At 63.2% G+C, this 56,296-nt stretch carries 53 protein-coding genes, 1 tRNA gene and 1 pseudogene (2 of these 55 cut by a window edge); 33 read left to right on the top strand and 22 right to left on the bottom strand.

Annotated elements, in window-relative coordinates:
• A pseudogene (locus HG549_RS26155) lies at positions 1 to 78 on the bottom strand (heme utilization protein) (its annotated part extends 285 nt beyond the left edge of the window); the annotation flags it as partial.
• A 343-nt stretch (positions 79 to 421) separates the two neighbouring features.
• Here HG549_RS26155 and HG549_RS20530 point away from each other — a divergent pair.
• Positions 422 to 1,174, top strand: a complete 753-nt coding sequence (locus HG549_RS20530) for a hypothetical protein (RefSeq protein WP_170032169.1) — start codon at positions 422 to 424, stop codon at positions 1,172 to 1,174.
• A 93-nt stretch (positions 1,175 to 1,267) separates the two neighbouring features.
• On the opposite strand, the gene HG549_RS20525 is transcribed toward HG549_RS20530, so the two are convergent.
• From HG549_RS20525 to bglX, 4 genes are all read right to left on the bottom strand, one after another.
• On the bottom strand, positions 1,268 to 2,587 hold the full coding sequence (locus HG549_RS20525; protein WP_170032166.1) for an MFS transporter: 1,320 nt from the start codon (positions 2,585 to 2,587) through the stop codon (positions 1,268 to 1,270).
• A gap of 278 nt (positions 2,588 to 2,865) precedes the next feature.
• A complete protein-coding gene (locus HG549_RS20520) occupies positions 2,866 to 4,200 on the bottom strand; it encodes a sigma-54 dependent transcriptional regulator (RefSeq protein WP_170032164.1) in 1,335 nt (444 codons plus the stop codon).
• On the bottom strand, positions 4,194 to 5,951 hold the full coding sequence (locus HG549_RS20515; protein ID WP_170032162.1) for an ATP-binding protein: 1,758 nt from the start codon (positions 5,949 to 5,951) through the stop codon (positions 4,194 to 4,196). The genes HG549_RS20520 and HG549_RS20515 overlap by 7 nt, the downstream gene beginning before the upstream one ends.
• Before the next feature lie 145 nt (positions 5,952 to 6,096).
• Positions 6,097 to 8,388, bottom strand: coding sequence for a beta-glucosidase BglX (gene bglX / locus HG549_RS20510; protein ID WP_170032160.1), 2,292 nt, complete (start codon positions 8,386 to 8,388; stop codon positions 6,097 to 6,099).
• Positions 8,389 to 8,575: 187 nt separating this feature from the next.
• Here bglX and HG549_RS20505 point away from each other — a divergent pair, with 187 nt between their 5' ends.
• Both HG549_RS20505 and HG549_RS20500 read left to right on the top strand, forming a co-directional pair.
• Positions 8,576 to 9,193, top strand: coding sequence for a TPM domain-containing protein (locus HG549_RS20505; protein ID WP_170032158.1), 618 nt, complete (start codon positions 8,576 to 8,578; stop codon positions 9,191 to 9,193).
• 186 nt (positions 9,194 to 9,379) lie between these two features.
• A complete protein-coding gene (locus tag HG549_RS20500) occupies positions 9,380 to 10,612 on the top strand; it encodes an SAM-dependent methyltransferase (RefSeq protein WP_170032156.1) in 1,233 nt (410 codons plus the stop codon).
• Positions 10,613 to 10,616: 4 nt separating this feature from the next.
• Here HG549_RS20500 and HG549_RS20495 read toward each other — a convergent pair whose 3' ends face one another.
• The gene (locus HG549_RS20495; RefSeq protein WP_170032154.1) at positions 10,617 to 11,501 is read right to left on the bottom strand and encodes a DNA-binding response regulator; all 885 of its coding nucleotides are present in this window, start codon (positions 11,499 to 11,501) and stop codon (positions 10,617 to 10,619) included.
• A gap of 443 nt (positions 11,502 to 11,944) precedes the next feature.
• Between HG549_RS20495 and HG549_RS20490 the strand changes: the two genes are divergently transcribed.
• The 14 genes from HG549_RS20490 (at position 11,945) to HG549_RS20425 (ending at position 24,757) form a co-directional block, all read left to right on the top strand.
• Positions 11,945 to 12,139 carry a Flp family type IVb pilin gene (locus tag HG549_RS20490; RefSeq protein WP_170032152.1) on the top strand — a complete coding sequence of 65 codons (195 nt, stop codon included), beginning with the start codon at positions 11,945 to 11,947 and terminating at the stop codon, positions 12,137 to 12,139.
• Between the two features lie 36 nt (positions 12,140 to 12,175).
• Positions 12,176 to 12,694, top strand: coding sequence for a prepilin peptidase (locus tag HG549_RS20485; protein ID WP_170032149.1), 519 nt, complete (start codon positions 12,176 to 12,178; stop codon positions 12,692 to 12,694).
• 15 nt (positions 12,695 to 12,709) lie between these two features.
• Positions 12,710 to 14,044, top strand: a complete 1,335-nt coding sequence (locus HG549_RS20480) for an AAA family ATPase (RefSeq protein ID WP_170032146.1) — start codon at positions 12,710 to 12,712, stop codon at positions 14,042 to 14,044.
• A gap of 12 nt (positions 14,045 to 14,056) precedes the next feature.
• Entirely contained in the window at positions 14,057 to 14,869 is an 813-nt protein-coding gene (cpaB, locus tag HG549_RS20475) for a Flp pilus assembly protein CpaB (protein ID WP_170032143.1), read from the top strand.
• A 63-nt stretch (positions 14,870 to 14,932) separates the two neighbouring features.
• Positions 14,933 to 16,444, top strand: coding sequence for a type II and III secretion system protein family protein (locus tag HG549_RS20470; RefSeq protein ID WP_256665980.1), 1,512 nt, complete (start codon positions 14,933 to 14,935; stop codon positions 16,442 to 16,444).
• A gap of 14 nt (positions 16,445 to 16,458) precedes the next feature.
• Positions 16,459 to 16,734, top strand: coding sequence for a hypothetical protein (locus HG549_RS20465; RefSeq protein WP_170032140.1), 276 nt, complete (start codon positions 16,459 to 16,461; stop codon positions 16,732 to 16,734).
• Between the two features lie 7 nt (positions 16,735 to 16,741).
• On the top strand, positions 16,742 to 18,088 hold the full coding sequence (locus HG549_RS20460; RefSeq protein WP_170034265.1) for a TadE/TadG family type IV pilus assembly protein: 1,347 nt from the start codon (positions 16,742 to 16,744) through the stop codon (positions 18,086 to 18,088).
• A gap of 9 nt (positions 18,089 to 18,097) precedes the next feature.
• Positions 18,098 to 18,568, top strand: coding sequence for a TadE/TadG family type IV pilus assembly protein (locus tag HG549_RS20455; RefSeq protein WP_170032137.1), 471 nt, complete (start codon positions 18,098 to 18,100; stop codon positions 18,566 to 18,568).
• Positions 18,565 to 19,068, top strand: a complete 504-nt coding sequence (locus HG549_RS20450) for a TadE/TadG family type IV pilus assembly protein (RefSeq protein ID WP_170032134.1) — start codon at positions 18,565 to 18,567, stop codon at positions 19,066 to 19,068. The genes HG549_RS20455 and HG549_RS20450 overlap by 4 nt, the downstream gene beginning before the upstream one ends.
• On the top strand, positions 19,062 to 20,279 hold the full coding sequence (locus HG549_RS20445) for an AAA family ATPase (RefSeq protein ID WP_170032131.1): 1,218 nt from the start codon (positions 19,062 to 19,064) through the stop codon (positions 20,277 to 20,279). Before HG549_RS20450 ends, HG549_RS20445 begins: the two co-directional genes overlap by 7 nt.
• Positions 20,280 to 20,282: 3 nt before the next feature.
• Positions 20,283 to 21,725: a CpaF family protein gene (locus HG549_RS20440; protein WP_170032128.1), complete on the top strand. Its 1,443-nt coding sequence runs from the start codon at positions 20,283 to 20,285 to the stop codon at positions 21,723 to 21,725.
• A complete protein-coding gene (locus HG549_RS20435; protein WP_170032126.1) occupies positions 21,722 to 22,708 on the top strand; it encodes a type II secretion system F family protein in 987 nt (328 codons plus the stop codon). The genes HG549_RS20440 and HG549_RS20435 overlap by 4 nt, the downstream gene beginning before the upstream one ends.
• A gap of 26 nt (positions 22,709 to 22,734) precedes the next feature.
• The gene (locus tag HG549_RS20430; protein WP_170032124.1) at positions 22,735 to 23,703 is read left to right on the top strand and encodes a type II secretion system F family protein; all 969 of its coding nucleotides are present in this window, start codon (positions 22,735 to 22,737) and stop codon (positions 23,701 to 23,703) included.
• 1 nt (position 23,704) lies between these two features.
• Complete coding sequence (locus tag HG549_RS20425) at positions 23,705 to 24,757, top strand: lipopolysaccharide assembly protein LapB (RefSeq protein WP_170032122.1); 1,053 nt, start codon at positions 23,705 to 23,707, stop codon at positions 24,755 to 24,757.
• 12 nt (positions 24,758 to 24,769) lie between these two features.
• On the opposite strand, the gene HG549_RS20420 is transcribed toward HG549_RS20425, so the two are convergent.
• The 6 genes from HG549_RS20420 to HG549_RS20395 form a co-directional block, all read right to left on the bottom strand.
• Positions 24,770 to 25,777 carry a DUF4917 family protein gene (locus HG549_RS20420; RefSeq protein ID WP_170032120.1) on the bottom strand — a complete coding sequence of 336 codons (1,008 nt, stop codon included), beginning with the start codon at positions 25,775 to 25,777 and terminating at the stop codon, positions 24,770 to 24,772.
• Positions 25,778 to 25,903: 126 nt separating this feature from the next.
• Positions 25,904 to 27,610 carry a SulP family inorganic anion transporter gene (locus HG549_RS20415; protein WP_170032118.1) on the bottom strand — a complete coding sequence of 569 codons (1,707 nt, stop codon included), beginning with the start codon at positions 27,608 to 27,610 and terminating at the stop codon, positions 25,904 to 25,906.
• A gap of 162 nt (positions 27,611 to 27,772) precedes the next feature.
• Positions 27,773 to 27,846: transfer RNA gene (locus HG549_RS20410), tRNA-Gly, on the bottom strand.
• Positions 27,847 to 27,956: 110 nt separating this feature from the next.
• Positions 27,957 to 28,844: an alpha/beta fold hydrolase gene (locus tag HG549_RS20405; protein WP_170032116.1), complete on the bottom strand. Its 888-nt coding sequence runs from the start codon at positions 28,842 to 28,844 to the stop codon at positions 27,957 to 27,959.
• A gap of 442 nt (positions 28,845 to 29,286) precedes the next feature.
• Positions 29,287 to 29,979 carry a pseudouridine synthase gene (locus HG549_RS20400; RefSeq protein WP_170032113.1) on the bottom strand — a complete coding sequence of 231 codons (693 nt, stop codon included), beginning with the start codon at positions 29,977 to 29,979 and terminating at the stop codon, positions 29,287 to 29,289.
• 9 nt (positions 29,980 to 29,988) lie between these two features.
• Positions 29,989 to 30,201, bottom strand: coding sequence for a cysteine-rich CWC family protein (locus tag HG549_RS20395; protein ID WP_170032110.1), 213 nt, complete (start codon positions 30,199 to 30,201; stop codon positions 29,989 to 29,991).
• Between the two features lie 143 nt (positions 30,202 to 30,344).
• On the opposite strand from HG549_RS20395, the gene HG549_RS20390 reads away from it, so the two are divergent.
• A complete protein-coding gene (locus HG549_RS20390) occupies positions 30,345 to 30,797 on the top strand; it encodes a hypothetical protein (protein WP_170032107.1) in 453 nt (150 codons plus the stop codon).
• Positions 30,798 to 30,828: 31 nt separating this feature from the next.
• Here the strand turns inward: HG549_RS20390 and HG549_RS20385 are convergent, their stop codons facing one another.
• Positions 30,829 to 31,935 (bottom strand): enoyl-CoA hydratase/isomerase family protein, encoded by a 1,107-nt coding sequence (locus tag HG549_RS20385; RefSeq protein ID WP_170032104.1) that lies wholly within the window; start codon positions 31,933 to 31,935, stop codon positions 30,829 to 30,831.
• Between the two features lie 126 nt (positions 31,936 to 32,061).
• Here HG549_RS20385 and ung point away from each other — a divergent pair, with 126 nt between their 5' ends.
• Complete coding sequence (gene ung / locus HG549_RS20380) at positions 32,062 to 32,754, top strand: uracil-DNA glycosylase (protein ID WP_170032101.1); 693 nt, start codon at positions 32,062 to 32,064, stop codon at positions 32,752 to 32,754.
• A gap of 120 nt (positions 32,755 to 32,874) precedes the next feature.
• Here ung and HG549_RS20375 read toward each other — a convergent pair whose 3' ends face one another.
• From HG549_RS20375 to HG549_RS20355, 5 genes are all read right to left on the bottom strand, one after another.
• The gene (locus HG549_RS20375) at positions 32,875 to 33,906 is read right to left on the bottom strand and encodes an AbrB family transcriptional regulator (RefSeq protein WP_170032098.1); all 1,032 of its coding nucleotides are present in this window, start codon (positions 33,904 to 33,906) and stop codon (positions 32,875 to 32,877) included.
• Complete coding sequence (locus HG549_RS20370) at positions 33,899 to 35,413, bottom strand: tripartite tricarboxylate transporter permease (RefSeq protein ID WP_170032095.1); 1,515 nt, start codon at positions 35,411 to 35,413, stop codon at positions 33,899 to 33,901. The genes HG549_RS20375 and HG549_RS20370 overlap by 8 nt, the downstream gene beginning before the upstream one ends.
• Positions 35,414 to 35,416: 3 nt before the next feature.
• Positions 35,417 to 35,875, bottom strand: a complete 459-nt coding sequence (locus HG549_RS20365; RefSeq protein WP_170032092.1) for a tripartite tricarboxylate transporter TctB family protein — start codon at positions 35,873 to 35,875, stop codon at positions 35,417 to 35,419.
• A gap of 176 nt (positions 35,876 to 36,051) precedes the next feature.
• Positions 36,052 to 37,032, bottom strand: a complete 981-nt coding sequence (locus HG549_RS20360; RefSeq protein WP_170032089.1) for a tripartite tricarboxylate transporter substrate binding protein — start codon at positions 37,030 to 37,032, stop codon at positions 36,052 to 36,054.
• 59 nt (positions 37,033 to 37,091) lie between these two features.
• Positions 37,092 to 38,381, bottom strand: a complete 1,290-nt coding sequence (locus tag HG549_RS20355) for an OprD family porin (protein WP_170032086.1) — start codon at positions 38,379 to 38,381, stop codon at positions 37,092 to 37,094.
• Between the two features lie 199 nt (positions 38,382 to 38,580).
• Between HG549_RS20355 and HG549_RS20350 the strand changes: the two genes are divergently transcribed.
• Positions 38,581 to 39,252 carry a response regulator gene (locus HG549_RS20350; protein WP_170032083.1) on the top strand — a complete coding sequence of 224 codons (672 nt, stop codon included), beginning with the start codon at positions 38,581 to 38,583 and terminating at the stop codon, positions 39,250 to 39,252.
• On the top strand, positions 39,245 to 40,624 hold the full coding sequence (locus tag HG549_RS20345) for a sensor histidine kinase (RefSeq protein WP_170032080.1): 1,380 nt from the start codon (positions 39,245 to 39,247) through the stop codon (positions 40,622 to 40,624). Before HG549_RS20350 ends, HG549_RS20345 begins: the two co-directional genes overlap by 8 nt.
• A 65-nt stretch (positions 40,625 to 40,689) precedes the next feature.
• Here HG549_RS20345 and HG549_RS20340 read toward each other — a convergent pair whose 3' ends face one another.
• Positions 40,690 to 41,496, bottom strand: coding sequence for an HDOD domain-containing protein (locus HG549_RS20340; protein ID WP_170032077.1), 807 nt, complete (start codon positions 41,494 to 41,496; stop codon positions 40,690 to 40,692).
• A gap of 55 nt (positions 41,497 to 41,551) precedes the next feature.
• Positions 41,552 to 42,493, bottom strand: a complete 942-nt coding sequence (locus tag HG549_RS20335; protein ID WP_170032074.1) for a folate-binding protein YgfZ — start codon at positions 42,491 to 42,493, stop codon at positions 41,552 to 41,554.
• A 134-nt stretch (positions 42,494 to 42,627) separates the two neighbouring features.
• On the opposite strand from HG549_RS20335, the gene HG549_RS20330 reads away from it, so the two are divergent.
• Both HG549_RS20330 and HG549_RS20325 read left to right on the top strand, forming a co-directional pair.
• Positions 42,628 to 42,882 carry a succinate dehydrogenase assembly factor 2 gene (locus tag HG549_RS20330; protein ID WP_170032071.1) on the top strand — a complete coding sequence of 85 codons (255 nt, stop codon included), beginning with the start codon at positions 42,628 to 42,630 and terminating at the stop codon, positions 42,880 to 42,882.
• Positions 42,866 to 43,324, top strand: coding sequence for a protein YgfX (locus HG549_RS20325; RefSeq protein ID WP_170032068.1), 459 nt, complete (start codon positions 42,866 to 42,868; stop codon positions 43,322 to 43,324). The genes HG549_RS20330 and HG549_RS20325 overlap by 17 nt, the downstream gene beginning before the upstream one ends.
• Before the next feature lie 117 nt (positions 43,325 to 43,441).
• On the opposite strand, the gene nadB is transcribed toward HG549_RS20325, so the two are convergent.
• The gene (gene nadB, locus HG549_RS20320; RefSeq protein WP_170032065.1) at positions 43,442 to 45,046 is read right to left on the bottom strand and encodes an L-aspartate oxidase; all 1,605 of its coding nucleotides are present in this window, start codon (positions 45,044 to 45,046) and stop codon (positions 43,442 to 43,444) included.
• A 433-nt stretch (positions 45,047 to 45,479) separates the two neighbouring features.
• Here nadB and rpoE point away from each other — a divergent pair, with 433 nt between their 5' ends.
• From rpoE to HG549_RS20300, 4 genes are all read left to right on the top strand, one after another.
• Positions 45,480 to 46,061, top strand: a complete 582-nt coding sequence (gene rpoE / locus HG549_RS20315) for an RNA polymerase sigma factor RpoE (RefSeq protein ID WP_003252049.1) — start codon at positions 45,480 to 45,482, stop codon at positions 46,059 to 46,061.
• Positions 46,062 to 46,092: 31 nt separating this feature from the next.
• Positions 46,093 to 46,683 (top strand): sigma-E factor negative regulatory protein, encoded by a 591-nt coding sequence (locus HG549_RS20310; RefSeq protein WP_170032062.1) that lies wholly within the window; start codon positions 46,093 to 46,095, stop codon positions 46,681 to 46,683.
• 12 nt (positions 46,684 to 46,695) lie between these two features.
• Positions 46,696 to 47,658 carry a MucB/RseB C-terminal domain-containing protein gene (locus tag HG549_RS20305; RefSeq protein ID WP_170032059.1) on the top strand — a complete coding sequence of 321 codons (963 nt, stop codon included), beginning with the start codon at positions 46,696 to 46,698 and terminating at the stop codon, positions 47,656 to 47,658.
• 220 nt (positions 47,659 to 47,878) lie between these two features.
• Complete coding sequence (locus HG549_RS20300; RefSeq protein ID WP_372241583.1) at positions 47,879 to 49,279, top strand: DegQ family serine endoprotease; 1,401 nt, start codon at positions 47,879 to 47,881, stop codon at positions 49,277 to 49,279.
• 67 nt (positions 49,280 to 49,346) lie between these two features.
• Here HG549_RS20300 and HG549_RS20295 read toward each other — a convergent pair whose 3' ends face one another.
• Positions 49,347 to 50,549, bottom strand: coding sequence for a hypothetical protein (locus tag HG549_RS20295; protein WP_170032053.1), 1,203 nt, complete (start codon positions 50,547 to 50,549; stop codon positions 49,347 to 49,349).
• A gap of 215 nt (positions 50,550 to 50,764) precedes the next feature.
• Here HG549_RS20295 and lepA point away from each other — a divergent pair, with 215 nt between their 5' ends.
• From lepA to pdxJ, 6 genes are all read left to right on the top strand, one after another.
• Positions 50,765 to 52,564, top strand: a complete 1,800-nt coding sequence (lepA, locus tag HG549_RS20290; protein ID WP_025340425.1) for a translation elongation factor 4 — start codon at positions 50,765 to 50,767, stop codon at positions 52,562 to 52,564.
• Positions 52,565 to 52,569: 5 nt separating this feature from the next.
• Positions 52,570 to 53,424, top strand: coding sequence for a signal peptidase I (gene lepB / locus HG549_RS20285; protein WP_170032050.1), 855 nt, complete (start codon positions 52,570 to 52,572; stop codon positions 53,422 to 53,424).
• 161 nt (positions 53,425 to 53,585) lie between these two features.
• Positions 53,586 to 54,275, top strand: a complete 690-nt coding sequence (rnc, locus tag HG549_RS20280) for a ribonuclease III (protein ID WP_003258487.1) — start codon at positions 53,586 to 53,588, stop codon at positions 54,273 to 54,275.
• Complete coding sequence (gene era / locus HG549_RS20275; protein WP_170032047.1) at positions 54,268 to 55,170, top strand: GTPase Era; 903 nt, start codon at positions 54,268 to 54,270, stop codon at positions 55,168 to 55,170. The genes rnc and era overlap by 8 nt, the downstream gene beginning before the upstream one ends.
• A gap of 164 nt (positions 55,171 to 55,334) precedes the next feature.
• Positions 55,335 to 56,018 carry a DNA repair protein RecO gene (gene recO, locus HG549_RS20270; RefSeq protein WP_170032044.1) on the top strand — a complete coding sequence of 228 codons (684 nt, stop codon included), beginning with the start codon at positions 55,335 to 55,337 and terminating at the stop codon, positions 56,016 to 56,018.
• Between the two features lie 61 nt (positions 56,019 to 56,079).
• Positions 56,080 to 56,296, top strand: the beginning of a protein-coding gene (gene pdxJ, locus HG549_RS20265; protein WP_189665547.1) for a pyridoxine 5'-phosphate synthase. It continues 506 nt past the right edge of the window; 217 of the gene's 723 nt are visible here — the first part of the coding sequence; it begins with the start codon at positions 56,080 to 56,082; its stop codon lies beyond the right edge, outside the window.

The following is a 56,296-nucleotide window of genomic DNA, read 5'->3' as shown; positions in this document are numbered from 1 at the left end:
GCGGCTGTAGCCATCTTCAGCGAAAGCACCAGCAGCGAAAACCGAGAGGGCCAGGGTCAGGATCAGTTTGTTTTTCATGGTCGTTGCTCCAGTGGGTTTGAAGGTTGTTTGTTTCTATGGGTTTGATACTACGCCGATTAATTAGATTAAAAAGCGCAAAAAATAGCGCTTAAGAATCTATTTTCTCGATGTGTCTGTGTGCGTCTATCGCTGATCCCTGGCGTGGTGCTACCCGAGATCCCCTGTTTCACACAGGCAATCGATTACCAGCCATTGCAGCTTGGAGGGGAGGAATTAATAGGGTGTTAAGAATGAAAAATAAGTCATGAATGACCGATGAACGCATTTTTCATTTATCACCAACCGATTTTTCAGACGCTGCTCAGCACCATCGCCGCATTTCATAAGGAGCGGCACAATAATGAACAAACTTCCGCAAATCACCTTGGCCTTCTGGGTCATGAAGATCTGCGCTACCACGCTTGGGGAAACCGCGGGTGACTTGCTGTCGATGACGTTGAACATCGGCTATGCACTCAGCTCGCTGCTGCTAATCAGCGTGTTTCTGCTGACCTTGCTTGGCCAGCTGTATTCGCGCCGTTACCACCCACTGCTGTACTGGCTGGTGATCCTCTCCACCAGCACCGCCGGTACTACCATGTCCGACTTCATGGACCGCACGCTCGGCCTGGGTTATGCCGCGGGTTCGGCCCTGCTCATCGGTATTTTGCTGCTGACCTTCCTGGCCTGGCGCCTGAGTGGCAACCCACTGGACGTCACCCGCATCAAGAACCGAGCGGGCGAGCTGTTCTACTGGGTGGCGATACTGTTTTCCAACACCTTGGGCACCGCCTTGGGCGATTACCTGGCAGACGACTCGGGGCTTGGTTTTGCCGGCGGCGCCTTGCTGATCGGCAGCACTATCGCCCTGGTGGTGGTGGCCCGCTACTGGACGCGGATCCCCGCTGTGGTGCTGTTCTGGGTGGCGTTCGTGCTCACCCGCCCGTTCGGTGCAACGCTGGGTGATTTCCTCACCAAATCGCATGCAAAGGGCGGCCTCGGCTTCGGCACGGTCGGTTCTTCGGCGGTGTTGGGCGGGGTGTTGCTGATACTGGTGCTGATGGCCACCTGGTACCAGCGCCGTGAACCGCGTCCGGCATTGGAGATGTCCTGACCGGTTGGGGGCTAGAGCTGCGTATTGAATGACCCAATGAAAAGGGCGCCCCGAAAACGGTGCGCCCTTGTTCATTTCGGTACCCTCATACGGTTACTCGGTAGTAATCCGCGAGTGCTGCTTGGTGTCCTTCATGGTTGCGTATACCAGCAGCGAGCAGGCGATGCAGGCGGTGACATACCAGTAGAAGCCGCTTTCCATGCCAATGCTCTTGAACCACAGGGCCACGTACTCGGCAGTGCCGCCGAAGATCGACACGGTCAGGGCGTACGGCAGGCCCACGCCCAGGGCGCGGATTTCGGTGGGGAACAGCTCGGCCTTGACCACGGCGTTGATCGAGGTGTAGCCGCTGACGATGATCAGCGCGGCCATGATCAGGAAGAACGCGCCCCACCAGGTCTGGATGGTGTGCAGGGTGCTGAGGATCGGTACGGTGAACAGGGTACCGAGTACCCCGAAGGCGATCAGGATCGGACGACGGCCGATCTTGTCGGACAGGCCACCGATTACCGGCTGCAGGCACATGAACAGGAACAGCGTGGCGGCCGAGATGGTGGTCGAGTCGCTGATGCTCATGCCCACGGTGTTGACCAGGTACTTCTGCATGTAGGTGGTGTAGGTGTAGAACGCCAGGGTGCCGCCCATGGTCAGGCCGACCACGGTCAGCAGTTCCTTGGGATGGCGCAGCAGGGTGCGCATCAGGCTTTCCTTGGCCTTTTCCTTCTTGGTGAAGGAGGCGGTTTCTTCCATGCCGCGACGCAGGTACAGGGCCACCACGGCGCACAGCGCACCGATCACGAAGGGTACGCGCCAGCCCCAGGCATACAGCTGCTCGGTGGTCAGGGTCTGTTGCAGGACGATCAGTACCGCCAGGGCAATCAGCTGGCCGGAGATCAGCGTCACATACTGGAAGCTGGAGAAGAAGCCACGGCGGTCCTTGCTGGCCATTTCGCTGAGGTAGGTGGCCGAGGTGCCGTACTCACCGCCCACCGACAGGCCCTGCATCAGGCGGGCGATGACCAGCAGGATCGGCGCGGCGACGCCGATGGTTTCGTAGCCCGGGGTCAGGGCGATGACCAGGGAGCCGGCACACATCAGCAGCACCGAGGCCATCAGCGCGGCCTTGCGGCCTTTGCGGTCGGCGTACAGGCCCATCAGCCAGCCACCGATCGGGCGCATGAGGAAGCCCACGGCGAAGATCGCGGCGGTGTTGAGCAGTTGTGCGGTGGAGTCGCCGGCCGGGAAGAAGGCTTTGGCGAAGTACAGCGAGAATGCTGCGTAGACGTACCAGTCGTACCATTCGACCATGTTGCCGATGGACCCGCTGAAGATCGACTTCAGGCGGCTGGCGGTGGTTTTTTCCGCGGCGGGCGCAGTGGCCGCCCCGGCGGGCAGGGTGGTGGCGTTATCCATCAGGGATACCTTCTCGTTGTTTTTGTGGAGCGCGCCGAGGCGCAGCTTGCACAGGCAATTGCAGAAGGTGTGCCAGATGGGGGCAGGGTGATCCAGAAGGGGGGCGCCTTGCGCCCTTCGCGGGCACGCCCGCTCCCACAGGGGCCGCGTGAAACCTGGCGTGTGGTGTTTCCTTGTGGGAGCGGGCGTGCCCGCGAAGGGCTGCAACACAGCCCGCAAAAACTCTCCCTATGAGCGGTTTTTTGCTTATTCGCCGAGCCTGATAAGCGGATTTCCGCTCATTCGCGCTCGATAAAGTCTTCGCGGACCAACCCGTGCCGCTGCATCTTCTCGTTAAGCGTACGCCGAGGCAGTTGCAAGGCTTCCATCACCGCCTTGATTTCACCCCCATGTTGGCGCAGCGCCGCCCGCAGGCATTGCGCCTCGAACGCCTCCATCTGCCCGCTCAGCGACTGCCCGGTCGGTGCTACCTCAAGGTCCGGCGAGCCCAGCCCCAGGGCGTGGCGTTCCGCCGCGTTGGCCAGTTCGCGCACGTTGCCCGGCCAATCATGCACCAGCAGCTGTGCCAGCTGGCTGCCCGACAGGGGCGCTGCCGCACGGCCGAGCTTTTCCGCGGCGGCGCGGGCAAAGTGCTCGAACAGCAGTGGAATATCCTCTCGCCGTTCACGCAGCGGCGCCAGGCGCAGCTCGGCCACGTTTAGGCGGTAGGCGAGGTCTTCACGAAAACGCCCGGCGCGGGCTTCTTCGAGCAGGTCGGGCTTGGTCGCGGCAATGATGCGCAGGTCGACGGCAATGCTCTGGTTGGCCCCCAGCCGCTCCAGCTTCTGTTCCTGGATCACCCGCAACAGCTTGGCCTGTTGTGCCAGTGGCATGCTCTCGATCTCGTCGAGGAACACCGTGCCACCGTTGGCATATTCCAGCTTGCCGATGCGTTTGCCCTGGGCGCCGGTAAAGGCGCCGCTCTCATGGCCGAACAGCTCGGCCTCGAACAGCGATTCGGGGATCGCCGCGCAGTTGAGGGCGACGAACGGTTTGCCCGCGCGCGGGCCAAAATCGTGCAGGCAGCGGGCCACACGCTCCTTGCCGCTGCCGGTTTCGCCACGGATCAGCACATTCACCGGCAGGCTGGCCAGGTCCAGCACTTGCCGACGCAGCTGTTGCAGGCCCTGGGACATCCCAAGCAGCGTATCTTCCAGGCGAGACTTGAGATCGGCCTGCTGGTGCAGCTTGCGGTTTTCCAGCACCAGTTGGCGCTTCTCCAGGGCCCGGCGCAGGCTGCCCAGCAGGTGCTGCGGGGTAAAGGGTTTTTCCAGGAAGTCGTAGGCGCCGCTGCGCATGGCTTCCACCGCCATGGGCACGTCGCCGTGCCCGGTCAGGAGGATCACCGGCAGGTCGGGGTCATCCGTTTGCAGACGTTCGAGCAGTTGCAGGCCATCCATGCCAGGCATGCGCACGTCGCTGATGATCACCCCGGGGAAATGCCGGGGCAGGTGGGCCAGGCATTCTTCGGCGCGGGCGAACAGCTGCACGCTGAAGCCGGACAGGCTCAGCCATTGCTCGACCGCCGTACGGATACTGGCTTCATCATCGACAACGATCACCGAATTCAACATACAGGCTCCAGGTCACGGGGCAGGGTAAGGCTGAGGCGCGCGCCGCCGGGCAGGTTTTCGGCCTGCAGCTGGCCACCGGCCTCGTGGACGATGCCATAGGAAATGGCCAGGCCCAGCCCCAGGCCTTCGCCGACCGGCTTGGTGGTGAAGAACGGGTCGAACACCTTGGCCAGGTTGGCCTGGTCAATGCCGCCCCCCGAATCCAGCACGCTCAGGCGCCATAGCTCGCCGTCGGGTTCGATGCGGATCTCCAGGCGTTTGTAGCGCTTGTCGGCCATGGCGTCGAGCGCATTGCGCAGCAGGTTGATCAGCACCTGCTCCAGGCGAATGGCATCACCGCGGACCCAGGCCGGGCGTGCCAGGTACAGCGCCACTTCCACCGCTTCGCTGCGTATGCGCGGTTCCAGCAGGTGCAGGGCCTGGTCGACCACGGTGGCCAGGTCGAGGCGCTCGCGCAGGCCGACCGGGCTGTTGCGGGCGAAGGTTTTCAGGTGGCCGGTGAGCGCGGCCATGCGCGTGAGCATCTGCTCCAATGGCTCCAGGGCCTGGCGCGCTTCGTCGTAGCGGCCATGATCAAGCAGCAGGCGCAGGGTTTCCAGTTGCATGCGCTGGGTGGTCAGTGGCTGGTTGATCTCGTGGGCCATGGCCGCCGACATCTGCCCCAGCGCGGCCAGCTTGGCCGACTGTACCAGGCCCTCCTGGGCCGTGCGCAGTTCGCGGGTGCGTTCCTCGACCTGGCGCTTGAGCTCTTCGCGGCTGCGCTGGCGCAGGCGGGCCAGGCGCAGGCGCTGGCTGAGGAACAGTGCGGCGAACACCAGGCTCAGCCACACGGCGGCGGCGGCCAGGGCCGCATTACGGCCGTCGGCCACGACCTGCGGCTTGCGCAGCAGGTGCAAGGTCCAGGCTTCACTGCCCAGCGGCAGGCTTTCCCACAGGTATTCGCCAGTGCCGGCCGGGCCGTGCACACGGCTGAGCGTGCTGTTTTCGGCAAAGCGGGTCAGCACCTCGTGCTGTAGCGGCACCAGCGGGTGCTTGTCGTATTGACGGGTTTCCGCCAGTTCGGCGCGGTCGGCGCCACTGAGCGGTTGCAGCTCGCGGTAGCGCCAGCCGTCCTGGTTGGCGATGAAGGTGATGCCGCGGGCGTCGCTGACCAGCAGGATGTCGCTGCCCTGGCGCCACTCGCGTTCCAGTTCGGGAAACTCCAGCTTCACCACCATCGCGCCGAGAAACTGGCCGTGCTCGTCGTTCACGGCACTGGCGAGGAAATAGCCTGGTACCCCGCTGGTTACCCCGACGGCATAGAAGCGGCCACTGCCTTGGCTGCGCGCCTGCTTGAAATAGGGCCGGAAGCCATAGTTGGAGCCCACGTAGCTGCTGGGCAGGCGCCAGTTGCTGGCGGCGATGGCCAGGCCGTTGCGGTCGAGCAGCTCGAGGGTCGAGGAATTGGCTGCGCCGTTGATGCGCTCGAGCTTGCGGTTCAGGGCGTGTTGCAGCGGTTCGCTGACCGGGCCCTGCAAGGCGGCGATCAGCTCCGGGTCCAGCGCCAGCACGGCGGGCAGGGCGCGGTAACGGTCAATCAGCGTGTGCAGCGTGTTGGCGTACAGGCCCAGCTGCTGGCTGGCGCGCCGCGCATCGTCTGCCATGGCCTGGCGCTTGGCCTGGTGCATGGCCCAGCCGGCGCTGAGGGCGGTGCCCAGCACGATCAGCAGGGTGATCAGGCCCAGACGCAGGGCGCGAAAGGAAAACGGCATGGGAGGCGGATCCGGTTGATTGGGATATCGGGGCCGGCTTCTTCGCGGGTGAAGCCGCTCCCACTGGAACTGCACAGCCTGTCAGTTTGCAGTGAACCCGTGGGAGCGTTTTACCCGCTGGAAGGCCGGCACAGGCAGCCTTCAGTTACAGCAGTTCGAAACTCTGCTGCTGTACCGCCTGGGAGTCCAGGCCCACCTGGACATTGAACTCGCCCGGTTCGGCCAGCCGCTGCAGCTGGCCATTGTAGAACTTCAGGTCTTCCTCGCTGATGCGGAAGCTCAAGGTGCGCGACTCACCCGGCTTGAGCATGAGTTTCTGGAAGTTCTTCAGCTCCTTGACCGGCCGGCTCATCGACGCCGACACATCCTGCAGGTACAGCTGCACCACGGTCTCGCCGGCCACCTTGCCGGTGTTCTTCACCGTCACCTGGGCCTGCAGCGTGTCGCCACGCTTGAGGTCCTTGCTCGACAGCTTCAGGCCCGACAGCTCGAAGCTGCTGTAGCTCAGGCCGTAACCGAACGGATACAGCGGGCCGTTGGGTTCCTCGAAGTACTGCGAGGTGTAGTTGCCTGGTTTGCCCGGGGTGAAGGGGCGACCGATGCGGGTGTGGTTGTAGTACATCGGGATCTGCCCGACCGAGCGCGGGAAGGTGATGGCCAGCTTGCCGGACGGGTTGTAGTCGCCGAACAGCACGTCGGCAATCGCATTGCCACCTTCGGTACCGGCGAACCAGGTTTCGAGAATGGCATCGGCTTGCTCGCGCTCCCAGCTGATCGACAGCGGGCGGCCGTTCATCAGCACCAGCACCAGTGGCTTGCCGGTAGCCTTCAGGGCCTTGATCAGCTCACGCTGGCTGGCCGGGATTTCCAGGGTGGTGCGGCTCGACGACTCGTGGGACATGCCGCGCGATTCGCCGACCACCGCCACCACCACATCGGCCTGCTTGGCCGCCTTCACCGCCTCGTCGATCAGCACCGCAGGCGGGCGCGGGTCGTCGACGATCTCGGGCGCATCGAAGTTGAGGAAGTTCAGGTAATCGAACATCGCCTTGTTGCCGGTGACGTTGGAACCCTTGGCGTAGACCAGTTTGGCCTTGCCCTCGACGGCGCGGCGCAGGCCTTCGCGTACGGTCACCGAATGCTTGGGTTGGCCGTCGGCTGCCCAGCTGCCCATCATGTCGATCGGCGCATCGGCCAGTGGGCCGACCAGGGCAATGGTGCCGGCCTTTTTCAGCGGCAGGGTCTGGTTGCGGTTTTCCAGCAGTACCAGGCTGCGACGCGCCACGTCACGCGCGGCTTCGCGGTGCAGGCGATCGTTGCCGTAATAGTCCTTGAGGTCGCTTTCGGCCTTGCCGATACGCACGTACGGGTCCTTGAACAGGCCCATGTCGTACTTGGCGCCCAGCACTTCGCGCACCGCCTGGTCCAGTTCGCGCTGGGTCACTTCGCCGGACTTCAGCAAGCCTGGCAGCTCTTGGCCGTACAGGGTGTCGTTCATGCTCATGTCGATGCCGGCCTTGATCGCCAGCTTGGCGGCTTCGCGACCGTCGCGGGCGACGCCGTGGCGGATCAGCTCCTGGATGGCGCCGTGGTCGCTGATGGTGACACCCTTGAAGCCCCACTCCTTGCGCAGCAGGTCATTCATCAGCCAGGTGTTGGAGGTGGCCGGTACACCGTTGATCGAGTTCAGCGCCACCATCACCCCGCCGGCACCGGCGTCCAGCGCGGCGCGGTAGGGCGGCAGGTAATCGTTGTACATCTTCGGCAGGCTCATATCGACCGTGTTGTAGTCGCGCCCGCCTTCCACCGCGCCGTACAGGGCGAAGTGCTTGACGATGGCCATGATGCTGTCGGGGTTGGCCGGGCTGCTGCCCTGGAACGAGCGGACCATCACCTGGCCGATCTTCGAGGTCAGGTAGGTGTCTTCGCCAAAGCCTTCACTGGTGCGGCCCCAGCGCGGGTCGCGGGCGATGTCGACCATCGGCGCGAAGGTCATGTCCAGGGCGTCGGCCGCCGCTTCGATGGCGGCAGTACGACCGACCTTGGCCACGGCGTCCATGTCCCAGGTCGCGGCCATGCCCAGGCCGATCGGGAAAATCGTGCGTTCGCCATGCACGGTGTCGTAGGCGAAGAACATCGGGATCTTCAGCCGGCTGCGCATCGCCGCGTCCTGCATCGGGCGGTTCTCGGGTGCGGTGCGCGAGTTGAAGGTACCACCGATGCGGCCGGCGGCAATTTCCTCGCGGATCTTGTCCTTGGGCATCTCCGGGCCGATGCTGATCAGGCGCAGCTGGCCGATTTTCTCGGCTTCGGTCATCTGGCTGATCAGATGGTCGATGAACGCCTGCTTGTCCTGCAGGGGTGGAGCGGAGGGGGCGGCGAGGGCCGCCTGGCTGGCCAGGCCCATGGCCAGGCCCAGCAAAGACAGTTTCATCATCAATTCCATTTTTGGGGCCTCTGCCGTATCGACGGTGATACGCGCGCGGCCGAAGTTTTCAGGCGGCTATTGTTGTACGATTTGCGGGCTTTTCTTCCTGCGGCGGATTATGCCTGAATCTGTCGCCAGCGGACGAAGCCCCGAATGCCGGGAAAACAACTATAAGAACGCTAAAGAGACCGACGGCATGACCCCCCTCGACGAATACCACCAGCGCCAGGTTGCCGAAGCCATTGCCCGCGCCGAGCAGCGCACCGATGCCGAGCTGGTCACGGTGCTGGCCCGGCGTGCCGACGACTACGCCTACTGGCCGTTGTTCTGCGCTGCGCTGCTGGCACTGCTGGTGCCGGGCCTGTTGCATTGGCTGCTGGGCTGGCCCGGTGGGCGCGGCTTGCTGGTGGCCAATGTGTTGCTGTTTGTCGGCTTGTGCCTGCTGCTGCGCCAGCCGCGCCTGGCCGCCTGGCTGATCCCCCGGGCGCTGCGCCGCTGGCGCGCGTCGCGCCTGGCCCGGCAGCAGTTTCGCGAACAGAACCTGCAGCGTACGGCTGGCGCCACCGGGGTGCTGATCTTCGTCTGCGAGGCGGAGCGGCATGTCGAGATCCTGGTCGACCGCGGTATCGAGCACTGCCTGGATGCCAGGGCCCGCGCGGTCATCGTCGCCCGGCTTGCCGAGCAGGTGCGCCAGGGGCGGACCTTGCAGGGCTTTGTCGAGTGCATCGAGGCATGCGGCGAGCTGCTCAGCAAGCACGTGCCGCCTACCCATGCGCGTAACGAGTTGCCCAACCGCCTGGTGATCCTCGACTGATTGGCAGTTTGCCGGCCGACCGCGTCTTCACCGTGGGGGCGGGCGCGCCGCGAAGCCGGCAACGCGGTGCATGGCAGCGGATCTGCTGCTATTCGCGGGCAAGCCCGCTCCCACAGGATCGGCGCCCCCCTGTAGAATGCGCAGATTGCGCCCTGCGCTTCCCGCTATCCGAGGCACCGCTTTCCTATGTCCGCCCGTTCTTCCGCCCCCGCCGCCCCCGCCGCGCCGGATGCCCGCGCCCAGTTTCTCGACCTGCTGAACACCGCCCTGCAGGGCAATACCTTGGTCAAGCTGGTGCTGGCGCGGCATGTCGGTGCCGACCAGACCTTGCAACGGATCATTGCCAAGCCGCTGCAGGTCAAGGGCCAGGCGTGCCTGTCGCTGGTCTATCGCCACCAGACCCGCGACATCACCCGTAACCTGGCGCTGGAGCAGGCCCAGGCGCTGGTCGCCGAACTGTTGCCGGACAGCTTTCGCAACGCCCACTTGTTCGACGCCGACGGCGAAGTGCAGCTGACCTTCAGCAAGAAGGGCAAGCCCATGCTCCAGCGCCACGGCGCCCAGGCACCGCGCGAGGCGGCCGACAGCAGTGGCCATGACCGTGAGAAAAAGCGCTACCTGGAGCTGTCGCGACCGTTCCTGCGCGATCTGGGCGTGACCGATGCGCAAGGCGCGCTGATCCCGTCCATGTCGCGCAAGTGGAAGCAGATCAACAAGTTCATCGAGGTGTTCGACCACGCCCTGGCCGGCGCCCCGGTAACGGCGCAGCAGGCGTTGCGGGTGGCCGATTTCGGTTCGGGCAAGGGCTACCTGACCTTCGCCATGCACGATTACCTGCGCAACAGCCTCGGCCGCGATGCCGAGGTTACCGGCGTCGAACTGCGCCAGGACATGGTCGACCTGTGCAACGCCGCGGCCTCGCGCCTGGAACATCCGGGCCTGGTATTCCAGTGTGGTGATGTACGCAGCGTGGTGCCGGCGGCCATCGAAGTGATGATCGCCCTGCATGCCTGCGACATAGCCACCGACTACGCCATCCACACCGGCATCCGCTGCAACGCCGCGATCATCATGTGCTCGCCGTGTTGCCACAAGCAGATCCGCCCGCAGCTGCACAGCCCGGGGTTGCTGCAACCGATGCTGCAGTATGGCCTGCACCTGGGCCAGCAGGCCGAAATGCTCACCGACAGCCTGCGCGCGCTGTACCTGGAAGCCTGTGGCTACGAAACCAAGGTGTTCGAGTTCATCTCGCTGGAGCACACCAACAAGAACAAGATGATCCTTGCGGTGAAACGGCGGCAGGTGGCGGACAACAGCGCATTGCTGGAAAAGATCGCGCAGCTCAAGGCGTTCTATGGGGTGCAGGAGCATTGCCTGGAGACACTGTTGCGGGCGGACGGTTTGCTGCCCGGGGCATGATCCATCAGCGGTTCTTGTGAAACGCCGCACTGGTTGGCAAGGCGTTTTCCAGTACCCGCGCCAATGCGCTCTTCAACGGATCGGCTTCGCTGGCCACGCCGCCGAGCTGGCTGGCCTGGCGATACTCGCTGGGGGTGCAGTTGGTGAACTGCTTGAAGGCGCGGGCGAAGTAGGACGGGTCCTTGAAGCCGGCCTCATAGCCGATGCTGGTGATGGGCATCTGGCTGTTGGCAAGCAGGTCCATGGCCAGGTTCATGCGCTTGCTCAGGATGTATTCGACAAAACCAAGCCCGTTGACCTCCTTGAACAGGCGACTGAAGCGAGCCGTGGTCATGCCGCAGCGCTGGGCGAGGTCCTTCTGGTCGATGCATTCGCGAAAATGCTGGTCGATGTAGGGCATGACCTTGCCGAGCGCCTTGTGCTTGTGGTGTTCGTTGGTCAGGCGAATGCTGTCTGGCAGGGACGGCAGATGGTCGATCTGCTGCGCATTGTCCTGACGGTTGGCGACACGACGGACCTCGCAAAGCTGTTTCAGCACATCGAGGTAACGACTCATCTCGCTGCCGGTCAGCGGCAGCACCAGGTACTCCCAGACGCGTGAACGCATGGCCCAGACCGCCAGCTCTTCGGAGTGCTGCACGGTGAACATGGTAATCGGGACGGAAGGGGAGTTGCGCTTCACTTCCAGCAGCAGGTTGAGGTTGAGCGTGTCGGGGCGATCGAAATGCATGCAGATCATGTCTGCCTGCTGGCGCTCGGCAGCCGTGACCGTTTTTGCCAGCTTGCAATCGCAGACATGGCTGAATTGCGCCATCAATGCTTCGGTGGATCGATCGCGGGTCAGATCGAACCACAGCAATAGCGGCTTTCTGCCCAAGTTAGACATCATGCTTAACCTGCTCCTGGCGGGTTTCCCTACGTGCTGAAGTATCGACAATAGACGATTGGCCTGCCGAACGATTGGTTATCAGGCTAGTTCAATTTTTTTCGTTCAGTTCTATGTGTTGGTTAAGGCACTGATTCCAGACACTCTCCGGTAGATGCCTGATGTTTGCAGCGGGTTACCGTTTGTCGGCACTGCAGGGGATTGCCGATGCATGTCCGGAATCGTCAGCAAATGCATATGTAAACGCGTCTCGCATAGCATTTTCCCGCTTGTTTTCACCGGCGTTGTCATGTTTTCAGGTGATGGCAAAAAGCCGCAAAAAAGTCCTAGCGATTCGCAAAAAACTCCTAACGACTATGCCCAGCCCCTGACTAGGATTCTCCACAGGTAGTGCAATCCGCCACTGCCCGGGAAGAACAACATTGTCCTTAGCGAGGTGAGCGAAAATGACTCTGCAAACAATCAAGGCTTCGGTCACGAAGTTTGTCAAAGACGAAGACGGCCTGACCGTTGTGGAATATGCAGTAGCCGGTGGGTTGATCGCCCTCGTTCTGGTGACGGCTTTCACCAACTTGGGTACCGCAGTAAAGACCAAGATCAACGCATTGATTACTGCCCTCGGCGGTACCCCTGCTCCTTGAATCAATTCTTCACCAGGCCCCAAGGGGGATGCAGCAATGTCAGCAGAGTCTCTGTCCGCCATTGTCGTGCTGCTAGGGCTGTTGGGCATTGCGGTGGTTGGCGATCTTCGCAGCCACCGCATTCCCAACCTGTTGATCTTGTTGGGGCTGGGGTTGGGGTTGGCAGGCCAGGTTCACGCGGCGGGATTTGCCGGGCTGGGTGATGGCGTGCTGGGCATGTTGCTAGGTTTTACCGTGTTTATTCCGATGTACGCGCTGGGGGGCATGGCCGCCGGCGACGTTAAGTTGATGGCCATGGTCGGTACTTTTCTTACACCACATGAAGCACTTTCGGCTGCACTTCTTAGCCTGATTGCGGGTGGTGTATGTGGGATGTCGATAGTGTTCATACGCGGACAGTTGAAACAGACTTTGCAACGCTATTGGTTGGTGTTGACGGCTCAGGCCTATTTTGCACCGACGGCCGATGAAGTTGCAGGCAAGCCTTTTCCTTATTCAGTCGCGATCCTGTCCGGAACCCTTGTCAGCCTTTTCTGGCAACCGCTTGGCCAATAGCCTGGGAGGCTAACGATGTATGCACTCAGAGACAGTGGTGCCTGCGCCTTCGCCAAGGAAGCAGTGCAAAGCCTGGCACCTCAGCCACGTACGGTTCGCGAGACTGGCCTGGCCGAAAGCTTTCTCGGTGATTTGCTGTGCAAGCACCTACACGACGCCGGTACCCTGGACCTGTCGCGCCTGGTGGAGCGGCTGGCGCTGACCGGCGCGGTGGTGGAAGAAGTGTTGGCCTTCCTGCGCAAGGAAGGCCGCGTCGAGGTGCTGGGCCAGGTCGGTGTGCAATCGGGTGGGCAGGCGCTGCGCTTCGGCCTGACCGAGCGCGGCCGCAGTACTGCCCGTGATGCACTGGCGCGCAGTGGTTACATCGGTGCGGCGCCTTTTCCGGTAAATGCCTACCGTGACCTGCTCAAGCTGCAGACCGTCCACCATGGCTGCATCACTACCCAGGACATGCAAACCGCCTTCGCGGGCGTGGTGCTTGCGGAGGGTATGCTCGATCAACTGGGGGTAGCGCTGAACTCCGGGCGCGCCATCATGATTTACGGCCCTGCTGGCACTGGCAAGACCTACATCAGCAGCCGCCTGATTCGCCTGTTCGGGGAAGCCATCTGGGTCCCCCGTGCCATCGAGATCAACGAGTCGGTCATCGAGGTCTTCGACCCCCAGGTGCATCAGCCGCTGGAGGACGAGGGCCAACAGAACAGCCTGCTGCTCAACGAAGGTATCGATCGGCGGCTGGTCCGCTGCAAGCGCCCGGTCGTCATCACCGGCGGCGAACTGGGCATGGAGCAACTGGATATCCGCTTCGACGCCGCGAGCCGCCAATACCAGGCTTCCCTGCAGCTCAAGGCCAGCAATGGCCTGTTCATCATCGACGACATGGGCCGCCAGCGCATGGCCCCGGCCGAGCTGCTCAATCGCTGGATCGTGCCGATGGAAGAAAAGCGCGACTTCCTCAACCTGGGGGGCGGGCGCCATTGCGAACTGCCGTTCGACCTGGTGCTGGTGTTCTCCACCAATCTCAATCCGCTGGAGTTGGCCGACGAGGCCTTTTTGCGGCGCATTGGCTACAAGCTGCAGTTCAGCTACCTGAAGGTCGATGAGTACGAGCGCATCTGGCGCCAGGAGTGCGAGCGCCTGGGCCTGGCTTACGAGCCGGCGCTGTTGCGCTACGCGCTGCAGGCCCTCTACGAGGCCGAGGGCGTACCGCTGGTGCCGTGCCACCCGCGCGACCTGCTGAGCATGGCGCTCGACCGCCAGCGTTACCTGGGCGGCGAGGGGCCGTTGTCGGCGCAGGAACTGAAATGGGCCTGGCAAAACTACTTCGTCCAGATCGACTTCCTTGGATAAGGAGATGCACACATGAGTGCCCGCACGCTGATCCTGGTTGCCGTTTCCCTGACCTTGGGGCTTGGCGCCGCCTTGATGGCCAACAACTGGCTGAACGGGCGGCTCAAGGCCTCCCCGGATGACAACATGAAGAACGTGGTGATCGCCACGGTGGAGATCCCGTTCGGGCAGATGATCGAGGCCCAGCAGGTCACCTTGGTGCGCATGCCCAAGGATACCGTGCCCGACGATGCCTTCGACAGTACCGAGAAGGTGCAAGGCAAGATCGCCACCTTCGCCCTGCTGCGCGGCGATGTGCTGCGCAGCGCACGCGTCGCCGAGCACTTGGGCGGCAGTACCCTGGCGTCGTTGATTGCCCCGGAAAAACGGGCCATCTCGGTGCGAGTCGACGATGTGGTCGGGGTGGGCGGGTTCCTCCTGCCGGGTAACCGGGTCGACGTACTGGCGACCAGGCAGAGCGATGGCAGCAGTAACCAGGCCGAGTCCACGACCATTCTGCAGAACCTGCGGGTACTGGCCGTGGACCAGACGGCAGGGACCGACAAGACGCAACCGGTGGTGGTGCGTGCCGTGACCCTGGAGATGACGGCCAAAGAGGCAGAGGTGCTGGTCAAGGCGCAATCCGAAGGGAAACTGCAACTGGCCCTGCGTAACCCGCTGGACGCGCAGAAACCAGCTCCGGTCATTGCCGCCGCCGAGCCACCCAAGGCTGCGCCGCCAGTGATCAGAGCGCAACCGAAACCGGTGGTGAACCGCGGCAATGGCGGTGGCGCGGTCACCATCATTCGCGGGACTGAAGTCGAAATAGCGAAAACAAGGTTTTAAAGCAGTTGCGCATGCAGTGGCTAACCTTCGGTGGGAACAAGATCACTTCGCAAGGAGTCGTGAATGAACACTTGGCAGAGAGTAGGGCTGTACCTGTTGTGCGGGCTGGGTATGCAGTTGCTGATCGCTGGCGCTACCCAGGCGGAAGGCTCTGGGTCTGAATTCAGCTCCCTGCCGGCGGCCAGTGGCAATGCGATTCAGGTACCGATCTTCAAGTCGCGTACGATCAGCAGCCGTACCGCGGTCAGGAAGATCTCGGTCGGCAACCCTGAAATTGCCGACATCCTCATTACCAGCCCGACCCAGCTCTACCTGCTCGGGCGCTCGCTGGGCACTACCAACGTGCTGTTGTGGGACGCCAACAACCGCTTGATCGAGACCTTCGATGTGGAAGTGGTGCATGACCTTACCGGGCTCAAGACCAAACTGCATCAACTGCTGCCCGCGGAGAACATCGAGGTGTTCAGCGCCCAGGGCGCGCTGGTGCTGCGCGGCCAGGTGAGCAACGCTGCGGCCATGGACACGGCGATGAAGATCGCCAAGACCTATGCCGCGCAAACCTCGAGCGTGGTGCAAGGCAAGGGCGAGGCTGCCGCAGCGGCACCGGCCCAGTCGCTGGAGGTGATCAACCTGCTCAGCGTCGGTGGTGGCCAGCAGGTGATGCTGGAGGTCAAGGTGGCCGAGATGCAGCGCAGCCTGATCAAGAACCTCAACGTGCGCTTCAATGCCCTTGGCTTTGGCGGCAACTGGAGCGGTGGTGGCTTCAACAATGGTCAGGGGCTCGGCCTTTCACCCAGTGGCGGCACGGTGCTTTCGCCCGGTTCGCTGATTGGGGGTGGCAAGGGCCTGTTCGCCCAGTTCCTGTCCGACGACTTCCTGTTCAACGTGGTACTGGAGGCGTCCAAGGACAATGGTTCTGCCAAGGTGCTGGCCGAACCCACCCTCACCACCCTGAGCGGCCAGCAGGCAGAGTTCATTTCCGGTGGCGAATTCCCGGTGCCGATCACCGAGGACGATGGCATTACCATCGAGTACAAGGAATTCGGGGTCGGGGTGAAGTTCATGCCGGTGGTGCTCGATTCCGGCCGCATCAACCTCAACCTGAATGTCTCGGTGAGCGAGCTTTCCAACGCCAACTCGCTGGTGCTCGACACCGGCCTCGGCAGCATCCTGGGCGACAGTGTGGCCCAGTTGATTCCGTCGCTGACCAAGCGCAGCGCCGAGTCCACGGTCGAACTGGGCAATGGCCAGACCATCGCCATCGCCGGCCTGATCAGCGAAAACACCCGTGACTTCGTCAGCCGGTTCCCGGGGCTGGGGGATTTGCCGGTGCTCGGCCACCTGTTCCGCAGCCAGTCGTTCATCAACGGTGAAACCGAACTGGTGATCCTGGTGACACCGCACCTGGCCAAGCCCGTGGATGCCAAGGCGGTACGCCTGCCCACCGAGAAATTCGTCGAACCCAGTGACCTGGACTTCTACCTGCTTGGCAAGACCAAGGGCAGCGAGCCCGGTCGCGCGGTCCCCGTCAGCCTTGGGGTCAGCGGTGGCAACTTTGGCCATGATCTGAACTGATCGGAGAAACCAGCATGAGAACCATGATCGTGTGTTGCGCGCTTGTATCGGGGTTGTCCGGTTGCATTACCTACGACCCAGGCCGGGTGGGCCCGCTGGGCTACAGCGTCTACCAGACCAACTACCAGCAGATTGCCGACAAGGAGGTTGCCGCCCACCCGGGCACCGAGCTGCCGGCCGCAGGCGTCGATGGCCCGTTGCTGGAGAAGGTGGTCAATGGCTACCGGGGCGCGACCGGCGAAGCTCAGCAGATTGGCCAGCCGATCCAGATCAAGTTCAGCAACGATTGAGGGCGTGATCATGACTCCTCGAGCTCAACGTGCGTTCACCGCCTGGCCAGGCCAGCAGCGGGGGGCAGTGACTGTCATTATCGTGATCGCCCTGGTCGCGATACTGATGATGGCGGCGTTGGTGCTCGATGGCGGCCATATGTTGTTGAACAAGACCCGCCTGCAGAACGCCGTGGATGCCGCCGCCCTGAGTGGCGCGAAGACCTTGAGCCAGGTGATGGGTGCAGGCAACGCCGCCAGTGCCACACGGGATGCCGCGCTGTTTACCCTGAACGAGAATGCCAAGGCTGCGGGCAACCAGGAACTGCTGACGGCCATCGGGGGCAACCTTGGGGCATTTGCCGTGGTGGAGCTGGCCGACAACGTCTATGGGCCGTTCTCCTTCCCCGGGCCAGCCAATGCCAGCTACGTGCGGGTCAAGGTCGAGAACTACTCGCTGGCGGGCTATTTCTGGAGCATTGCCCAGTCGATCGGGAGCGGCACCGTCGGCGCCAAGAGCCTGACCGCGATCGCCACTGCCGGGCCGAGCCCGACCAGCCCCTGCAACCTTGCGCCACTGCTGGTGTGTGGCGACCAGACAAAATACAACCCGGATGCCGGCATGTTCTGGGGCTACCGCTTCGGTGACCTGGAGGTGTTGAAGTCTGCCGCCAAGAACAGCGACCCGATTGGCCCCGGCAATTTCCAGCTGCTCGACTTTGGCGCGGGCGGCAAGGAGGTGGGCGAACTCATGGCCGGCGGCGGTTCGGTTTGCCGTAACGTCGGTGACAGCGTCGATACCAAGCCTGGCAACACCGTCGGCCCTTCCGTCCAGGGCCTGAATACGCGCTTCGGCGACTACACGGGGCCGTACCGGGGCAGCGACTATCCGCCTGACCTGGTGACCACCTACAGCAATCCACTGATCAAGTACAACGACGCCGTCTCGCCAGCTCGGGTGGAATACCAAGGCCAACCTGTTGCTTCGAGCAATGGCAATCTCTCGGCCGGTGGCACCCAGCTGTTCGACTACAACGACTATGCCACACGTGCTGCGGCGTGTGTCGCGGGTGGGGGAGCGGGGTGCGAGTCAAACGGGGTGTTCGAGCGCAGGATACTGCGCATCGTGGTGGGTGACTGCTCAGGCAAGAATGCAGGGGCGAGCTCGATTCCGGTGCTCGGTTTCGGCTGTTTCTACGTGCTCCAGCCAGCCCAGAGCGCAGGTGGGGATTCGCAGATCTTCGGCCAGTTCGTCAAGCAGTGCGATGGCGACAATGTTCCCGGGCCCACGCCGCAGGACGATGCAGGCCCGCAGATCATTCAGCTGTACAAGACCTTCATCAATGGCAGTGGCACACCGAGCATCGACTCCTAGGAGCGTGTCATGGAACTTCACCGGCTCAAGCGCGCGCGGCGCCAGCAAGGGGTGGCAATCGTCGAGTTCACGCTGACCCTGCCATTGCTGTTGCTGACTTTGCTGGTCTTTGGCGAATTCGGCCGCATGCTCTACCAGTACAACAGCTTGTTGCAGGGCAGCCGTGATGCTGCACGTTACGTCGCCAGCCGGGCCTGGAACGCGACCCTTGGCCAGGTCGAGGTAAGCCCCGACCTTGAGTGCATGACCAAATACGTGGCGGTGTTCGGCGCTCCTTCTGCGCCGCCCTGCAGCCTGACCGGGATGCCGGCCAACACCACCGTGCAGGTGGCCAAGGTGGCGGGTACCAGCGACCACGTGCAGGTGACCATCAGCTATGTGTTTTCCCCGCTGATCGCCAGCGGCATTCCGGCCTTTGTCGGCAACAGCGTGGCGCTGAACTTCCCGCTGGTCGCCACCACCGTGATGAGGGCTCTGTGATGAAGCGCAGCATGCAGGGGGTGTATGTGGTGGAGTTCGCCTTCATCAGCGTGTTGCTGTTCACCCTGTTGTTCGGGGTGCTGGAAATGGGGCGGCTGTATTACACCGTGAATGTGCTGAACGAATCCGTGCGGCGGGGCGCACGCCTGGCGGCGGTATGCAATATCAGCGACCCGGTCGTGCTGCGCCGGGCGATCTTCAACAGCGCCGGTGACAGTGGCGTCAGCAGCCTGTTGGCCGACCTGGACACCGGTGACCTGACCCTGCGCTACCTGGACCAGAACGGCGCGCCGGTGGCCAGCCCCGGTGACCTGGTGAATGCCAGCGGATTTGCCGCTGTGCGCTATGTCCAGCTGACCCTGCAGAACTTCCAGTTCAGCCTGTTCATTCCAGGTTTCGGGGTGCCCATCACCTTGCCCGTATTCAAGGCGACCCTGCCTCGCGAAAGCCTTGGCCGTCATCCCAGGGCGGACGTCGCACCGGAGATCACACCATGCTGAATCTGAGTGAAGCCTCTGTATCCGCTACTTCCAGCAAGTCCAGGAAGCGCCTGTTGATCAGCAGCTCGGACGCGTTGGCCTTGCGCCAGTTGCAGGAAATCTGCCAGCGCATTCCGGCACTCGAGGTCAATGTTCGGCAGGTGGGCAATGGCCATAACGACCCGCTGTTCGGCCTGGACCGGATGCCCGACTTCCTGCTGTTGCGCGTCGGCCAGCTGTGGCGCGAGGAGCTGGCAGCCCTGTTGCAACGGCCGGCCCACGAACGCCCGCCGCTGTTGCTGTGTGGCCTGCTGGATGATCGGGAAGGCATGCGCCTGGCGATGCAGGCCGGTGCGCGCGATTTTCTGCCGGAGCCGATCGTGGCCACGGAGCTTATCGCTGCCTTGGGCCGTATGGTCACGGAGACCCAGACCAGCAGCGAGTCGACCGGCAAGCTGGTCGCGGTGATGAATGCCAAGGGTGGCTCAGGCGGCACGGTACTGGCCTGCAACCTGGCACATCAGTTGAGCCTCAAGGGCAACGCCCTGTTGCTTGACCTCGACCTGCAGTTCGGCAGCGTGTCGCATCACCTGGATGTTACCCAGTCGCACAGCCAGCTGGACGTGCTGCAGCAGATAAAAGAAATGGATGGTGTCGCCCTGCGCGGCTTCTGCAGCCATTTCAGCCCCTCGCTGCATGTGCTTGGCAGCCGCGCCAATGAGCTGTGCCTGCCGCAGGATGTCCAGGCCGAACAGCTCGACAAGCTGTTGCAGCTGGCACGCGCCAACTATGACTGGGTGGTGGCGGACCTGCCACGGCAGATCGACCACATCACCGCTTCGGTGCTGGAACAGGCTGACCGGGTTTACGTCGTCATGCAGCAAAGTGTCAATCACCTGCGTGACGCCAGCGCCCTGGCGCGCATTCTGCGGGATGACCTGGGCGTACGGGGCAACCAGCTCGAGGTGGTGGTCAACCGCTACGACAAGGCGGCCCCGGTCAGCCTCAAGGACATCGGCGAGGCGCTGCGCTGTACCAATATCGTGAAACTGCCCAATGACTTCAGCGTCATCAACCAGAGCCAGAACACCGGTGTGCCGTTGGCTTTGCAAGCGCCTCGGTCTGCGATCGCCCAGGCGCTGCGTGGCCTGGCCGAGGCGCTGGCTGGCGAAGCGGTGGCCGCTGACAACGGTTTGTTCAAGCGCGCCTTCAAGCGTGTCTTCCGGGGGTGAATCATGCTTAACGATTTCCGTAACCGTTTACGCAAACAGACTGGCACCCCGGAGGCAGCCTCGCCGCCCATGCCAAGTGGCGGCAACAAGGATGCGGCGGAGGCGCTGATGGCCTGGGAGCAATCAGCTCCGGACGTGCTTTTCGAAACCAGAAGCCAGGTCACCCAGGTGGAAGCCGAATGGCGCGAGAAGACCTATCAGCAACTGCTGAAGGTCATGGACCTGTCCTTGCTCGACTCGCTCGGGCAGGCCGAGGCCGTGCGCCAGATCCGCGACATCTGCCAACGCCTGCTCGACGAGCATTCGGCGCCGGTGAGCTCTGCCAGCCGCCAGTTGATCATCAAGCAGATCACCGACGAAGTGCTCGGCCTCGGCCCTTTGGAGCCGCTGCTGGCCGACCACACGGTGTCCGACATCCTGGTAAATGGCCATGACTCGGTGTACGTCGAACGGTTCGGCAAGTTGCAGCGCACCGACGTGCGTTTTCGCGATGACCAGCACCTGCTCAACATCATCGATCGCATCGTCTCCAGCCTGGGGCGGCGCATCGACGAGTCTTCGCCGTTGGTCGATGCCCGGCTCAAGGACGGCTCGCGGGTCAATGCGATCATTCCGCCACTGGCCATCGATGGGCCCAGTATCTCGATCCGCCGCTTTGCCGTGGACCTGCTCAATACCGACAGCCTGATCCAGACCGGTGCGCTGACGCCAGCCATTGCCTTGCTGCTCAAGGCGATCGTGCGGGGGCGGTTGAACGTGCTGATTTCCGGCGGCACCGGCTGTGGCAAGACCACCATGCTCAATGTGCTGTCCAGTTTCATTCCGCACAACGAACGGATTGTCACCATCGAGGACTCCGCCGAGCTGCAGCTGCAGCAGCCGCACGTGGTGCGCCTGGAAACCCGGCCGGCGAACATCGAGGGGCGCGGCGAGGTCGGCCAGCGCGAGCTGGTGCGCAACAGCCTGCGGATGCGCCCCGACCGTATCGTGATCGGCGAGGTGCGTGGCGCCGAGGCGCTGGACATGCTGACGGCGATGAACACCGGCCACGACGGCTCGCTGACCACCATCCACGCCAACACCGCGCGCGACGCCTTGGGCCGGATCGAGAACATGGTGCTGATGTCTGGCGCCACGTTCCCGATCAAGGCCATGCGCCAGCAGATCGCATCGGCGATCGATGTGGTGATCCAGCTGGAGCGGCAGGAAGACGGCAAGCGGCGCCTGGTCAGTGTGCAGGAAATCAACGGCATGGAAGGCGAAATCATCACCATGACCGAGATCTTCTCTTTCGTGCGCAACGGTGTAGGCGAGCAGGGCCAGGTCCTTGGCGATTTCCGCCCGAGTGGCATGGTGCCGGCGTTTCGCGATGCCCTGGCCAAGCGCGGCATCGAATTGCCGCTGTCTATGTTCCGGCCTGAATGGATGGAGGCTCGTCAGCCATGAACCAGATACCCGGCGAATACATCCTGGTGTTTCTCGGCATGGTGTTCATTGCCGTGTTCCTGCTCAGCCAGGGGCTGGTGGTACCCGTGTTCGGCGAGGCGGGCAAGGTGCGCAAGCGTATCCGCGGCCGCCTGGTGATCCTAGAGCGGGCAAGCCATCTGCCGAACATGCAGACCGTGTTGCGGCAGAAATACCTGACACGCCTGTCGCCGCTGGAGGCGCGGCTCGAGCAACTGCCGTTCATGGCCACGCTGACGCAGATGATCGAGCAGGCCGGGCATGAGTACCGGGCCTATCGGGTCCTGTTGACCGGGCTCGTGCTGGCAGCGGCGAGCGGCATGCTGGTCTGGTTGTTCCTACCCTACTGGTGGCTGGCGCTGGCGGCTGCGTTCGTGGCGTTGTGGTTGCCATTGCTGAAGATCATCCGTGACCGTGGCAAGCGTTTCGCCAAGTTCGAGGAAGGTTTGCCGGATGCCCTGGAGGCCATGTGCCGGGCCTTGCGTGCCGGGCACCCGTTCAATGAAACCCTGCGCCTGGTAGCGGATGAGCACAAGGGGCCGGTGGCACAGGAATTCGGCCTGACCTTCGCCGACATCAACTACGGCAATGACGTGCGCCGGGCCATGCTCGGCCTGCTGGAGCGCATGCCCAGCATGACAGTGATGATGCTGGTGACCTCGATCCTGATTCACCGTGAGACCGGCGGCAACCTGACCGAAGTGCTGGAGCGCCTGAGCAACCTGATCCGTGGGCGTTTCCGCTTTCAGCGCAAGGTCAAGACCATGTCGGCCGAAGGGCGGATGTCGGCCTGGATATTGGTGGCCATACCCTTCCTGCTGGCGGCAGCGATCATTGTCACAAGCCCGGACTACCTGACGTTGCTGATCAAGGATCCTACCGGGCAGATGTTCGTCATGGGGGCTTTCGGCTCCATGTTGGTTGGGATTTTCTGGATTCGTCGAATTATCCGTATCCAGATCTAGGCAGTTCTCGCAGGGGAGCGTCAGTCATGGACTATTTGCTCGGTTTGTTGAGTGGGGTGACGGACAGTGAGGCGTTGGCACGCCTGCTGATCGTCGGTGCGATCGGGGTGAGCACAGTCATTGCGGTCATTACCGTGACGCTGCTGGTGTTGGGCTTGCAGAGCCCGTTGCAGCGCCGCCTTGCCTTGATCAAGCGTGATCATTCCAGCGCTGCGACCGGGCGGGAGGCACCCGGCAACCTGCAGCTGCTGCTGGAGCGGGTAGGGCGGCGCATTACGCCGTCTGCAGCCGGCAAAGTGTCGGCCACCCGAACCCTGTTGACCCATGCCGGCTATGGCTCGGCGTCGTCGCTACAAGTGTACTGGGCCGTGCGTCTGCTGTTGCCGCTGACGCTGTCGGGCGTGTCGCTGCTGATATTGCCCATGGTGCCGAACCTGTCCCCGCTGACCGGCCTGGGCGTGGTGGTCATGGGCGCTGCCGTTGGCTGGTTGCTACCGGCGATGTATGTGGACAAACGCCGCACCGCGCGCCAGGGGCGGTTGCGGGCGGCCTTTCCCGATGCCCTGGACTTGATGGTGGTGTGCGTGGAGTCGGGCCTGGCATTGCCCCAGGCTATCGAGCGGGTGGCCGAAGAAATGGCGGTCAGCCAGGCCGAACTGGCCGAGGAACTGGCCTTGGTCAATGCGCAGATCCGCGCGGGTATCTCCAGTACCGAAGCACTCAGGCAACTGGCGGATCGCACCGGCCTGGAAGACATTCAAGGCCTGGTCAGCCTGCTGGCGCAGAGTATCCGCTTCGGTACCAGCGTCGCGGCGACCTTGCGCATCTATGCCGAGGAGTTTCGCGACCGGCGCATGCAGGCCGCTGAAGAAATGGGCGCAAAAATCGGAACGAAGCTGGTTTTTCCGCTAATTTTCTGTCTGTGGCCAAGCTTTTTTCTGGTAGCCATCGGCCCGGTGATCATCGGGATAATAAAAACGTTCGGGAAGCCATGACATGAACAGGATCGGTTTGCTGTTGACCATGATAGCCGTGCTGTCGGGGTGCCAGAGCATGGGGCCGGAGCTGAACGGGGTGCGTTCGGTGTATTCGACTGGGAACTCGGTGCTTTACCAGGTGCAGACGCAGAGCAACTCGCCCGACCAGGCGATGCAGGTTGCGGCGATGGCCTACCAGGCGGGGGACCTTGACCAGGCACTGTACCAGTACCTGCGGGTACTCGAACTGGCCCCGGAACGCTATGAGGCGCTGGTGTGGGTGGGGCGCATTCACCGTGAGCGCGGCAATAACCAGCTTGCCGAGATGGCCTTCAACGAAGTGCTGGCCAAGGCACCCGATAACCCCGACGCGCTGACCGAACTGGGCCTGATGAATCTGTCCATGCGTAAATATGAGCAAGCCAAGGCACTGTTGTCCAAGGCCGTGGCGGTGGATCAGAAACGTTTCGTCAAGGACCCCGCTAACACCCAGACTGGGACGGCGGCGCTCAGGGTCGACAACAAGTCCCCGCTGAAGGCGTACAACGGCCTGGGCGTGCTTGCCGACCTGGGCGACAACTTCGCCGAGGCGCAGATGTACTACCGCTTGGCCGAGCTCATCGAGCCACGTTCCGCGTTCGTGCAGAACAGCCTGGGCTATTCCTACTACATGGCCGGGCAGTGGGGCGAAGCCGAACAGCACTACAAACGCGGGGTGAGCTACGACGGCACCTACAAACCGCTGTGGCGCAACTATGGCTTGCTGCTGGCACGCATGGCACGTTATGAGGAGGCCGTGTCTGCCTTCGAGCAGGTCGAAAAACGTGCCGAAGCCAGCAATGATGTCGGCTATGTCTGCCTGGTAGAAGGCAAGCTGGACATCGCCGAGCAGTTTTTCCGCAGTGCGATCGAACAGTCGCCCGGGCACTACCCCGTTGCCTGGGAAAACCTGAACAGGGTCCAGCAGGTACGGCAGATTCGCCAGTTGGGCGGCAATGCACCGGTGGCCGAGCCGGTTGCGGTGGGCCCAGCGGGCCCGGTGGTGCAGGTGACGACCGCGTCGGCGCCTTGATCGGGCGAGTGGTCAGCGGATTGGCGACAATGCTGTCGCCAATTCCGCGCCACCCAACGGATGCGTCCCGGCATCGAAGAAATGCAGATCTGTGCCAGGCAAATCCCCCAACCGATCGACGAAATGCTGCTTCTGGTTGATCACCGAAGCCTCGCTCAACGGCCGTATTGCCACCGCCAGATGCTTCGGCCGAGCCTGCCGAATGGCTTCGAGCAGGTGCTGGTCAGTGCTGTCCAGGTGCTGCCCGAACAGGCATAGCCCCTGACTTTCCCCTGCCAGTTGCCCCAGGCACCAGCTCAGGTAGTCCGAGTTGCGGATGGCGCGCAGTTTCTCGTCGCTGCGGTCTTCGTTGACGAACAGCGGCACTTCGCCGGGGATGTTCACGGCAAAGCCATCGAGCAGTTCGGCGCTGTCGGCGCTGCGCTGGCGGGTGCTGCCGTCGGGCAGCTTGAGCAGGTGCAGGCCGCCGTGCAGGTGCAGCAGCCGGGTGCCTTCAGCGTGGGTGCGACGCACGTCGAAGAAGCCTTGCTCGTCGAACAGTTCGGCGAAGCCGTGTGGTGCGTGTTGCACGGCCCATGGCAGCAGCAGATCGTAGTTGCTGGTATAGACGCTGCGGTAGCTGCGCAGGGCCTGGTTGAGCGCTGCCAGAGTGGCGACCGGCATGCGTGGCCATGGCAGGTGCACGGTGCGAACGGCGTGGATCAGCGCTTCCTTGATCGAATAGTAGCGGTTCAGCGGCGCGGTGGAATTGATCGCCAGCGCGGCGTTGGCCCGTACGGTCGTGTTGAGGGTGCTGAGCACGGGCTCGAACAGTTCCGTGCCCAACGACTTGAACAGGGCCTGGTCGCTGACCGCCAGGCCTTTCTTGCGGCCGGCGCGCTGCGCTTCCTCGAACAGCGAGAAGTAGCCGAACGGCTTCCACAGTGCTCGGCTGAGGCCATTGCCGAGCAGCAGGGCGTCACAGGGATGGCGGGCGGCGAGTGCTGGCCAGGAAATGAGGGCGGCGTCGAGTGCGGGCATGCTGGGGTCCGTTGGGTGGAGCGGGAACGGGGGCGACTTTAGCACGCCCTGCAAGCTGTGTAGCTTTGCCATCGCTGTGCTAGCCGGCGTGCCGGCGATAGGGCCAGCAGCACCAGCGCGGCGTTTTCAACCCTGCGCAGCCACCTGCACATGGCGATTACGGTTACGCCACAGCCGATAGGCGCGGATGCCAGCCCGCACCGAACCGAACAGCAGTTTGTCTTCCATCTGCCGTGCCATCCCCGAGCGTACCAGCATGCGCAGGAAGGTGCCGCGGGCGCGGGCGATGGCGAAGAGGATGCCCTGGGCGGCCAGGGTGTCACGCACTTCGCGCAGGGCGGCGATGCCGCTGACGTCGATGCTGGTGACCGCTTCGGCATCGAACAGCACGGCCTTGGGCTGCGCCTGGCTCTGCACGGCTTCAAGCAGGCGCATCTTGAAGTAATCGGCATTGAAGAACAGGATCGCGTCGTCGAAACGGTACACCACCAGGCCGGGCACGGTGCGGGCGTCCTTGTGCTTGCGGATGTCCACCTGGCCTTCGGTGCCCGGCAGCCAGCCCAGCACTGCGTCGGTAGGCTGGTAGATGCTGTACAGCAGGCGCAGGATCGCCAGGGTCACGGCAAACACGATGCCGGGCAGCACGCCCAGGCCCAGCACGCCGACCGTGGTCAGCAGGCACAGCCAGAATTCGAAGCGGCTCAGGCGGCGGATCTGCCCCAGCGACTTGATGTCGATCAGCCCCCAGCCGGCCATCAGCAGCACGGCACCCAGCGCGGCCTGCGGGATCCACGCCATCGGTGCTGTGAACAGCAGCAGGATCAGGGCGATGACCAGCGCGGCGATAATACCCACCAGCTGGCTTTTGCCACCGACCATGTCGTTGACGGCGGTACGCGAGTCGGCGCCGCTGATGGCGAAACCCTGGGACACCCCGGCGGCCAGGTTGCTGACGCCCAGGGCGACGAATTCGTGGTTGGCATTGATGGCGTAGCCGTGCCGGGCGGCAAAGCTGCGTGCGGTGAGCATGGCGCTGCAGAAACTAACGGTGGCGATACCCAGGGCGTCGCGCAGCAGGCTTTTCATTTCTGCCAAGTTACTGTGTGGCCAGGCCAGTTGCGGAATGCCGGCGGGTACCGGGCCAAGGATGGCGACACCGAAGCGGTCGAGGCCGAACAGGCCGACCAACAGCATGAACAGCGCCACCACCGTAAGTGCCGCCGGCAGGCGCGGGTAGCGCCGTGGCAGCCATATCAGCAGGCCCAGTGCGCCCAGGCCGATGAATAGCGTCAGCCAGTGAATTTCCCCCAGGCGCTGGAAAAAGTCGATCACGCTGAGAATGAACCCATCGCCTTCGATCCGGAAACCCACCACCTTGGACAGTTGCCCGGCGATCAGGCTCAGGCCGATGCCGTTGAGGTAGCCGATCAGGATCGGTCGCGAGAAGAAGCTGGCGATGAACCCCGCCCGGGCCAGGCCGGCGGCGATCAGCATCACCCCGACCAGCAGGGTGACGATTACCGCCAGCTCGGCAATCCGCTGTGGGTCGCCCATGGCCAGTGGCGCCACCGCGCCGGCGATCATGGCGCAGGTGGCGGCATCGGGGCCGACCATCAACTGGCGCGAACTGCCGATCAGGGCATAGACCATCATCGGTAGCACACAGGCATACAAGCCATACTGCGGCGGCAGGCCGACGATTTGCGCATAGGCGATGGCAATCGGGATCTGGATCGCCGCCACCGACAGGCCGGCCTGCAGGTCGGCGTGGAACCACTCGCGGCGGTAGTGCAGCAAGTTGGCAAGGCCCGGTAGCCAGCGGGAGAGAAACATGCGTCGTCCTTTCGAAATGTCTCACGGAACCATCTGCGCATTGAAGCGGATCAGCGTGCAAATGGCCATGGTGCAAGTCAAAGGAGGGCTGAAACGAAAAAAGGAGCCGAGGCCCCTTTTGACAGCGATGACGTTGTTGGAACGCCATGCACAAGTGCGATGTGGAGCGGGTAGAGGGAATCGAACCCTCAACTAAAGCTTGGGAAGCTTTCGTTTTGCCACTAAACTATACCCGCGTCTGCGCTGAGCTTTTTACCAGAACCCTCCACGAATTAGAAGCCCGAGTTATAAAAAAGCTTGTCGGCACCCCATAGCTGCGGGTATTGGCTACAGGGCGCCGAGGCGCTCAAATGGCAAATGCATGCTGCCCCTGTTGTACCGGCTGGTAGTGTTGGCGCGGTTCGCGCAGGGTCGGCTTGAGGAAGTTGAGCATGACGCTGCGAGTACTTTCGCAGGCGGCCTTGTGTTCCATATCCAGGAAATGCCCTGCGTCACGTATCACGCTGAACTGGCTCCTGCCCACATGCTTGCTGAACTGCCGGGCATCTTCGACGGTGGTGTACTCGTCGCGCTCGCCGTTGATGAACAGCACCGGGATGTCGATATTGCGCGCCCCCTTCAGGGCCCGTTCCAGGTCATGCTGCAGCACTTCGTTGATGTGGAAGTGCATCTGCGCGTACTCATGGCTGTCCAGGCTGCTGACGTGCCGGTAGTTGAAACGCTTGAACAGCGACGGCAGGTACTTGCCGATGGTGTCGTTGACCAGGTTGCCGACCTGGTAGCGATCACAGGCGGCCAGGTACTGGCAGCCGCGTTCCAGGTAGTCGCGCATCGGTTCGTTGATCACCGGCGAGAACGAACTCACCACCGCTTTCTTGACCTGCCGTGGCTGGTGCGCCAGCGCCAGCAACGTACTTGCGCCGCCCCACGAGAACGACATCACGTGGTCCGCCTGGAAGTGCTCGATCAGCTCGAGAAGGATATGCGCTTCGGTCTCTTTGCTGATCAGGCGTTCGTGACGGTTGTGTGGCTTGGATTTGCCCGCGTAGGGCTGGTCGAACAGTACCACGTTGAACTGGGGGTGCAGGTTACGTACCGTTTGGGCGAACGAGGCGGTGGTGGCCAGCGAGCCGTTGACCAGGATGATCGTTTTTTCGGCTGCCTCCGCGCGATAGAACTCCGTGTAAACCCGATACTGACCTTGGATATCAAGTACAGCAATTTCTGGCCTCATCTCATCGACTCCTGGCGCAAAAAGGGTATTCGCGTCACCTAGGGTGCACGTTCTTTATGACAGGTAGGCATTTGCCTGAAGAGAAAGCGGGGCCCTGTGTCGATCCTTGGCACGTGTGTCGACGGGTATTGTTTTTGGCGGGCAATTTGCCGTGCCCCAAGGCATCGAGGCTTTGGGTGGCCGGCAAAAAGGTGTCTTCGACTGCAGGCGTGACTTGGCAGTCACATGCAGACTGACGATTTGGATTCAAGCAGCGGGTCGTGGATCCTGCAAGTGCCGTTCGGGGGAAAATGTGACTTTTCTCGCTGAGCGGTCGTATGGCGCTGCTGTACTGCTGTGCCGGCCGCTTGGGGGAGTCCGCTCCCACAGGTCATCTGCAGGCCGAAGCCTGGGTTGCTCCTGTTGCAGCGGTTTCACCCGCGAAGCGGCCCGCTCAGGCAGACTAGACCGTGGCTATTTCATCCGCTGTCAGCTCGCGAAACGCCCCCGGCGCCAATTCCGGGTCAAGGTGGATGGCGCCCATGCGCTCGCGGTGCAACCCCACCACCTTGTTGTCGAAATGGCCGAACATGCGCTTGACCTGGTGATAACGCCCTTCGACGATCGCCAGCCGCGCCTGGCGCGGGCCCAGGATATCCAGCTGGGCAGGTTGCGTGGTCAGATCCTCGAAGGCGAAGTAGAAGCCCTCGCGGAATTTGGCCACATAGTGCTCGCCAATCTCGTCCTCGGTTTCCACCAGGTAGTGCTTGGGCAACTTGGTCGCGGGCTGGGTAAGCCGCCGTGACCATTGGCCATCGTTGGTCAGGATCATCAGGCCAGTTGTGTTGAAGTCCAGGCGCCCGGCTATGTGCAGGTCCTCACGCAGCGCAGCGGGCAGGAGGTCGAGCACGGTGCGATGCTGCGGGTCCCGGGTGGCGCTGACGCAGCCAGCGGGCTTGTGAAGCATCAGGTAGCGCGCCGGCCGGCCTGTCTGCAGCAACTGGTCGTCGAGTTCGACACGGCTGAATTCGCGTACTTCGGTCATAGGGTCGCTGGCCACCTGGCCGTCCACCCGCACGCGGCGTTGCGCCAACATCAGGCGGGCTTGCTGGCGGTTGTGGCTGGGCAGGTTGGCGAGGAAACGGTCGAGACGCATTGGGGCCCGTCAGTCGGCGGCAGAGGTGCGCAGTTGTTGTTCAACCGCAGCGCAGCGCGGGCACAGGCAGGCTTGGTCGCGCAGCTCGGCAGGCAGGGCCTGAAGCACGGCCGGGTCGATGGTCACGCTATAGCACCAGCAGGCCTGGGTAGCGCGGGCCGGGTCGGCCAGGCTGCACCGGTTGGGCGCGCCACAGGCGGGGCAGTGTCGGTTGTCAGGCATGGCTGCCGCTCAGCTGTATCAAATTGTTGCAGAAATGGCACTGCACCTCGGCGCCACGGTCTTATCACATGTCGATGATCGCATTTCGCGTCGACGCTCGCCAGCGCCGCTGTTCGGGCACTCCAGCGGTCCAGGAGGCCGCCATGTCCTATCGAATCCTGTTGATCGCCCTGCTGGGGCTGATGACTGCCGCCTGCGTCCCGTACTACGAGACCGGGGGCTACTATCGCTCGGATCACTACTACGCCGACCGTTACGTGTCGCCGGGGTATTACCGCTATGACCACTATTACGTGACGCCACAACCGCGCTATTACTACCAGCCAGCACCGCGCTACTACTACCGCCCGGCGCCAGCGCCATATTACCGCTCGCCGCCGCCGCCGGTGATGAACCAATGGCATGGCAACCCACGCTATAACTATGGCAACCGCCAGCGCTACGACTATGGGCGCGACCGGGATCGGCATGACTATCGTGGCGGCAGCCAGCGTTACCAGAACGACCGTTGGCATTCCGACAGACGGGGGGACGGTGACCGTCGTTGGGATGGGCGGCGTGGGCAAGGGGGGAACTGGCAGCGGCAGGTGAATTGAGGCGGGGGCGTCATGCGCCCCCCTCTCGAAGCTAATCCAGGTCTGCCAGCGGGTGGCGGCCTTCCCACACCTTGGCAAAATGCGCCTCGACCACCGCCGCCGGTACCTGCGCCACATCCGGCCAGTGCCAGCGCGGCTGGTTGTCCTTGTCCAGCAGGCGCGCGCGTACCCCTTCGCTGAATTCCGGGTGGCGACAGCAGTTCAGGCTCATGCCGTATTCCATCTGGAACACCTGCGCCAACGACAGGTGGCGTGCCCGACGAATCTGCTCCCACACCAGGTGTGCCGTCAGCGGGCAACCGGCATGCAATTGTCGGCCGGCCTCGGCCAGCAGCGGATCGTCGTGGTGCTTGAGCCCTTCCAGGGCACGCCAGGCCGCGGCCGCATCGGCTACGTCGAGCAACTGGTCGATCACCTGCCGTCGTGGCAGCCACTGGGCTTCGGGCAGTTCGGCGCAGGCCCGGTGCTGTTCGGCCTTGAGCAGGCTGTTCAGTTGCAGCGCGGTCTGCTCCTGCCAGTTCAGTTGCAGCAGTTCCTCGATCAGCGCTTCCTGCTGGTATTCGCCCAGGAAGCGATCGGCCAGGCCCAGGTCAAGGGCGTCGTGGGCATTGATCGGCGCCCCCGTCAGGCCAAGGAACAAGCCCAGCTTGCCAGGCAAACGGGCAAGGAACCAGCTGGCGCCCACATCCGGGTACAGGCCGATGCTGATTTCCGGCATGGCCAGCCGACTGCTGGGGGTGACGATACGCACATTGGCGCCTTGCAGCAGGCCCATGCCGCCGCCCAGCACATGCCCGTGGCCCCAGCACAGCAGCGGCTTGGGGTAGGTGTGCAGGGCGAAGTCCAGGCGGTATTCGGCGGCAAAAAAGGTGGCGGCCAGCGGTGGTACGCTGCCGGGGTGGTCGCGGCAGGCATGCGCCAGGGCGCGTACATCGCCCCCTGCGCAGAATGCCTTGCTGCCGTTGCCGCGCAGTAACACGCAGACGACCCTGGGGTCTCGGGCCCAGGCGTGCAACTGCTCGCCCAATACTTCGATCATCGGCAGGTTCAGGGCGTTGAGCGCCTTGGGCGCATCCAGGGTGGCGATGCCGATGCGGGCGCCATCGGCGCCGGTGAGTACCTCGCAATGAATGGCCATGGACTACCTCGCGCAAGTCATCGCACAAGTATGGCTTGCCTGGCCGATCATGCCGGTCGTCGGTCGGATCGTTTGACAAGCGCACAAGGCTTACCTAGTGTCGCGCCATTGTTTACGGAAGGCCCCATGACTGACGACGATCGCATCAAACTCGAACCCGGCTGGAAGGCCGCGTTGCGCGCCGAATTCGACCAGCCCTACATGCATCAGCTGCGCGAGTTCCTGCGTAGCGAATATGCCGCCGGCAAGGAGATCTACCCGCCAGGGCCGCTGATCTTCAATGCGCTCAATTCGACGCCGCTGGACCAGGTAAAGGTGGTGATTCTCGGCCAGGACCCGTATCACGGGCCGGGGCAGGCGCATGGCCTGTGTTTCTCGGTGCAGCCGGGCGTGGCCACGCCACCGTCGCTGGTCAACATCTACAAGGAATTGCAGCGTGACCTGAATATCCCGATTCCCAACCATGGCTACCTGCAGAGCTGGGCCGAGCAGGGCGTGCTGCTGCTCAACACGACCATGACCGTGGAGCGTGCCAATGCGGCGTCACATGCCAAGAAGGGCTGGGAATTGTTTACCGACCGGATCATCCAGGTGGTCAGCGAGCAATGCCCGAACGTGGTGTTCCTGCTGTGGGGCTCGCATGCGCAAAGCAAGCAGAAGCTGATCGACGGGACCAAGCACCTGGTGCTGAAATCGGTGCATCCGTCGCCCCTGTCGGCTTACCGCGGGTTCCTGGGCTGTGGGCATTTCAGCCGCACCAACAGCTTCCTCGAACAGCGCGGGCTGACCCCGATCAACTGGGCATTGCCGCCGCTTTGAGCTGCTGAAACAGCGCGTCGCCTTGTTCGCGGGTGAACCTGCACCCACAGCGATCGTGCGCGGCATGAGTGCCGTGCAGTCCCTGTGGCAGCGGGTTTACCCGTGAAGCGTCCGGCACAGTCACTGCGCCTTGGCATTCCACAGCCGGAACAGCGGCTCTGCCAGAAACAGCACCAGCAACAGCCGCATCACCTGCAGCGCCGTCACCAGCGGTACCGACAGCTGCAAGGTCTCGGCGGTCAGGCTCATCTCGGCAATTCCCCCGGGCATCATGCCCAAGGTCAGCGAGCGCAGGTCCAGCGCGGTCATCACGCTCAGCACCCAGGCTGCGCTGGCGGCGATCGCCATGCACAGCGCAGTGGCGACCAGGGTGCGCAGGAGGAAGGAAGGGGCGCGGCGAAAGAATGCCCGGTTGAAGTGACAGGCCAGGCCGCTGCCGATCAGCCACTGGCCAATCTGGCTGGCGCCGTGGGGCAGGGCGATCTGCAGGTTGCCCGCCAGGCTCAGCGTGGCCGCCACCAGCAACGGCCCGAACAACCATGGATTGGGTTGGCGCAAGCGCTGCCAGAGCAACGCAACGGCCACCCCCAGCGGAGCGATAAGCGCCAGCCAGCCCCAGCTCACGCTGCCGGTGTGATTCAGCGGCACCCCGTCACCCAGCAGGAACTTGAACAGTGCCGGTACGCACAGCACCACCGCGAGCACGCGCAAGCTCTGCGCCGCCGCCACCTGGCTGAGCACCGCGCCATTGCGAGCGCCAAGGTTGACCATCTCCCCCGAACCGCCGGGCATGCTGGCGAAGAACGCCGTAGCGCGGTCCTCGCCGGTGCGCCGCAGCAACCATACGCTGAGCACGCTGGACACGGTGGTGAACAGCGCGCCGAAGAAGATCAGCGCGAAATGGCTGGCCACTTGCTCGATCACCGCCGGGGTGAAGTGCAGGCCGATACCAATGCCGATGATCCATTGCCCGCATTTGCGCCCGTTGGGGATTTCCGGCAGTTGCCAGGGCGTCAGGCAGCGTACCAGGATGATCGCCAGCAGCGCGCCGACCATCCACGGCAACGGCCAGCCGACCTGGCTGGCGGCAAAACCACCAGCAAGGCCGACCAGCCCGGTCGCGACAAACAGCGGCAACCCACGGTCAGGCATCGGCCATCGCCCGGCGTTGCAGGCTGCGTTTGCGCCAGCTGCGCAGCAGCGGCAGGGTCAGCATGCAAAGGGTCAGCACCCATACCGACATGCTGATCGTGCTCGACCAGAGGATGCCCAGCTCACCGTTGGAGATCGACAGCGCCCGGCGCAGGTTCTGCTCCATCAGCCCGCCAAGGATGAAACCGAGCAGGATCGGCGACAGCGGGAAGTCCAGCTTGCGCAGGATGTAGCCCATGATGCCGATGCCGACCATCAGGAACAGGTCGAAGGTGGTGGCATGCACGGCGTACACACCGATCGCGGTGATGATGGCGATCACCGGCACCAGTGCCCAGTTCGGCACGGCGAGGATGCGGGTAAAGATGCGGATCATCGGAATGTTGAGGATCACCAGCATGATGTTGGCGACGAACAACGAGGCGATCAGGCCCCAGACGATGTCTGGCTGCTGTTCGAACAACAGCGGGCCGGGGGTGATGTTGTACAGGGTCAGTGCCCCGATCATCACCGCCGTGGTACCCGAACCGGGTACGCCCAGCGTCAGCATCGGCACCAGGGCACCGCAGCAGGATGCGCCGATGGCGGTTTCCGGGGCGGCCAGGCCGCGGGCATCACCCTTGCCGAAATTGCCTTTTTCGCCCGCCAGGCGTTTCTCGGTCATGTAGGCAACGGCGCTGGCCAGGGTTGCACCGGCGCCTGGCAGCACGCCCATGACGAAGCCCAGCAGGCCGCAGCGGATGTTCACCACGAACACCGAGGCGGCTTCCTTGAGGTTGAACAGCATGCGCCCGGTGGCCTTGACCGCCTGGTGGCCATGGTGGGTCTTTTCCAGCAGCAGGAGGATTTCGCTGATGGAGAACAAGCCCAGCACCAGCACCACGAACTGGATGCCGTCGGCCAGGTGCACGCTGTCCCCGGTGAACCGGTACACGCCACTGTTGGCGTCGATACCAACGGCCGACAGGAACAGGCCGATCAGTGCGGCGATGAAGGTTTTCAACGGCTTGTCACCGGCCATGCCGCCAAGGGCGACGATGGCGAAGACCATCAACACGAAGTATTCCGCCGGGCCGAAGGCAATCGCCCATTTCGCCAGCAGCGGGGCGAACAGCACCATGCCGCAGGTGGCGATCAAGGCACCGATGAACGAACTCCATGCCGACAGTGACAGCGCCACGCCAGCCAAGCCGTTGCGGGCCATCGGGTAGCCGTCGAGGGTGGTCATCACGGTCGAGGCTTCGCCCGGGATGTTCAACAGGATCGAGCTGATGCGGCCGCCGTACTCGCAGCCCAGGTACACCGCGGCCAGCAGGATCAGCGCCGATTCCGGCGGCAAGCCGAGGGCGAAGGCGATGGGGATCAGCAGGGCCACGCCGTTGATCGGGCCCAGGCCAGGCAGCAGGCCGACCACGGTGCCGATCAGCGTGCCGGTAAGGGCGGTGACCAGGTTGTAGGGGGACAGGGCGACGCCGAAGCCCTGGCCCAGGTAGCTCAAGGTATCCATGTGTCAGTTCTCCAGTACGCTCAGCAGGCCAAGGGGCAGGGGCACGTCCATCACGCGGTCGAACAGCCAGTAGAGGAACAGGCTCATGCCTGCCACCACGATGAAGCTGTGCAGCCAGCGACCGCCATACAGGCGAGCCATGGGCACGCCGATCAGGACGGCACTGAGGATGAAGCCCAGGGCTTCGAAGGTGCTGGCGAACACGATCAACAGGCCGACACAGGCGCTGATCTTGATCAGGGTCTCGCGGTCCAGTTCCGGCTCGTCGTCCTTGCGCACGATGGGCGTGGGGCGGAACACCAGGTACAGCAGGCCCAGGCCCATCAGGCCGAGCATCAGCAACGGATAGGCGCGCGGGCCCACCGGCTCATAGGAAAACGCCGCCTGGTAGGGCCAGGCCATCACGGCCAGGGCGGCACACACCGCCAGCAGGACCAGGGCGAAGATGCGTTGCAGGATCATCAGGGAATCCTCTCGTTTTTCGGCAAGACGCAGATCCTTTGCCGGCGCGGCCTTGTGTCGCGAATGGGCTGCAAAGCGGCCCCAGGATTTCAGCATCGCTGCGCAAATTGCTGGGGCTGCCTTGCAGCCGTTTCGCGACACAAGGCCGCTCCTACAAAGAGCGAGCGGCGTTGGCGTTACTGGATCAGGCCGAACTCCCGGGCCAGGGTCTTGTAGTCAGCCACCTGCTTCTTCACATAGCCGTCCAGCTCCTCGCCGGTCATGGCGAACGGGAACAGCTCGCGCTGGTCACGCAGCTTGGCGAAGTCTTCCGAGGCCAGCATCTTGTCGAACGACTGCTTCCACCAGGCGTAGTCTTCGTCGCTCACCTTTGGCCCCAGGTAGAAGCCACGCACCACTGGCCAGACGATGTCGTAGCCCTGTTCCCGGGCGGTGGGGATGTCTTTCATCTCGGGCTCGTCCAGGCGGTTTTCCGAGAACACCGCGAGGATGCGCATGTTGCCGCTCTGAATGTGTGGCATGGAGTCGGAGATGTCGGTCGAACCCACCTGGATGTGCCCGCCCAGCAGCGCCGTGGCGATTTCGCCACCGCCTTCGAGGGCCACGTAGCGCAGGTCACGCGGGTTGATACCTGCCGCCTTGGCGATCAACGCGGTCTGCATCCAGTCCTGGCTGCCAACGGTACCGCCCGAGCCGATCACCACCTTGCTCGGGTCTTTCTTCAGCGCCGCTACCAGGTCGTCGAGGGTCTTGTAGGGTGAATCGCTCTTCACCGCGATGGCGCCGTAGCTGGTACCGACGGCGGCCAGCCATTTCACCGCGTTTTCGTCAAAACGGCCGAACTTGCCCTGGGCCAGGTTCAGCAACGAGCCGCTGGACCAGGCCACCAGGGTCCCGGCATCGGCCGGCCGTTGGGCGACCACCGCGTTGTAGGCCACCGCGCCGACACCGCCTGGCATGTAGGTGACGCGCATCGGCTTGCTGAGGATCTTCTCCTGCACCAGGGCGCTTTGCACCAGCTTGCAGGTCAGGTCGAAGCCGCCGCCGGGCGAGGCGGGGGCGATGCATTCAGGGCGTTTCGGTTCGCCCGCAAGGGCATTGCCGGCCAGCAGCAGGCAGCCGGTGGCGAGGACGAGGCGGCGCAGGGAAAAAGTCATCGTTCATCTCCGTAAGCGTTGTTGTTATCGGTTTACCGCTGTTGGGTTAGTGCGATCGGTTACCACAGCGCCACGCTGTAGCTCACCAGCAGCCTTACTTCATCGGCATCACGGGCGAAATTGGAGCGGAAGGTGGCGTTGCGCAGGCGTACGGCAACGTTTTTCAACGGGCCGCTTTGCACCACATACTTCATTTCGGTATCGCGTTCCCATTCCTTGCCCTCGCCACCGGCGGCGCGGCTGACATTGTCGCCGCTGATGTAGCGGGTCATGAACGTCAGGCCGGGCACGCCGAGCGCGGCGAAGTTGTAGTCGTAGCGCGCCTGCCAGGAACGCTCGTCGGCGTTGGCAAAGTCGTTGATCTGGACGAAGTTGACCAGGTACGGGTCGGCGCCATCGATGTAGGGGAAGGCACTGTCGCCGGACAGCTGCTGCCAGGCGGCGCTGACCTTGTGCCCGCCCAGGGCGTAGCTGAGCATGCCGTTGATGGTGGTGTTGTCGATGTTGCCGGCCTTGGCAGCGCCGGCGTCGTCGCTCACGGCCAGGCGCAGGTCGGCGCCGAAGGTACCCGGGCCCCACGGCTGGGTGGCGAGCAGGCCGATGAAGTGCTGGCGGTAGATGTCGTCCAGCTGGGCGAAGTGGTAGCTGCCGGTGATGCGGTCGGTGAACTGGTAGTCGAGGCCGGCCAGGTCCAGGTTGTCGGCGCTGAACGAGCCGCCGAAGCGCCCGTTCTTGTTGTTCAGCGCCAGGTCTTCCCAGTTGGTGTCGTTGCGGTCCTTGGCCTTGTCCAGGCGGCCGCCGGTGAAGGTCAGGCCCTTGATCTCCTTCGAGGTGAGCAGGCCGCCTTCGAAGGTTTGCGGCAGGATGCGCCCGTCGTTGGGCTGCAGGGTCGGCAACTCCGGGATCAGGGTACCGATCTTGAGTTCGGTTTGTGACACCTTGACCTTGCCGGTCAGGCCCAGCTTGGAGTACTCGTCGGCGGCCTTGCCGTCATCGTGGGTCGGCAGCAGGCCGGTATCGGTGCGGTCGGGGCTGGAGTCGAGCTTGATGCCGAGCATGCCCAGCGCATCCAGGCCGAAGCCTACGGTGCCGTCGGTATAGCCGGACTCGAAGTTGAGGATGAAGCCCTGGGCCCATTCGTCGCGCTTGGATTGCTGTGCGCTGGTGCCGTCGCGGAAGTCGCGGTTGAAGTACATGTTGCGGGTTTCGAAGGTGGCCGTGCTGTCTTCGAAGAAGGCGGCCTGGCTCATCGGGGCGACACCGGCAAGCGCAAGGGCGCTGGCGATGGCTGAGGGGCGTGCGGCAAAGGAACGGGTAGGCGTGAACGCCTGCGGCTGCAATGACAGCATCACTGATGGCTCCGATTATTGTTCTTATTCGTTGCACCTTGCTGGTGCTTTTTCGGCGCGAAGGGCGACCGTGGTGCGATGCTAGGTAATCAACCTTTCGCTAACCTTTCAGCGTGAAAGGTTTGTCGACAGGGGCTTCACAGGCCTGCCGACAGCGGTACACTCCGCGCCACCGCCCCACCCGAGCAGGGAGAATCCGATGCGTGTGCTGCTGGTCGAAGACCACCTGCAACTGGCCGAAAGCGTGGCCCAGGCCTTGAAGAGCCATGGCCTGACCGTGGACGTGCTGCATGATGGCGTGGCCGCCGACCTGGCCCTGGCCAGCGAGGAATACGCCGTGGCCGTGCTGGATGTCGGCTTGCCGCGGATGGACGGCTTCGAGGTGCTGGCGCGCCTGCGTGGGCGCGGCAAGACCTTGCCGGTGCTGATGCTGACTGCGCGCAGCGACGTCAAGGACCGCGTCCACGGCCTGAACCTTGGCGCAGACGACTACCTCGCCAAGCCGTTCGAACTGACCGAGCTGGAAGCCCGGGTCAAGGCCTTGTTGCGCCGCAGCGTGCTCGGTGGCGAGCGCCAGCAACGCTGTGGGCCGCTGGTATACGACCTGGACACCCGACGCTTTACCCTGGGTAACGACAACCTCACCCTGACCTCGCGCGAACAGAGTGTGCTGGAAGCGTTGATCGCCCGCCCGGGCCGGGTGATGAGCAAGGAGCAACTGGCTGCCCAGGTGTTCGGCCTGGATGAAGAGGCCAGCCCTGACGCCATCGAGATCTATATCCACCGGCTGCGCAAGAAGCTCGACGGTCACCCGGTTGCCATCGTCACCTTCCGCGGCCTGGGCTACCTGCTCGAGCACCGCGATGCGTGACAACGGCAGCCTGCGCGGGCGCTTGCTCGGCAACCTGGCCTTGCTGCTGGTAGTGCTGATGCTGGCCAGCGGCCTGAGCGCCTACTGGAATGGCCGCGAAGCTGCCGACACGGCTTATGACCGCACCTTGCTGGCCTCGGCGCGGACCATTGCCGCAGGCCTGTCCCAGCGGGACGGTTCGCTCAGTGCGGACGTGCCGTACGTGGCCCTGGACACGTTCGCCTACGACAGTGCCGGGCGCATCTATTACCAGGTGCTGGACATCCAGCAGCGGCTGATCTCCGGCTACGAGAACCTGCCGCCACCGCCGCCGGGCACGCCGCGTACCGATGACTACCCGGCACTGGCGCGGTTCTACAACGCCAGCTACCTGGGCCAGGACGTGCGTGTGGTCAGCCTGTTGAAGGCGGTGAGCGAACCCAACATGAACGGCATGGCGGAAATCCGCGTGGCCGAGACCGAGGAGGCCCGGGTGCGCATGGCCCGTGGCTTGATGGCCGATACCCTGCTGCGCCTGGGCATGCTGGCGCTGGGTGCGCTGGTGCTGGTGTGGTTTGCCGTGAGTGCCGCATTACGGCCACTGGAGCGCTTGCGCACGGCGGTGGAGGAGCGCCAGCCGGACGACCTGCGGGCTTTGCCGGTGGTGCAGGTGCAACATGAGCTGGGCCCGCTGGTACGGGCCTTGAACCACTTCACCGAACGCTTGCGCGGCCAGTTCGAGCGCCAGGCGCAATTCATTGCCGACGCTGCCCACGAGTTGCGTACGCCGCTGGCTGCGCTCAAGGCCCGGGTCGAGCTGGGCTTGCGCTCGTCCGAGCCGCAGGAATGGCGGCAGACCTTGGAATCTGCCGCGCAGGGCACCGATCGCCTGACCCACCTGGCCAACCAGTTGTTGTCACTGGCGCGGGTCGAGAACGGCGCGCGGGCGATTGCCGAAGGCGGCGCGCAGCGCCTTGACCTGAGCCAGTTGGCGCGCGAACTGGGCATGGCCATGGCTCCGCTGGCACACAAACGCGGGGTGGCGCTGGCCCTGGAAGCCGAAGCACCAGTATGGCTCAAGGGTGAACCGACGCTGCTCAACGAGCTGTTGAGCAACCTGGTGGACAACGCCCTGGCCCATACGCCAGCGGGCGGCAACGTGATCTTGCGGGTGCTGGCGCCCGCCGTGCTGGAGGTAGAGGACGACGGGCCGGGGATCCCCGAGGCCGAGCGTGAGCGGGTGTTCGAGCGCTTCTATCGGCGTAGTGCGCAGGGCAGCGGGCTCGGCTTGGCCATTGTGGGCGAAATCTGCCGGGCGCACCTGGCCCAGGTGAGCCTGCATGATGGCGCCAAGGGCGGCCTGCGGGTGCGGGTGAGTTTCATCGCTGATTGATGGGGCACCTGTGCCGGCCCTTTCGCGGGCTTGGCCGTGAAGAAGCCGGCACTGGCCGACGCCGGTCAGCGCAACATGCTCCGCGCATCGATCAGTTCGTCCACTTCCAGCTCGGTGCCGAACGGCAAGCCCAGGTGGCGGTAGGCGGGCAGCGCCGCCAATGGCCGATGGCGCCCGCGCTGGCTGATGCAGCGGGCGATCTGCACGATGTCGATATAGTCGATGCTGTCGGTCTGCCGGTCCAGGTCCTGCACCTGGCTTGGCAGGTTGACCAGTTGTTCCGGAAATTCCCACGCCTTGAGAATCTTGTCGCCCAGCACTGGCTGGATGTGCTCGATCACGTAATGCAGGCACACTGGGTCGGACAGCAGCTCGTTGTGCTCTTCGGCATAGATCAGTACCGGCAGCGCGCCAATCTGGTGAACCAGCCCGCCGAGGGTGGCCTGGTCGGGCTTGAGCTGGGTAAAGCGGCGGCAGATTTCGTAGCTGATGCCGGCCACATCCAGGCTGTTGGCCCAGATATCGCGTAGCTTCTGTTCAACCGCCGGCGCGCGGGCGTGAAAGATCTGCTCGATGACCAGGCCAATGGCCAGGTTGCAGCTGTAGTTGATACCCAACCGCGTGATGGCGGTGTGCAGGTCGGTGACTTCGATCGCCGCGCGTAGCAGCGGGCTGTTGACGACCTTGATCAGGCGCGCCGAAAGCGCCGCATCGCGACCGATCACCTTGCTCAGGGCCGCTACGCTGATTTCGCTGTCTTCCGCTGCCTCGCGGATGCTCAGGGCAACCTCGGGCAGGGTCGGCAGGACCAGGTCATCCTTTTCGATGGCCTCGAGCAATTGTGCTTGAACCATCTCGGCCAGCTTGTTCATGGGCGTGTCTACCGCAGTGGTGGTGCGGCCCCGCCACAAGGGCGGGGCAGGCTGGTCAGCGCTGGATTTCCCGGTCGCGGTCCAGTTCATAGGGCAGGCTCAGTACCTGCAGGCGCGGGCCGCCGAGGCTGCCCAGGTGCAGGTTGTCGTCGGCCACCGCTTCGGCACTGAGTACCGCGAGCAGCTCGCAGCCGCTGCCGGTGCTGGCAGCCAGGACCACTTCACCGACCGACGAGCCATGGGTAGGCGAGAAAATCTCCTCACCCGGAGCCGGAATGGCCTGTTGGTCCAGGGCCAGGCGGTACTGGCGGCGCTTGAGCTTGCCCAGGTACTGCATGCGGGCGACGATTTCCTGCCCGGTGTAGCAGCCTTTCTTGAAGCTTACGCCGTCGACGGCCTGCAGGTTGATCATCTGCGGAATGAACAGCTCACGGGTCGGCCCCATGACCTGGCCGATACCGGCACGCACCTGGCCCAACAGCCAGTCGTTGAGGCTGCCTTCCGGCAGGGCGGCGGCCAGGGCCTGGCGTACCTTGCCGGCGTCATCGGCGGGCGCCCACAACTCTACGCGGCCTGCCGAAACAGCGATCGCGATCAGGCCTGCATGCCGGACGGTGCTGCCGGCGGCTGCGGGCACGTCGAGCCCCAGCGCCTGCAAGGCCGTAGCGCCAGCCTGCACACCGAAACGTGCCCATGCGGCGCTTTCATCGGCCAGCGTGGCCTTGGAGAACACGGCGTATTTCTTCAGATCGGCCAGCTGTGCGTCGAGCAGCTCGCTGGCCATGGCCAGCAGGTAGCCGTTGCCTTCGGGCAGGATGCGGAAGCTTGACTGCATGCGCCCCTTGACCATGCAGCGGGCGCCGAGGCTGGCGTGTTCCTGGCTGAGGTAGTTGATGTTGCAGGTCAGCTGGCCCTGCAGGAACTTGCCTGCATCGGAGCCGCGGACGGCGAGGATGCCCTCGTGGGACAGGGGGCAGAAGAAAGCGGAATCGGCCATGGGTCATCGCGGTGGCTTAAAGACTGGCGGCCATCATAGAACGCCGGTAACAAAATAGGTAGGTGACTAGACCAACGCCCGGTGTCGCTTCGCTCGCCTGGCTGTATACTGGCGGGCCATTCGAGGAGGGCCCCATGGTCGAACAAACTGAACTCAACCGGCTTTTCTGGCACAGCCGCCGCGGCATGCTGGAACTGGACGTCCTGCTGGTACCTTTCACCCAGGAAGTCTACCCCACGCTCAACCAGGCTGACCGCGAACTCTACGTGCGACTGCTGAGCTGCGAAGATCAGGACATGTTCGGCTGGTTCATGGAGCGCACCGAGTCCGAAGACCCGGAGCTGCAGCGCATGGTCCGCATCATCCTGGACCGTGTCCAGCCCAAGTGAGTGTTTCGAGTGCCGCTGGCACGGCTCGCGCCGGCTGCTGACGGCCTACCTGGTGTGCCAGGTGCTGGCGTGGCTCGCCATAGGGGCGAGCCCGCTGTCCGGCTGGCAGGCCCTTGCCGTTGCCGCCACCTGTATCGCCCACGCTGGCTGGGCCATCCCCCGACGTATTCTGCTGACCCATGAGCATGCCGTGACTGGCCTGCGCCGTGATGCGCGCGGCTGGCACGTGTTCAGCCGTGCCCTCGGCTGGCAGCCGGTGCGCTTGTGCCGCGACAGCGTGGCGTTGCCGGCGCTGGTGGTGTTGCGTTTCGAGCGGGCGGGGCGATGGGTGGGGGAGAGCCAGTGTGTGCCGCGGGATGCGCTGGGGGCCGATGAGCACCGGCGCTTGCGGGTGCGCTTGAAGTTCAGCCGGCGCAGGTGGGCAGGGGGGAGCCGGGCATAAAGCCATACCGAGTTGGCTTCTTCGCGGGCTTGCCCGCTCCCACAGGTACTGCGCAAGGCTGCAAGGCAGCGGGACCTCTGTGGGAGCGGGCGCGCCCGCGAAGGCCGCGACGCCGGTTCAAATCGGGCTGAGGATGGTGTCCCTGGCCTCGGCCAGCATTCCCGGGTAGTCCAGCGTGTAATGCAGCCCACGGCTTTCCTTGCGCTGCATGGCCGAGCGGATCATCAGCTCGGCCACCTGCGCCAGGTTGCGCAGCTCGATCAGGTCGCGGCTGACCTTGTAGTTGCTGTAGAACTCATCGATTTCGTCCAACAACAGACGAATGCGGTGCTGGGCCCGCTGCAGGCGCTTGCTGGTGCGCACGATGCCGACGTAGTCCCACATGAAGCGCCGCAGTTCATCCCAGTTGTGCGCGATGATCACGTCTTCGTCCGAGTCGGTGACCTGGCTGGCGTCCCAGCCGGGCAGGGCCTTGGGCATGACCACTTCGTCCAGGCAGGCTTGGATATCGGCTGCGGCAGCGCGCCCATAGACGAAGCATTCCAGCAGCGAATTGCTGGCCATGCGGTTGGCGCCATGCAGGCCGGTAAAGCTGGTTTCGCCGATGGCATACAGCCCTGGCACATCGGTGTGGCCGCGGTCGTCCACCATCACCCCGCCACAGGTATAGTGCGCCGCCGGTACCACCGGGATCGGCTGGCGGGTGATGTCGATGCCAAACGCCAGGCAGCGCTCATAGACGGTGGGGAAGTGGCTCTTGATGAACTCGGCCGGCTTGTGGGTGATGTCCAGGTAGACGCAATCCACGCCCAGGCGCTTCATTTCATGGTCGATGGCGCGGGCCACGATGTCACGCGGGGCCAGCTCTTCGCGTGGGTCGAAGCGCGGCATGAAGCGTTCGCCATTGGGCAGGCGCAGCAGGGCGCCTTCACCACGCAGGGCTTCGGTGATCAGGAAACTCTTGGCTTGCGGGTGGTACAGGCAGGTCGGGTGGAACTGGTTGAATTCCAGGTTCGCCACCCGGCAACCGGCGCGCCAAGCCATGGCGATGCCGTCGCCGCAGGCACCATCGGGGTTGCTGGTATACAGGTAGACCTTGGCTGCGCCGCCGGTGGCCAGCACGGTGAAGCGCGCGCCGAAGGTGTCCACTTCGCCGGTGTTGCGGTCGAGCACGTAGGCACCCAGGCAGCGCTCGCCAGGCAGGCCCAGGCGCCGTTCGGTGATCAGGTCGATCGCCACGCGCTGCTCCAGCAACTGGATATTCGGGCGCAGGCGGGCCTGGGCCAGCAGCGTGGTGAAGATCGCGGCACCGGTGGCGTCGGCAGCATGGATGATGCGCCGGTGGCTGTGGCCGCCTTCGCGGGTCAGGTGGAACTCGAAGCCACCATCGTCGACGCTGTAGTGCTCGTCGCGGGTAAACGGCACGCCTTGCTCGATCAGCCATTCGATGGCTTCCCGGCTGTGCTCGACGGTAAAGCGCACCGCCTCTTCATGGCACAGGCCACCGCCTGCGTTGAGGGTGTCCTCGACATGCGACTGCACGGTATCGCTATTGTCCAGCACCGCGGCGACACCACCCTGGGCCCAGAAGGTCGAGCCGTTGGCCAGGTCGCCCTTGCTGAGCACGGCGACGCGCAGGTGGCTGGGCAGGTTAAGTGCCAGGCTGAGACCGGCGGCACCGCTGCCGATCACCAGGACATCATGTTGGAATTGTTGGCTCATGTCGGGACACTAGTATTCTTCGGAAGGGGCGCGGCACAATAGTCACGCGCCGATGGCATTGTGAAACTATCGTTAAGGCTGGCCGGGTTGCCTTTATAGCAGCCCAAGGTGGCCAATTTCCATGCCACTTGCCTGGTGGCGACAACCTTGTGGGAACTTTCCGATAACGCTGGAAATCCTATGAAGGCTGCCCGTACGCCACAATTTACCGCGGCGACGCAGGGCGGCAGGCCTGTCCAGGCTGTCCCTGCGTACTCGAAACCTGATTATCGACGTAGCCGGCCGTGACCGTGCAGCGTCTTTCGTGCAAGCCGACCAAGGGCTGCAGGAAACTTGCTTGGAGGGGAGAACTTTTGCGCAAAGCCCGAGTCTATGGTTGCAAGCCTGATCGATGGCTGCTGCAACGCTCCTTCGAGTTCACTGAGGAGTGTTCATGCTAACCCAGGAAGAGGATCAGCAGCTTGTCGAGCGTGTCCAACGCGGCGACAGGCGAGCGTTCGATCTGTTGGTGCTGAAGTATCAGCACAAGATTCTCGGGTTGATCGTGCGGTTCGTTCACGATACCCACGAGGCCCAGGATGTAGCACAGGAAGCCTTCATCAAGGCCTACCGTGCGCTTGGCAATTTCCGCGGCGACAGCGCGTTCTATACGTGGCTTTACCGCATCGCCATCAACACGGCGAAGAACTACCTGGTGTCCCGTGGAAGACGGCCGCCAGACAGCGATGTGAGCTCCGAGGATGCGGAGTTTTACGACGGCGATCATGGTCTCAAGGATCTCGAGTCCCCAGAGCGCTCGTTGTTGCGGGATGAAATCGAAGGCACTGTCCATCGCACCATCCAGCAACTGCCGGAAGACCTGCGCACGGCCCTGACGCTGCGCGAGTTCGATGGACTGAGTTACGAAGACATTGCCAGTGTCATGCAATGTCCGGTGGGTACCGTGCGCTCTCGAATCTTCCGCGCTCGGGAGGCCATAGACAAAGCCCTGCAACCTTTGCTGCAGGAAACCTGAGACAGCGGCGACAGCCAAGAGAGGAACCGCCATGAGTCGTGAAGCTTTGCAGGAATCGCTGTCCGCGGTAATGGATAACGAAGCGGACGAGCTTGAACTGCGTCGGGTATTGAATGCCATCGACGATACTGAAACCCGTGCCACCTGGTCGCGCTACCAGGTCGCCCGTGCAGCCATGCACAAGGAGCTGCTGCTGCCGAACCTGGATATTGCGGCGGCGGTTTCTGCGGCACTGGCTGACGAAGCCGTGCCGGCCAAGGTCAAGAAGGGCCCATGGCGCAGCATTGGCCGCCTGGCGGTGGCTGCCTCGGTTACCGTCGCGGTGCTGGCCGGTGTACGCATGTACAACCAGGACGAGATCACTGGTGCCGAGCTCGCAGCCCAGCAACCTGCCCAGCAAGGCGTGACCGTGCCACAAGCACAGGGCCCGGCCGTTTTGGCAGGCTATAGTGAGAGCAGTGAGCAACCGACCGGGCCGATGGCCAACGGCGTGCTGCAGAACCAGGCCGGCTGGGATCAGCGTCTGCCGGGCTATCTGCGCCAGCATGCCCAGGAATCCGCGCTCAAGGGCACTGAAACCGCATTGCCGTATGCCCGCGCCGCAAGCCTGGAAAACCGTTAAGTAAGGAGGATCATGCGCGCGCTACCTCTCCTGTCGCTGCTGATTGGCAGCTGCATGACGGTGCCAGCATTGGCGGCCAACTCATCGCCCGAAGCAGGCGAGTGGTTGAACAAGCTGGCACAGGCCGAGCAAAAGCAGAGCTACCAAGGCTCTTTTGTCTACGAACGTAACGGCAGCTTCTCCTCCCACGAGATCTGGCACAAGGTTGAGAATGGCAAGGTCAGCGAGCGGCTCCTGCAGCTCGATGGCGCGGCCCAGGAAATCGTGCGCGTGGATGGCAAGGTAGAGTGCGTCAGCGGGGCTTTGGCCAACGGTGTGACGCCGCCTGCGGACGCTGCCCAGCGTGTGCTTGATCCACTGAAACTGATGGGTTGGTACGATTTGAGCGTGGCGGGCAAGTCGCGTGTCGCCGGGCGCGATGCCGTGATCGTGACGCTCAACCCGCGTGACCAGCACCGCTATGCCTTCGAAATGCATCTGGACCGCGCCACCGGGCTGCCGCTGCGCTCGTTGATGATCAACGACAAGGGGCAGTTGCTCGAACGCTTCCAGATGACCCGTCTCGATACCGCCGTGCCCAGCGATGAAGACCTGCGCGCCAGTGCTGCCTGCAAGCCCGTGCAGCGTGCGGCTGCCGTGGCCAATGACAAGGTTGCCGGCTGGCGTTCGGACTGGTTGCCGCCAGGGTTCGAGCTGGTCAACAGTTCGGTGCGCCGTGATCCGAAGCAAGGTGGTGTGGTCAGCAGCTTGATGTATGACGATGGCCTGGCGCGTTTCTCGGTGTTTCTGGAGCCGGTAAGCGATGATGGCGGGACCGACATGCGCACCCAGCTTGGCCCGACCTCGGCGGTATCGCGGCGGCTGAACACGCCCAAGGGCAAGGTGATGGTCACCGTGGTCGGCGAAATTCCGCTGGGGACCGCGGAGCGCGTGGCGCTGTCCATGCGCCCCCAGGATGCCCAGGCGCGCCAGTGATTGCGCGCCTTGCCGGGCAGGCATGTCGGCTGTGCCAAGGCGAGCGGACAGGCGCCTGAAATGAAATTAAAGCATTGTCATTTGCAATCCTTCGGCAAATTTTCTATAGGTCAGGCTTCTTGGAGCCTGGCCTTTCCTGCTTTGGGCAGGGCCTTTCTAAACTACCGCTCGTTGTGACGGGAGCCGTATGTCAATACCACGCTTGAAATCCTACCTATCGATGTTCGCCGCCGTGCTGATGCTCGGCCAGGTGCTCACCGCCCAGGCCGAGGAAGCCCTGCCGGACTTCACTACCCTGGTCGAGCAGGCCTCGCCAGCCGTGGTCAACATCAGCACCAAGCAGAAACTGCCGGACCGCCGCATGGCCGCCGGAGAAATGCCTGACCTGGAAGGCCTGCCGCCGATGTTCCGCGAGTTCTTCGAGCGCAACATGCCGCAGCAGCCACGCTCGCCACGCGGTGATCGCCAGCGCGAGGCACAGTCGCTGGGTTCGGGCTTCATCATTTCCAGCGATGGCTATGTGCTGACCAACAACCACGTGGTGGCGGATGCCGACGAGATCATTGTCCGTCTGTCGGATCGCAGCGAGCTGCAGGCCAAGCTGGTCGGCACCGACCCACGCACTGACGTGGCCCTGCTCAAGGTCGACGGCAAGAACCTGCCGACGGTGAAACTGGGTGACTCCGAGAAGCTGAAGGTGGGCGAATGGGTGCTGGCCATCGGTTCGCCGTTCGGTTTCGACCATTCGGTGACCAAAGGTATCGTCAGTGCCAAGGGCCGTACCCTGCCCAACGACACCTATGTGCCGTTCATCCAGACCGACGTGGCCATCAACCCGGGTAACTCCGGTGGCCCGCTGTTCAACATGAATGGCGAGGTGGTGGGCATCAACTCGCAGATCTTCACCCGTTCCGGCGGGTTCATGGGCCTGTCGTTCGCCATCCCGATCGACGTGGCGATCGATGTTTCCAACCAGCTGAAGAAAGACGGCAAGGTCAGCCGTGGCTGGCTGGGTGTGGTGATCCAGGAGGTCAACAAGGACCTGGCTGAATCGTTCGGCCTGGACAAACCGGCTGGCGCCCTGGTAGCCCAGGTACTGGAAAACGGCCCGGCGGCCAAGGGCGGCCTGCAGGTCGGTGACGTGATCCTGAGCATGAACGGCCAGCCAATCATCATGTCGGCAGACCTGCCGCACCTGGTGGGCAGCCTCAAGGATGGCGAAAAGGCCAAGCTGGAGATCATCCGCAACGGCAAGCGCCAGACCCTTGACATCAGTGTTGGTGCGTTGCCCGACGACGATGCCGAGATCGCTACCGGTGCCGAAGGCAGTGCCGAGCGCAGCAGCAACCGCCTGGGTGTATCGGTGGCCGACCTGACTGCCGAGCAGAAGAAGTCGCTTGAGCTCAAGGGTGGCGTGGTGATCAAGGAAGTGCAGGATGGCCCGGCCGCAATGATCGGCCTGCGTCCAGGTGACATCATCAGCCACCTGAACAACCAGGCCATCGGCTCGGCCAAGGAATTCACCGAAATCGCCAAGGAACTGCCGAAGAACCGTTCGGTGTCGATGCGTGTGCTGCGCCAGGGCCGCGCGAGCTTCATTACATTCAAACTGTCTGAGTAAGCCAGCTCAGCTGGCACAAAGAAATCCGGCGCGTTGAGCGCCGGATTTTTTATGCGCGGGACAATCGTCAGTTCTGTATCGCTGTGACTGTACCGATAACACCGATTGCGGCAGGGGCATTGTAGCCCAGCAAAGTGATGCGCCCGTGGTTCAAGCACACCATGCCTTCTTGGTTGCCAACCAATTCCGCTGCGGGGTTGTAATCGGGATCGATCGAACCGTTTGGCAGATACCGCCTGTAGAGGTAGATATCGCCGATGCCAAAGGTAATCAACCTGCCATCGCTATCGAGTGAGGCGCTGTACCAGGCGGTCGCTTTGTCATCGACCACAGGATTGCCCTGATTGAATGCCGGGTCGACTGCTCCCAGGGCAGTAAATTGCCAGTGAAAGGCACGGGACGGGGATGTCTCGTCGGTTTGCGAGTAGCCTGCAACGACCAACGAGCCATTTGACCGGCGCGACAGTGTATTGATCCGGGTGGCTTGCCCCGGCACTTGAAAGGCAATGATGCCACCCTCGCCAAAAGCTGCATCGAGCAGCCCGGTATTGTCATAACGCGCTATGAACCCTTCGCTGGCGTTGCTGGCAGAGACGCGTGACCCACTGACGATGAAGCCATCCTCCAATTGAACCAGTGCGGCAATCTCGACCTGGTCTTCGTCCGGTGCGACCTTGACCTCGATGAACGTCCTGTTTGGAAACCCTGGATTGCCTTGCAGATCCAGGCGGTAGACCCGGGGCTTTGGTTGAGGCATGCCGGGAGGGCTATAGAGGTTGAGGGCAGCCATGAAATGCGTACCGCTTGCCGTCAGTCGCCCGCTACCGATTACCAGTGCGGCGGCTTCCGGTACCTCGAGCATGACCGGGACTGTCGGGCTGTTGCCATCCTGGTCGAGTAGCAGAAGCATTGGCTTGGGAAATGGCCGCGCCGGGACGGCAGTCAACCCGAGCATGGCGATCCTTCCGTCGGCTAGAACGGCCAAGGCTTCTGGTTGTGAGTGTTCACCTTCATTGAACCTGCCGATGAACATGCCCTCTCTGCCAAATGCAGTGTCCAGGCTGCCCTCAGGTGTCAGGCGAATGATGGCATAGTGCCTTTTTCCAGCGTCGTCATATACCAGGGCGCTGACCAGGGTGTTGTGATTCTGCGGCACCATGGCGGTGAAATTGCGGCCGAGTAGCGAACCGAAAAAGCAGGGAAGTTCGAACTTGCCCTCCTGGCCAAAATTTCTGTCGTAGTCTCCGGCCTGTTTCGTTGTGCTTGTCATGGTCATTCTCTCGGGTTGGGGCAACCGAGATTAGGCGGGTGGTACGGTGCTGTGTACTCGAAGAAATGTCAGGTACCTGTGTGGGAAATGCACAAGTTCGGATGTTCATGCCGATCGGTCGGCCAGTGGGCGTGGCAGCACGTTCCTGCTTGAGGTACAATTCCCGGCTATTTTTCGGCGGGCGTCCGGCTCGCAGCCTTTTCGAGTGTTGACCCGTGAGTGATTTGAGTCATATCCGCAATTTCTCCATCATCGCCCACATCGACCATGGCAAGTCGACGCTGGCCGACCGTTTCATCCAGATGTGCGGTGGCCTGTCGGCACGCGAAATGGAAGCCCAGGTGCTCGATTCCATGGACCTGGAGCGCGAGCGCGGTATCACTATCAAAGCCCATAGCGTCACGCTCAACTACAAGGCGCAGGACGGCAAGGTCTACCAGCTGAACTTCATCGATACCCCCGGCCACGTCGACTTCACCTACGAAGTCTCGCGTTCGCTGGCAGCCTGTGAAGGTGCACTGCTGGTGGTTGACGCAGGCCAGGGCGTCGAAGCCCAGTCCGTGGCCAACTGCTACACCGCCATCGAGCAGGGCCTGGAAGTCATGCCGGTGCTGAACAAGATGGACCTGCCCCAGGCCGACCCGGACCGCGTCAAGGACGAGATCGAGAAGATCATCGGCATCGACGCCACCGACGCCGTGGCCTGCAGTGCCAAGAGCGGCATGGGCGTGGACGAGGTGCTCGAGCGCCTGGTGCAGACCATCCCCGCGCCGGAAGGCGATATCGAGGCGCCGCTGCAGGCGCTGATCATCGACTCCTGGTTCGACAACTACCTGGGCGTGGTCTCGCTGGTGCGCGTGCGCCATGGCCGCGTCAAGAAAGGCGACAAGATCCTGGTCAAGTCCACCGGCAAGGTGCACCTGGTCGACAGCGTCGGCGTATTCACCCCGAAACACACCCAGACCGCCGACCTGAAGGCCGGTGAAGTGGGCTTCATCATCGCCAGCATCAAGGACATCCACGGTGCCCCGGTTGGTGACACCCTGACCCTGTCCTCCACCCCCGAGGTGGAAGTGCTGCCAGGCTTCAAGAAGATCCAGCCGCAGGTCTACGCCGGGCTGTTCCCGGTCAGCTCCGACGACTTCGAGGATTTCCGCGATGCCCTGCAGAAGCTGACCCTGAACGACTCGTCACTGCAGTACATGCCGGAAAGCTCCGACGCCCTGGGCTTCGGCTTCCGTTGCGGCTTCCTCGGCATGCTGCACATGGAGATCATCCAGGAGCGCCTCGAGCGCGAATACGACCTGGACCTGATCACCACCGCGCCAAGCGTGATCTACGAGCTCGAGCTGAAAACCGGCGAAACCATCACCGTCGACAACCCGTCGAAGCTGCCGGACGTCTCGGCGGTCGCCGATTTCCGCGAGCCGATCGTCACCGCGACTATCCTGGTGCCGCAGGAGCACCTGGGCAACGTCATCACCCTGTGCATCGAGAAGCGTGGCGTGCAGCGCGACATGCAGTTCCTCGGCAGCCAGGTGCAGGTGCGCTACGACTTGCCGATGAACGAAGTGGTGCTGGACTTCTTCGACCGCCTCAAGTCCACCAGCCGCGGCTATGCTTCGCTGGACTATCATTTCGATCGCTACCAGTCGGCCAACCTGGTCAAGCTGGACGTACTGATCAACGGCGACAAGGTCGATGCCCTGGCCCTGATCGTGCACCGCGACAACGCGGCCTACAAAGGCCGTGCGTTGACCGAAAAGATGAAGGAACTGATCCCTCGGCAGATGTTCGACGTGGCGATCCAGGCAGCTATCGGCGGCCAGATCATCGCGCGTACAACCGTCAAGGCACTCAGAAAGAACGTACTGGCCAAGTGCTACGGTGGTGACGTCAGCCGTAAGAAGAAACTGCTGGAGAAGCAGAAGGCCGGTAAGAAACGCATGAAACAGGTGGGCAACGTGGAGATTCCACAGGAAGCCTTCCTCGCCGTGCTCAGGTTGGATAGCTAGGTCCTATGTCGCTAAATTTCCCGCTGTTGCTAGTCATCGCCGTCTTCGTCTGCGGTCTGCTGGGCTTGATCGACCTGCTGTTCCTGGCCCCGCGCCGGCGTGCGGCAATCGCCAACTACCAGGGCAGCGTCAGCCAGCCCGAGATGGCGGTGGTCGAACGCCTGGGCAAGGAGCCATTGCTGGTCGAATACGGCAAGTCGTTCTTCCCGGTGCTGTTCATCGTGCTGGTGCTGCGTTCGTTCCTGGTCGAGCCGTTCCAGATTCCTTCCGGGTCGATGAAACCGACCCTGGAAGTGGGCGACTTCATCCTGGTGAACAAGTTCTCGTACGGCATCCGCCTGCCGGTGATCGACAAGAAGGTCATCGAGGTCGGCGACCCGCAACGCGGTGATGTGATGGTGTTCCGCTACCCGAGCGACCCGAACGTCAACTACATCAAGCGTGTGGTCGGCCTGCCGGGCGACCAGATCCGCTATACCAACGACAAGCGGTTGTTCGTCAACGGCCAGCCGATTGCCGAACAGCTGGTGGGCACCGAGCCGGGCACCCTGGGCAGCGCCGAGCTGTACAAGGAAAAGCTCGGCGAGGTCGAACACCTGATCCGCAAGGAAATGAGCCGTTACCGCATGCCGCCGGACCAGCAATGGACCGTGCCGGCGGGCCATTACTTCATGATGGGCGACAACCGCGACAACTCCAACGACAGCCGTTACTGGGATGACCCGAACATTCCCAAGGAACTGCACGGCATGGTTCCGGACCGGAACATCGTCGGCAAGGCTTTCGCAGTATGGATGAGCTGGCCAGAGCCCAAGCTCAGCCACCTGCCCAACCTGTCGCGGGTCGGCCTGATCCATTGATACCCATCGGCGCTGGCCAGCAGGCAGCGCCGAATGCATTTCTGACATAGGCTGTGTTCTCAAGGATCGAGAGATTCGCCGTACATCGCGGCGGGCCACAGCCAAACAGTCTTTCAGGATGTTGATTTGAACAACGCGTTGAACAACGAACGGGTGGCTGCATGAGTGCTCCCCTTGCCCGTCTGGAGCGAAAGCTCGGTTATACCTTCAAGAACCAGGACCAGATGCTCCTGGCGCTGACTCATCGCAGCTACGCCGGGCGCAACAACGAGCGCCTGGAGTTCCTCGGTGACGCCATTCTCAACTTCGTCGCCGGCGAAGCGCTGTTCGAGCGCTTCCCGCAGGCCCGCGAAGGCCAGCTGTCGCGCTTGCGCGCACGCCTGGTCAAGGGCGAGACCCTGGCCCGCCTGGCCCGTGGTTTCGACCTGGGTGACCACCTGCGCCTGGGCTCTGGCGAACTCAAGAGCGGCGGCTTCCGCCGTGAGTCGATCCTGGCCGATGCCCTGGAGGCGCTGATTGGCGCGATCTACCTGGACGCGGACATGGAAACGGCGCGGGAACGCGTACTGGCCTGGCTGGCCGACGAGTTCGAAGGCCTGACCCTGGTCGATACCAACAAGGACCCGAAAACCCGCTTGCAGGAGTTTCTGCAGTCGCGCAGCTGCGAGCTGCCGCGCTACGAAGTGGTGGATATCCAGGGCGAACCGCACTGCCGCACCTTCTTCGTCGAATGCGAAGTGGTGCTGCTGAACAACAAGAGCCGTGGCCAGGGCGTCAGCCGGCGTATTGCCGAGCAAGTCGCCGCCGCATCTGCACTGATCGCCCTGGGCGTGGAGAATGGCAATGACTGATAGCAACCCGACCCGCTGCGGCTATGTGGCCATTGTCGGCCGCCCCAACGTCGGCAAGTCGACCCTGCTCAACCACATCCTGGGGCAGAAGCTGGCGATCACCTCGCGCAAGCCGCAGACCACCCGCCACAACATGCTCGGGATCAAGACCGAGGGTGATGTGCAGGCCATCTATGTCGACACGCCCGGCATGCACAAGGCCAACGACAAGGCCCTGAACCGCTACATGAACCGCAACGCTTCGGCGGCCCTGAAGGACGTCGACGTGGTGATTTTCGTGGTCGACCGCACCCGCTGGACCGACGAAGACCAGCTGGTGCTGGAGCGCGTGCAGTACGTCACCGGCCCGGTCATCCTGGCGGTCAACAAGACCGACCGCATGGACGAGAAGGCCGAGCTGATACCGCACCTGCAGTGGTTGCAGACGCAACTGCCGAATGCCGAGATCGTGCCGATTTCCGCACAGCAGGGGCACAACCTGGAATCCCTGGAAGCACTGATCGCCAAGCACCTGCCGGAGAACGAGCACTTTTTCCCGGAAGACCAGATCACCGACCGCAGCAGCCGCTTCCTGGCCGCCGAGCTGGTACGCGAGAAGATCATGCGCCAGCTCGGTGCGGAGCTGCCGTACCAGATCACCGTGGAAATCGAGGAATTCAAGCAGCAGGGCCATGTGCTTCACATCCATGCGCTGATCCTGGTCGAGCGTGACGGCCAGAAGAAGATCATCATTGGCGACAAGGGCGAGCGCATCAAGCGCATCGGCTCTGATGCGCGCAAGGACATGGAAGTGCTGTTCGACGCCAAGGTAATGCTCAACCTGTGGGTCAAGGTGAAGGGCGGCTGGTCCGATGACGAGCGTGCCCTGCGTTCGCTGGGCTACGGCGACCTCTAAGCCTCGCACGGTTCCCTGTAGGAGCGGCCTTGTGTCGCGATGGGCTGCATAGCAGCCCCACAATCTATGCAACAGTCGGGATCTTGGCGGCCGCTGCGCGCCCCATCGCGACACAAGGCCGCTCCTACCAGGGCCAGCGCAAGCTCCGCGGCGAGTGATCTTTCATGGAACAACCTGTCGGCCAGCCAGCCTACGTACTGCACAGCCGTGCCTACAAGGAAACCAGCGCGCTGGTGGACTTCTTCACCCCGCAGGGCCGCATGCGCGCCGTATTGCGCCGGGCGCGCGGCAAGGGCGGCAGCCTGGTGCGCCCGTTCGTGCCGCTGGAACTGGAATTGCGCGGGCGCGGTGAGCTGAAGAATGTCGGGCGAATGGACAGCGCCGGCATCGCCGCCTGGTTGCACGGCGACGCCTTGTTCAGCGGTTTGTACCTCAACGAGCTGCTGATGCGCCTGCTGCCTGCCGAAGCGCCGTTCCCGGCCCTGTTCGAGCATTACACCCTGACCCTGCAGGCGCTGGGCGCCGGGCGCCCACTGGAGCCACTGCTGCGCGCCTTCGAATGGCGACTGCTGGACGAGCTCGGCTACGCGTTTTCGTTGCAGCATGATGTCAATGACCAGCCAATCGCGGCCGCCGGCCTGTATCGCTTGCGCGTGGATGCCGGCCTGGAGCGGGTTGAACTGGCGCAACCCGGGTTGTTCCGCGGTATCGAGCTGCTGGCCCTGGCCGAAGCTGACTGGGATGCCCCCGGCGCCTTGCTGGCTGCCAAGCGCCTGATGCGCCAGGCGTTGGCGGTGCACCTGGGAACAAAACCGCTGGTCAGCCGGGAACTGTTTCGCAAGCGTTGATCACGACGTATGCTGTGGGGCTCAATCTTCAGGAGAGCCTTTCGTGACTCACAGCAACCGCATGCTTCTCGGCGTAAACATCGACCACGTGGCGACCCTGCGCCAGGCCCGGGGCACGCGTTACCCTGATCCGGTCAAGGCTGCTCTGGATGCCGAAGAAGCAGGCGCCGATGGCATCACCGTGCACCTGCGTGAAGACCGCCGGCATATCCAGGAGCGTGACGTGCTGCTGCTCAAGGATGTGTTGCAGACGCGCATGAACTTCGAGATGGGCGTCA

The sequence above is a fragment of the Pseudomonas sp. SK genome (assembly GCF_012975065.1).
In the GTDB taxonomy this organism is placed as follows: domain Bacteria; phylum Pseudomonadota; class Gammaproteobacteria; order Pseudomonadales; family Pseudomonadaceae; genus Aquipseudomonas; species Aquipseudomonas anuradhapurensis.
The sequence above is the reverse complement of the archived record's forward strand: the minus strand, read 5'-3'. Positions and strand labels throughout refer to the sequence as shown.

Coding starts and splice junctions, on each gene's coding strand:
- HG549_RS20375 (WP_170032098.1), bottom strand. CDS start 33,906: ATGCCTGACCGTGGGTTGCCGCTGTTTGTCGCGACCGGGCTGGTCGGC.
- rpoE (WP_003252049.1), top strand. CDS start 45,480: ATGCTAACCCAGGAAGAGGATCAGCAGCTTGTCGAGCGTGTCCAACGC.
- HG549_RS20405 (WP_170032116.1), bottom strand. CDS start 28,844: ATGAGGCCAGAAATTGCTGTACTTGATATCCAAGGTCAGTATCGGGTT.
- recO (WP_170032044.1), top strand. CDS start 55,335: ATGGAACAACCTGTCGGCCAGCCAGCCTACGTACTGCACAGCCGTGCC.
- HG549_RS20470 (WP_256665980.1), top strand. CDS start 14,933: ATGAACACTTGGCAGAGAGTAGGGCTGTACCTGTTGTGCGGGCTGGGT.
- HG549_RS20300 (WP_372241583.1), top strand. CDS start 47,879: ATGTTCGCCGCCGTGCTGATGCTCGGCCAGGTGCTCACCGCCCAGGCC.
- HG549_RS20390 (WP_170032107.1), top strand. CDS start 30,345: ATGTCCTATCGAATCCTGTTGATCGCCCTGCTGGGGCTGATGACTGCC.
- HG549_RS20440 (WP_170032128.1), top strand. CDS start 20,283: ATGCTTAACGATTTCCGTAACCGTTTACGCAAACAGACTGGCACCCCG.
- HG549_RS20305 (WP_170032059.1), top strand. CDS start 46,696: ATGCGCGCGCTACCTCTCCTGTCGCTGCTGATTGGCAGCTGCATGACG.
- HG549_RS20350 (WP_170032083.1), top strand. CDS start 38,581: ATGCGTGTGCTGCTGGTCGAAGACCACCTGCAACTGGCCGAAAGCGTG.
- cpaB (WP_170032143.1), top strand. CDS start 14,057: ATGAGTGCCCGCACGCTGATCCTGGTTGCCGTTTCCCTGACCTTGGGG.
- HG549_RS20465 (WP_170032140.1), top strand. CDS start 16,459: ATGAGAACCATGATCGTGTGTTGCGCGCTTGTATCGGGGTTGTCCGGT.
- HG549_RS20425 (WP_170032122.1), top strand. CDS start 23,705: ATGAACAGGATCGGTTTGCTGTTGACCATGATAGCCGTGCTGTCGGGG.
- HG549_RS20295 (WP_170032053.1), bottom strand. CDS start 50,549: ATGACAAGCACAACGAAACAGGCCGGAGACTACGACAGAAATTTTGGC.
- HG549_RS20500 (WP_170032156.1), top strand. CDS start 9,380: ATGTCCGCCCGTTCTTCCGCCCCCGCCGCCCCCGCCGCGCCGGATGCC.
- HG549_RS20530 (WP_170032169.1), top strand. CDS start 422: ATGAACAAACTTCCGCAAATCACCTTGGCCTTCTGGGTCATGAAGATC.
- HG549_RS20360 (WP_170032089.1), bottom strand. CDS start 37,032: ATGACTTTTTCCCTGCGCCGCCTCGTCCTCGCCACCGGCTGCCTGCTG.
- HG549_RS20400 (WP_170032113.1), bottom strand. CDS start 29,979: ATGCGTCTCGACCGTTTCCTCGCCAACCTGCCCAGCCACAACCGCCAG.
- HG549_RS20335 (WP_170032074.1), bottom strand. CDS start 42,493: ATGGCCGATTCCGCTTTCTTCTGCCCCCTGTCCCACGAGGGCATCCTC.
- rnc (WP_003258487.1), top strand. CDS start 53,586: ATGAGTGCTCCCCTTGCCCGTCTGGAGCGAAAGCTCGGTTATACCTTC.
- HG549_RS20345 (WP_170032080.1), top strand. CDS start 39,245: ATGCGTGACAACGGCAGCCTGCGCGGGCGCTTGCTCGGCAACCTGGCC.
- HG549_RS20340 (WP_170032077.1), bottom strand. CDS start 41,496: ATGAACAAGCTGGCCGAGATGGTTCAAGCACAATTGCTCGAGGCCATC.
- HG549_RS20430 (WP_170032124.1), top strand. CDS start 22,735: ATGGACTATTTGCTCGGTTTGTTGAGTGGGGTGACGGACAGTGAGGCG.
- ung (WP_170032101.1), top strand. CDS start 32,062: ATGACTGACGACGATCGCATCAAACTCGAACCCGGCTGGAAGGCCGCG.
- HG549_RS20485 (WP_170032149.1), top strand. CDS start 12,176: ATGTCAGCAGAGTCTCTGTCCGCCATTGTCGTGCTGCTAGGGCTGTTG.
- HG549_RS20415 (WP_170032118.1), bottom strand. CDS start 27,610: ATGTTTCTCTCCCGCTGGCTACCGGGCCTTGCCAACTTGCTGCACTAC.
- HG549_RS20520 (WP_170032164.1), bottom strand. CDS start 4,200: ATGTTGAATTCGGTGATCGTTGTCGATGATGAAGCCAGTATCCGTACG.
- HG549_RS20355 (WP_170032086.1), bottom strand. CDS start 38,381: ATGCTGTCATTGCAGCCGCAGGCGTTCACGCCTACCCGTTCCTTTGCC.
- HG549_RS20310 (WP_170032062.1), top strand. CDS start 46,093: ATGAGTCGTGAAGCTTTGCAGGAATCGCTGTCCGCGGTAATGGATAAC.
- HG549_RS20435 (WP_170032126.1), top strand. CDS start 21,722: ATGAACCAGATACCCGGCGAATACATCCTGGTGTTTCTCGGCATGGTG.
- HG549_RS20445 (WP_170032131.1), top strand. CDS start 19,062: ATGCTGAATCTGAGTGAAGCCTCTGTATCCGCTACTTCCAGCAAGTCC.
- HG549_RS20515 (WP_170032162.1), bottom strand. CDS start 5,951: ATGCCGTTTTCCTTTCGCGCCCTGCGTCTGGGCCTGATCACCCTGCTG.
- era (WP_170032047.1), top strand. CDS start 54,268: ATGACTGATAGCAACCCGACCCGCTGCGGCTATGTGGCCATTGTCGGC.
- nadB (WP_170032065.1), bottom strand. CDS start 45,046: ATGAGCCAACAATTCCAACATGATGTCCTGGTGATCGGCAGCGGTGCC.
- HG549_RS20420 (WP_170032120.1), bottom strand. CDS start 25,777: ATGCCCGCACTCGACGCCGCCCTCATTTCCTGGCCAGCACTCGCCGCC.
- HG549_RS20495 (WP_170032154.1), bottom strand. CDS start 11,501: ATGATGTCTAACTTGGGCAGAAAGCCGCTATTGCTGTGGTTCGATCTG.
- HG549_RS20490 (WP_170032152.1), top strand. CDS start 11,945: ATGACTCTGCAAACAATCAAGGCTTCGGTCACGAAGTTTGTCAAAGAC.
- HG549_RS20505 (WP_170032158.1), top strand. CDS start 8,576: ATGACCCCCCTCGACGAATACCACCAGCGCCAGGTTGCCGAAGCCATT.
- HG549_RS20330 (WP_170032071.1), top strand. CDS start 42,628: ATGGTCGAACAAACTGAACTCAACCGGCTTTTCTGGCACAGCCGCCGC.
- lepB (WP_170032050.1), top strand. CDS start 52,570: ATGTCGCTAAATTTCCCGCTGTTGCTAGTCATCGCCGTCTTCGTCTGC.
- HG549_RS20480 (WP_170032146.1), top strand. CDS start 12,710: ATGTATGCACTCAGAGACAGTGGTGCCTGCGCCTTCGCCAAGGAAGCA.
- HG549_RS20385 (WP_170032104.1), bottom strand. CDS start 31,935: ATGGCCATTCATTGCGAGGTACTCACCGGCGCCGATGGCGCCCGCATC.
- bglX (WP_170032160.1), bottom strand. CDS start 8,388: ATGATGAAACTGTCTTTGCTGGGCCTGGCCATGGGCCTGGCCAGCCAG.
- HG549_RS20365 (WP_170032092.1), bottom strand. CDS start 35,875: ATGATCCTGCAACGCATCTTCGCCCTGGTCCTGCTGGCGGTGTGTGCC.
- HG549_RS20455 (WP_170032137.1), top strand. CDS start 18,098: ATGGAACTTCACCGGCTCAAGCGCGCGCGGCGCCAGCAAGGGGTGGCA.
- HG549_RS20395 (WP_170032110.1), bottom strand. CDS start 30,201: ATGCCTGACAACCGACACTGCCCCGCCTGTGGCGCGCCCAACCGGTGC.
- HG549_RS20370 (WP_170032095.1), bottom strand. CDS start 35,413: ATGGATACCTTGAGCTACCTGGGCCAGGGCTTCGGCGTCGCCCTGTCC.
- HG549_RS20525 (WP_170032166.1), bottom strand. CDS start 2,587: ATGGATAACGCCACCACCCTGCCCGCCGGGGCGGCCACTGCGCCCGCC.